The following is a 57223-nucleotide window of genomic DNA, read 5'->3' as shown; positions in this document are numbered from 1 at the left end:
CGGCCGGAGCCCTCCCGCAGCTCCCGCAGCCGCCCCGCGAACGCCTCCCGCGCGGACTTCTCGCCCGCTCCCCACTCGCCCGACACCCGCTCGACCTCCCCCGGCCGTCCCGGGGCGCGTTCCACCCCGCTGAGAACACCCACGTCAGTCGGGGTGGGACGGTTCCGTGCCGGCGGGATCCCGTGTCGTGCTTGTCGCCGCCGGTGCGCCCGCCCCACGCTGGTGCCGTTCCACCCGATCGATCCACCAGACCGATTCCTCCGAGCCGTCCATCCGGCCGATCCGCCGGACCGATCTGCTCGGCCATCCGAACGGGGAGTTCATCCATGCGCACCACCCGCACCGTCCGCACCGCACTCGTGGCCGCCGCGGCCACGGGCCTGGCCGTCACCGCCCTGTCCACCGCACCGGCGGCGGCCGCGCCCGCCGCCCCCAAGTTCCTCTCCGCCGGCCAGTGGCCCGCCTCCCTCACCCCCTGGACCGCCGGTCCGGTACGCAAGGGGCTGCCCGAGTACGGTTCCGTGTGCACCGCAGGAATCACCCCGGCCGCCGGCACCCGGCACCGGGACTTCCGCACCGAGCTCGACACCGGGGCCCGTCAGACGAACACGGTCGCCCCCACCGAGGCCAAGGCCAAGGCCCTCACCGCCAAGCTCCGGGCCGGCCTCGCGAGCTGCCTGGACCGGCTGAAGGAGCAGGATCCCGGCCTCGAGGGGACGAGCCGATACCACGGGCGGGTGAACGTGGAGGAGGGCGCGTACGTCTACAGCGTCGACACGTCCTACCCGGAGATCGGCTCCACCGACATCGCCCTCTGGTCGGTGGGCCGGGACGGGCGGACGGTCACCGTCCTGGAGTGGGGGCAGCTGGGAGATCTGGCCGGCGCACCGCTGAAGGGGTTCAAGAAGACCACCGGCGTCGCCGTCGCCAAGCTGCACTGAGACACGGACGGCGGACCGGCCGGAGCGGCCCCCGGCCGGTCCGCCGATGTGCGCGGCCCCCTCGGCGGGGAGCATGCTGGCTGTGTGACCCGGCACGATGCGACCCGGCCCACCCCGTCCCCCGGCAGCGGGGCGCCGGCCGGGGGAGACGACAGCGGCCGAGTACCGGACGAGCTGTCCCTCGTACTCGCGCAGGGGGTCGTCAGCGCCGTCGAGTCGGCCGGGGGCTACGCGGGCGGCGTCTACCTCCGCACCGGCACGCCCGGGCTGCTGCGCCTCGCCGTGCTCGCCGGGCTGCCGGGGCAGCTGTTCCGGCCCTGGTGGCGGATGCACGTGAACCGGCCGTTCCCCGTGTCCGAGGCGTACCGCACGGGGCGGCCCGTGCTGCTGGCCGACGCGGAGGAGGCCATGCGGCGCTTCCCGCAGCTGATGGCGGGGCTGCCGTTCCCGTTCGGCTCGCTGTGGGTCCCGATCACCGGCCCCGCCGGGTCCATGGGGGTGCTGGTCGTCCTGCGGCCCGCCACCCCGGGCGAGCAGGTCGCTCCCGCGGACGGGGAGCGGCTGCTGCGTCTGGGCACGCGCCTCGGGGCCGCGCTGGCCGACCTGGAGTCCCGGGGCCTGCCCGTCGTCTGGGAGGGCGAGCCGATCCCCGTACAGCTGCCGGCCGCGCCCGCGCCGCCGGTGCGGGTCGGCCGCTTCGACTGGGACCTCCACTCCGGGGCCCTCACCGCGGACGACGACCTGTGCGCGATCTTCGGTACGGAGCCGGCGGAGTTCCCCGGCACCGTCGACGCCCTCGCGGAGCGCCTCGTGCCGGAAGACGTGTACGGGCTGTGGGCGCTGGCCCGGCAGGCGGTGGAGTCGGCCGATCCGGTGGTCCGCCGGATGCGGCTGCGCGGCCCGGACGGGAGGTACCACCTGCTGGAGCTCTCCGGCCGCTGGACCCACCCGGACGGGCAGGGCGGCGCGAGCCATCTGACCGGTTTCGTGGTCGACCTCGGCGCGGGCCCCGTCGTCGCGGAGGCGGCGGACCGGCTGCCCCGGGGGATCGTCTCGCTGGACCGGATCGGGCGGATCACGTACGCCAACGGGCTCGCGGAGGAGCTGCTGGGCCACTCCCGGGCGGAGCTCGTCGGCCGGGTCGTGTGGGAGGTCCTGCCGTGGTTCGGGCATCCGGCGTACGAGGACCACTACCGGGCCGCCCTGATCTCCGACGAACCCGTGCACTTCCTCGCCCGGCGGGCCCCGTCGCTCTGGCTCTCGGTCTCCCTGTACCCGGGCCACGACGGGCTCAGCGCCGTGTTCCAGGCCACCGAACAGCCGGCGTACGCCCCCGGCTCCGTCACCTCGCCGGGCCTCGGCATCGGCTCCTCCGCCGACCGGTCCTCCGCGCTGTACCGCCCGGTGGCCCTGGCCATCGCCCTCACCGAGGCGGTCACGGCCCGTCAGGTCTCCGCCGTGGTCACCGAGGAGCTGCTGCCCGCGTTCGGCGGCCGGCAGCTCGCCATCTACCTGCTGAGCGAGCGTCACCTCCACCTCGCCTGGGAGACGGGGTTCCCCAAGGGGTTCCTCGACCGCTTCGACGGGGTCGGGCTCGACGTCAGCATCCCCGGGGTGGAGACCCTGACCACCGGCCGCCCGATCTTCTTCGAGTCCATGCAGCGTCTGGCGGACGCCTATCCGGGCATCCCGATGGACGCCGACGTCGGGGCGCGCGCCTTCCTGCCCCTGATCGCCTCCGGGCGGCCGGTCGGCTCGTGCATCCTCGGCTTCGACCGGCCCCGGGGCTTCAGCCCGGAGGAGCGCACGGTCCTGACCGCCCTCGCCGGGCTCATCGCCCAGGCCCTGCAACGCGCCCAGCGGTACGACAGCGAGTCGGCCCTCGCCCGTGGGCTCCAGGACGCCCTGCTGCCGCACCGGCTGCCGGAGGTGGACGGCGTCGACACCCTGGGGCGCTATCTCTCCGGCACCCAGCACATGGAGGTGGGCGGCGACTGGTACGACGTCATCGAGACCGGCCACGAACTCGCCCTGGTCATCGGCGACGTCCAGGGGCACGGTGTGGCGGCGGCCGCGACCATGGGGCAACTGCGCAGTGCGGTACGGGCGTTCGCGCTCAGCAACCACGACCCGCAGGAGGTGATGAGCGGCACGAACCGACTGCTCATCGATCTGGACCCGGGACAGTTCGCCAGTTGCTGCTACATCGTCCTCGACCCGGTCACGGGGCGCGCCCGTGCCGTGCGCGCCGGGCACCCGCAGCCGGTGCTGCGGCATCCGGACGGCCGGACCGAGGTGCTGGACCTGCCCGGCGGCATCGTGCTCGGCATCGACGGCCAGGCGACCTACCCGGTCACCGAGCTGCGGCTTGACCCGGGGGCGGTGCTCGCCCTGTTCACGGACGGGCTCATCGAACGACCCGGGACCGACATCGACGAGGGCATCGAACGGCTGCGCGCCACGATCGCCGGGGTCGGCTCGGTCCCGCTGTCCGAGACGGCGAACCGGGTGATCGGGGAGGCCAGGCAGGCCACCGACCGCCCCGACGACATCGCGCTCCTGCTCGCGGCCCGCTGGACGCACATCCCCCGGAAGCCGCCGCCGCTCTCCCGCGACGCCGCCCCGCCGGGCCTGTGGCGGACGTTCCGCGGGCCGGGTCCGGGTGCAGGTCAAAGGCCGGGGCCGGGTGCTGGCGGCACGGCGAGCGCGCCCCGGGCCCGGCCCGACGGGTGACGGTCCTGATCAGCCCTCGGGAGGGCCGCTCCGATCAGCCTTCGGAGGGCTGATCGGATCAGCTCTCGGGGCGCCGCTCGGCCGGGACGAAGGCGCCGGACGCGTCGAGCATGCCCTCGCGCTCCACGACCTTGATCCGCTCACGGCCCTGCGCGACGCCGAGCGCCTGCTCGTGGGCGTCCAGCTTGTGCCAGCCCTCCCAGGTCGTGTAGCGGACGTTCCGGCTCTCCAGGAAGGCTTCGACGGCCTCCGGGGCGGGCGTCGCCGGCTCGGCCAGACGGCCGGCCGCGCGGTCCTCCAGGACACAGGCGACCGTCTCGTTGGCGTCGCCCTTGGTGTGACCGATCAGGCCGATCGGGCCGCGCTTGATCCAGCCCGTGACATAGACGGAGGCCATGTGCTCGCCCCCGGCGATGACGCGTCCCGCCTCGTGCGGGACGGTGCCGGAGCCCACGTCGAAGGGCAGCTTGGGCAGCTCCTCCGAGTAGTAGCCCACGGCGCGGTAGACGCTCTGCATGTCCCAGTCGGTGAACGTGCCGGTGCCCCGGACGTTGCCGGTGCCGTCCAGCTCGGTGCGCTCGGTGCGCAGCGCGACGACCTTGCCGTCCTCGCCGACGATCTCGACCGGGGACTCGAAGAAGTGCAGGAACAGCTTGTGCGGGCGGTCGCCGACGTCGCGGATCGCCCAGTTCTCCAGGGTCTGCGCGACCATGTTGGCCTGCTTGTTCTCCCGCCGGGTGGCGATGGAGCCCTCGTCGTAGTCGATGTCCTCGGGGTTGACGATGACCTCGATGTTGGGGGAGTGGTCCAGCTCCCGCAGCTCCATCGGGCTGAACTTCGCCTGCGCCGGGCCACGCCGCCCGAACACGTGCACCTCCAGTGCCTTGTTCGCCTTGAGGCCCTGGTACACGTTGTCCGGGATCTCGGTCGGCAGCAGCTCGTCCGCCGTCTTGGCCAGGACCCGGGCCACGTCCAGCGCCACGTTGCCGACGCCGAGGACGGCGACCTTCTCCGCGGTGAGCGGCCAGGTGCGCGGGACCTCGGGGTGGCCGTCGTACCAGGAGACGAACTCGGCCGCGCCGTAGGAGCCGTCCAGCTCGATGCCCGGGATGTCCAGCGCCCGGTCCGCCTCCGCGCCGGTGGAGAAGATCACGGCGTCGTAGAAGGACCGCAGGTCGTCCAGGCCGATGTCGTGCGGGTAGCTGACATTGCCGAAGAGGCGGATCTGCGGCTTGTCCAGCACCTGGTGCAGCGCCTTGACGATGCCCTTGATCCGGGGGTGGTCGGGCGCCACGCCGTAGCGGATCAGCCCGAAGGGCGCGGGCATGCGCTCGAACAGGTCGATGGAGACACCCGGGTCCTGGCAGACCTCGGATTTGAGCAGCGCGTCCGCAGCGTAGATACCGGCAGGGCCGGCTCCGACAATGGCGACGCGGACGGGGCGTGTCATGGCGTGGTGATCCTTAAGGCGGGCGGACGCGGGCGGGTTACAGCGTACGTCGGAGGTAAGGCTTGGCTTACTCGTCTCCCCCCACACGGTAAGCCAAGGTCTCGCGGGGCGCTGGAGCGGCCCTGGGGAGCCGCCCGAAAAGTCCGTTTCTCGGCGGAGATATGGGCGATTTATATCTTTTGGTCGTCTCTTCCATAAAGGGGCTATTGATTGGCTTGAGGCTTTTGGGGCCTCGCATTTCGGTCACTCCCGCACGGAGTGGTGAGCGTCACGTCCGAAGGCGCGGACGCGTATGCGGAGGGTTCGGTTCCCTTCTGCGCCAAGAAAGTTGACAGTGCGACGGAACGGGCGCGTCCGGGAATTCCTTTTTTCGATCTTGCGGAAAAAGATGATCCGGAATTGCAGGGCTTGTTCTGCCCGGTCCTTTTCGCCTACGGTCACGGTCAATCCGGATGGAACGCCGAATCCTGCCGCCGTCCGGGAATCCGAAACCCACTCACGCACGGCAGGAGCGGGGGACCCAGGTAAGCCGCCGATCCGCTATCCGGACCGGCTCGGGGTGAAGTCGCATGCCATGCGGCCAGACATCTCCCGTCTGAACCCGACAGCTCACCTCGTAGGCGCCGGAGAGGAAATTCCCCATGCCCGCACAGGGTAAGCACCGCCGTACCAAGTCCGTCTCGCTGAGCCGCGGCATCGCCGCGGTGACCACGGGCGGAGCCGTTCTGGCCCTCCCGCTGCTCGGCGCCGCCACCGCCTCCGCCGCACCCGCGCACTCCGCCGCCGAAAAGGCCGTGGCTCCGGTTTCCGTGAGCGCCCAGGTGAATTCCGTGACGAAGGCCGCGTCCGCCGAGCATTCCGTGGCGGCCGGCGAAACGCTTTCCAAGATCGCCCGCGAGCATTCCGTCAGCGGCGGCTGGAAGAAGCTGTACGAGAACAACCGGAAGGCCATCGGGGAGAACCCGCACCTTATTCACCCGGGTATCACGCTGACCATCGGCGCGAAGGCCGCTGGCGCTCCGTCAGACGCCAAGGCGGGCAAGGCTTCCCCGTCCGCCGACCGCTCCGCGACGACGAAGCGCGCCGACCGCTCCGAGCGCACCGCCGCCGCCCCCGTGGCGAAGGCCGCCCCGGCTGCCGCCGCGCCCACCACGTACACGAACGACCTCGACGGCTGGATCAAGGAGTCGCTGGCGATCATGGCCGAGCGCGGCATCCCCGGCAGCTACGAGGGCATCCACCGCAACATCATCCGCGAGTCCTCGGGCAACCCGAACGCGATCAACAACTGGGACTCCAACGCGGTCAAGGGCACCCCGTCCAAGGGCCTGCTCCAGGTCATCGACCCGACGTTCCAGGCGTACCACGTGCCCGGCACCTCGACCGACAGCTACGACCCGGTCGCCAACATCACCGCCGCGTGCAACTACGCCGCGGACCGCTACGGCTCGATCGACAACGTCTTCGGCGCGTACTGATCTCCCGTACGCGGCACCCCGAGGGGCCCCGGACCATCCTCTGGTCCGGGGCCCCTTCGGCATGCCGCGCTCACCTCACCTCTGCCATCGTCCGGAGAGGAGGTTCACCTCTGCCGTTGTCCGGAGAGGAAGTCGCGCCAGGCCGCCGCGGAGACGGTCAGCGGGAGGCGGCGGCGGTCCTTGGAGTCCCGGACCGACACGCCTTCGAGGTCCGGTCGGGCCTGGGCCTCCACGCAGGCGTCCTCGAAGTCACCGCTGTAGCTGCTCCTGTGCCATGCGTTCGGCGGAAGAGGCATGAGGGGCCTTCCTGGTGGTGGTGCACATGCGGGCCGACCTGATCACGTCTGTGCGAGTATAGGATCAACAGGCGCTGGAAGTAAGGTCTGTTGGCACACTTCAGAGTGATCATGCACGGGGGCGGATGATGTCGAGCGGCGCACGGTCTTCACCGTGGACGGCAGCGGAAATGGACTCCTACGAGCGCGCGCGGGCCTTGCTCAGCGCGCTGATCGCCGCCTACAGCGGCCGGATCGGTGAGACGTCCACCCGGCAGGAGGCGCAGGCCCTGCGCGCCGAGCGCGCGCCCTTTCTGGCGGAGCGGGACAGCCTGACCGCCGGCGACCGCGAACGGGTCGCGGAGATCCTCCGGGAGATGCCGGAGCGGCTGCGCGCCGTACGCGAAGGCGGCACCGATGGCTGAGCCGGAGCGGCCGCCGCGACGTCTGTCGGACGAGCAGCTCGCCGACATCTTCCGGGAGGACGTGCAGCCCGGACTCCGTGATCTGCTGTCGCAGGACTCGCCGCGCATGGTCATCCTCGGCGGGCCCCAGGGGTCCCGGAAGACCACGCTGCGTTCCGTGGTCGCCGAGCAGCTGGAACTGTCCGACGCCCTGCTCTACGACGGTGACGACCACTTCGCCTTCCATCCGCACTACGACCGGCTCGCCCGCGAACGCGGAGCCCTGGAGGCGGCGCGGCTGTGCGGGCCCGACGTCGGGGTGCTGCGCGACGCGATCCTCGAGGAGGTCCTGGCGCGCCGGCTCAACGTCATGTTCATCGGTCCGTTCACGGACGAGGAGTACACCCTGGGGCGGGTCGCGACCTTCCGGGACGAGGGGTACGGCACGGAGCTGGCGTACACCGCTCTGCACCCGGCGCTGACCGAGGTCGGAGTGATGGACCGCCATCGCTGGGCTTTGAGCGAGGGCCCCGGCTACAGCTTCCTGGTCCCTGTGGAGTTGCAGCAGCGGATCACCGAGGGCGTCCCGGCCATCATGACGGTGGTGGAGGAGCGGAGGCTGGCCGACGCCCTGCATCTGGTCGACGCCGGTGGGATCGCTTTCAGCAAGCGCCTGGCTCCCGATGGAGCCTGGGAGCCGGCCAAGCTGGTCGGCCAAGCCGTCGAGGAGACGAGGAGCCGGCCGTGGGCCCCCGCCACCCGTGAGGACTTCCTGGCCCGCCGCGCAGCCACGGCGACGCCCGCCGGGGAGAGCGCCGCCGAGTGGAACAAACGGCTGGCCCGTGTCGACGCGCTGGCCGCGCCCATGCTCAACGCTCCCGCCACGACCGGGCAGACCCCGTCCATCGCGCAGGCTGCCCGGGGGCGCTCCACCACCTCGCCCGCGTCCGGAACCACGCGGAAGGCAGCCCAGCCGACGCGAGGATCCGGCACGTCTCCGGCGCGCCAGGCCGCCGCACCCCCCGTGCAACGACCCGCCACGCCCCCGGCACCGGGGCGGCAAAGCAGTTCCGGCCGCTCTCGCTGAGGCGGCATGTCCACCGGGAGCGGGCCCCGGGCGCGCGGGGCCGCACCGGGGAAGTCATGCCGAAGTTCCCGGGGAAGTTACCCCGAAGTTTCTAGTGACTTACCACGCCATCGACAGTAGAACCTGTTGCACTCTGTCGAGAGTGAGGGATGTCACATGAGTGACACTACCGCGCCTGACGGCGCATCCAAGGGCGTCTCGCGCCGAAGATTCATCACAGGAACAAGTTCTCTTCTCGGGGTCGCGGCACTCGCCGGGCCCCTCGCACCCGCCTGGGCCGCCGCTCGTGCGGCAGCCGCACCGATCGGGTTCGGCGCGCATGTGCCGGTGCTGATCGTCGGCACCGGATACGGCGGCTCCGTGGCCGCCCTCCGGCTCGCCCAGGCCGGCACGGACGTGCACATGATCGAGATGGGCATGGCCTGGGACACCCCCGGCGCGGACGGCAAGATCTTCGCCAACACCACCAAGCCCGACGACCGGTCCTTCTGGCTGCGGACCAGGACCAAACAGCCGCTCAGCAACTTCCTCGGCTTCCCGATCGACAAGCACGTCAACCGCTACACCGGCATCCTGGACGCCGAGGAGTTCGCCGGCATCACCGTCTACCAGGGGCGCGGCGTCGGGGGCGGCTCGCTGGTCAACGGCGGCATGGCCGTCACCCCCCGCCGGGAGAACTTCGCCGCCATCCTCCCCTCGGTCAACGCCGAGGAGATGTACGGCACCTACTACCCGCGCGCCAACGCGGGCCTCGGCGTCACCACCATCGACCCCGCCTGGTTCGACACCGTCGACTGCTACCAGTACGCCCGGGTCGGCCGGAAGCACGCGCAGCGCTCCGGCTTCCCGTTCCTCTTCGTGCCCGCCGTGTACGACTGGGACTACATGAAGCAGGAGGCCGCCGGAACGGTCCCCAAGTCCGCACTGGACGCCGAGATCCTCTACGGCAACAACTACGGCAAGAAGTCGCTCCAGAAGACCTACATCGACCGGATCAGGGCCACCGGCCGGGTCGCCATCACCCCGCTGCACAAGGTCACCTCCGTCTCTCCGGCCCCCGGCGGCGGTTACACGGTCCTCATCGACCAGCTGGACACCACCGGCCGGACCACCGCCACCAAGTCCGTCACGGCGGACAGGGTCTTCTTCGCCGCGGGCAGCGTCGGCACCAGCAAGCTGCTCGTCGGCCTGAAGGCCACCGGCGCGCTGCCCGCACTCAACAACGAGATCGGCAAGGGCTGGGGCGACAACGGCAACGTCATGTGCGGCCGGGCCAACCACCTGTGGGACCCGACCGGCAAGGTGCAGTCGTCCATCCCCACCGGCGGCATCGACAACTGGGACGCCGGCGGCGCGTTCGCCGAGGTCGCTCCGCTGCCCACCGGGATCGAGACCTACGCCTCGTTCTACCTCTCGATCACCAAGAACCCGCACCGCGCCGAGTTCACCTGGAACGCCGCGGCGGGCCGGGCCGAACTGAACTGGCAGACGGCGTGGAAGCAGCCGTCCATCGACGCGGCGAAGACCATCTTCGACAGGATCAACAAGAAGGAGGGGACGATCTACCGCACGGACCTCTTCGGGACCTACAAGATCTGGGGCGACCACCTCACCTACCACCCGCTGGGCGGCGCCGTCCTGGGCAAGGCCACCGACAACTACGGCCGGCTGCACGGCTACCCGGGGCTGTACGTCATCGACGGCGCGCTGATCCCCGGCAACACCAGCGTCAATCCGTTCGTGACGATCACCGCGCTCGCCGAGCGCAACATCGAGCGGATCATCGCCACCGATCTGCGCCGCTGATCCACCGGGCGCACGGAGAGCCCGGGGCCGGGAGTGCCAACCCGGCGGCCCCGGACTCCGTCAGTGACCGGGCAGGACGCACACCGCGTCGATCCCCAGCACATGGTTGAGCCGTCCGAACGCCAGCCAGGAGCCGATGCTCATGGACAGCTCCACGATCTCCACCTGGCTGTAGTGCGCGGTCATCCGCTTCCAGAAGGCGTCGTCGAGACCGTGGTGGTCCAGCGCGTACCGCTCCGCGTACTCCGCCGCCAGCCGGGTCCGCTCGTCGAAGGCGTCCGTCGTACGCCACTGGGTCACCGCTTCGGCGAACTCCTCCTCGACCTTCGCCCCGTCCCGCTCGGTCCGCCAGTCCAGGCAGAACAGGCACCCGTTGATCTGGGCGACCCTCAGCCGCGCGGCCTCGAACTCCCGCAGGCCCAGCGTCGTGTGCTCGTACACGGACATCGAGAACGCGGCGGCGGCCATCCCGATCCCGGGGACCATCTCCCCCCATACGTAACCGATGGGCTCCTGGCCCTCCGGGATGTCGATGATCATGTCGTTCTCCTTCCCAGCCTGCCGACAGCGGGCCGCAGCGGGACGTCGAGTGCGTCGTACAGGCCGGGCTTCGCGTCCACCAGCCAGTCGATGGCCGAGACGAGCCGCCCGACCGCCGTGGCGTTCCCGCCCGCCGACCGGTTCTCGCCCTCGTCGGACGCTTCGACCGTCACCTCTATACGGGGGCGGCCCTCGATCACCACCCGGTGCGCGCCCACACCGTCCGGCGGGGAGGGCCAGTCCGGTGCGCACGAGGGGTGGATACGGGTGATGTGCTCGATCACGATGCGGGGCTCGCCTCCCACGACGCCCTGCACCTCGAACCGCACCGCGCCCTGGGTGCCCGCCGCGAACTCGCCCATCGTGCGGGTGCGCACCGTGCTCTCCAGGGCCCGGCGGTCCAACGTCTCGCGGATCTCGTCCAGTTCGACGCCCAGCGCCCGGGCCATCAGGCGTATCTGGCCGCCCCACACCATCGTCGGGACGCTCTCCGCCAGCATCAGCGGCTGGTAGTCCAGCGGGTGTCCCATGCCGATCAGATGGCGTACCGAGTCCTCCTGCTCGTACGTGGAGTAGTCGAAGATCTCCTGGCAGCGGATGACGTCCACCTCGGTGCCCAGACCGCTGACCAGGAGCGGCAGGACGTCGTTGCCCCAGCCGGGGTCGACGCCGGAGACGAAGAGGGAGCCGCCGCCTTCCGCGACGGCGGCCAGGACGGGGTCCCGCAGTTCCGGCGGGGCGTTGCGCTGGTCGTAGAGCGGATAGAGGGAGGGCGTGACGACGACGGACCCGGCCCGGATCGCCCGGCCGATGTCGGTGAGGGCGTCGTCGGGGCGGATGTCGCCGGACGCCGCGTAGACCACCGCGCGGGGGCGGGCGGCCAGGACGGCGGCGATGTCGTCGGTGGCCGCGACCCCGAGCGGGCGGGCGAGTCCGCCCAACTCGCCCGCGTCGCGGCCGACCTTGGCGGGATCGTGGACGAGGACGGCGGTGAGTTCCAGTGCCGGATGGGCCTCGACGGCGCGGATCGCCGCGCGGCCGACGTTGCCGGTACCCCAGACAACCGTGGGAATCATGCGCGGAGGGTAGCGGCCGGACCTCGCACTTCCCAGAGCCGCGAGGGGGCCAATTCGGCGGAGGCGAAAGGGTGTTCCCGGGCCGGCGGTGATCCGCCGGCCCGGGAACCCTGCAGCGGGTGCTACCGCTTGGCGCGTGCGCTGTTCGGGCTGCCGGTGATCGTGAACTGCGAGCCGGGCTCGATCAGTACATGGCCGTCGCGCGAGTTGGTGATCGTCACGTCGGTCAGCGTCGCGTTGCCCCGGGCGCCGCCCATCGCGAGGATGCCGGAGCCGTTGTTGGACTTGTCGATCCTGACGTTCTGGATCTTCACGTCCGGCATCAGGCCGCCGCCGGTCTTGAACTGGATGCCGTCGTAGGTGGAGTCGATGATGTCGGTGTCGCGGATCGTGACGCCGGGGATGGGCAGGTTCTGCGGGAAGAGGGTGATCGCGCCGAACTCCTGGTCCTCGTTCCAGAAGGCTCCGCCGGTGCGGTACAGGGCGTTGTTGGCGATCAGGGTCTGCCCGGAGAAGGGCAGCGGGTCGTGGTCGGTCGCCAGCATGATGGCCGGGTAGTTCATGGTGTCGGAGATGACGTTGTTCTCGATCTTGTTGCCGTAACCGCCGTAGATCGCGATGCCGTTGGCCCGCCACGGCAGCTGGATGGTGTTGTTGCGGAAGCTGTTGTCGTGGCCGATGTCGACGGACTGGTCCTTGACGTACTTGCTGGACCAGACGGCGAGGGCGTCGTCGCCGGTGTTGCGGAAGGAGGAGTTGTACACCGTCGAATTACGGGTGCCGTTGGCGAAGTTGATGCCGTCTGCGTAGGTGTTGCGGATCCGCATCCCGGTGAACTCGACGCCGTCGCCCGGGTTCCACAGGGCCTGGATGTTGTCGTAGTCGCGGCCCGCCCATACGCCCACGTTGGCGTGCTCGATCCAGAGGTTGCTGATCTTCGTGCCCTTGCCGAAGCGGCCGTTGAGCGCGACGCCGCCCTCGTGGTTGCCGTCACCGCCGCGGATCGTGCCGGAGCCGAAGATCGCGATGTCGGAGATCTGCGTGTTGTGGTCGATGTCGAAGCCGAAGTTGCCCTCGTGCGGGTGGTTGATCCCGCCCGCCTCGTGCGGCGGGGTCAGCGTGTAGAGCTGGGAGTGCCACATGCCCGCGCCCCGGATCGTCACGTCGCGGATGCCCACCTGGTTCCACTGGCCCCGGTCGAGCGGGTCGTCGGTGAGGATCTTCTGCTCCTGGCGCCACTGGCCGGCCGGGATCCAGACGCAGCCGATCTGGCCGTTCTGGTTCGCCGTCACCGCGCGCTGGATCGCGGCGGTGTCGTCGATCCCGTCGTTCGCCACCGCGCCGTACGTCGTGATGGAGACGCAGCCGGACGGCTGGGCCGTGGGCGCGGCCACCTGCTCCAGGTCGATCAGGTCGATGATGTGGAAGGCGGCGTTGTCGCTCGCGTCCCGCTGGAGACGGAACTTGGTGCCCGCCGGGTAGGTCTGCGCGAGCAGCGCGTGCGACTCGTCGAACAGCCGCCGCGCGTCGCCGCCCGGGGTGTTGGTCAGGCCCTCGGGGCTGTCGGTGTTCCCGTACAGCCAGCTGTGCTTGGAGGAGAGGGTCAGCTTGCGGACGAACTGGCCGTTGGCGTACAGGCTGATGGTCGCGTCACGGCCGCCGCCGCCCGGCGCGTCCGGGACCGAGTTGCGGACGACGATCGAGTTCGACGGGTTGGTGGACGTGAACTCCACGTACTGGCCGGTGGAGTTGAGCCGCACCGACTTGCGGCCGGAGGACTCGGTGGCGAAGTTGGTGTGCCCGAACGTGCGCTCGGCGTCCGACGTCAGCAGGGTGCCCTGGTACGCGGCGTCCTCCGCCTCGTACTCCGTGTACGGTACGGCCGCGCCGCGCCCGACGACGATCGAGCGGGCCAGCACGTTGTTGTTCTCGTTGGTCTCCGCGACCAGGTTCGTCGCGTCGGCCGTGGCGGTCAGGGTGGCCCCGCCGCTCGCCGCCGTCCAGCTGCCGCCGATGGCGACGTTCACCGTGCCGCCCGCCGGAACGGCCGGGGTCGTGCCGTTGAGGGTGGTGGAGCCCACCGTCAGCCGGGTGACCGTGCCCGCGCTCACCGCGCCGGTGCCCCGGTTGTGCACGGCCACGGTGAAGGTGACCGCCGCGCCGACCGCCGGGTTGGACGGGCTGGAGGTGATGGAGCGGACCTCCAGGTCGGGGCCGGGGCTCTGGCCCACCACCAGCGGGGAGGCCGTGGTGCGGCTGTTGTTGGTCTCGTCCGACTCGACGATCGTGTCGGACGGGTCCACCAGCGCCGACACGGTGTACGAGCCCTGCGGCCGCTTGCCGACGCCCACGGAGACGGGAGCCGAGGCGCCCGCCGCGAGCGGGCCGACCGGGGCGCTGCCCACGACCACGCCGCCCAGGCTCACGTTGACGGTGGTCGCGGCCGAGGGAGCCGTACCGGCGTTGCGGACGGTCCCCTGGATCGTGATGATGTCGGTCTCGGAGGGCGTCGAGGGGCTCCAGGACAGGGCGCTCACCGTCAGGTCCGGGTTGGGCGCGGGCGTCCCGAGCACCTGGATCTCGGCGACCTGGGCCCCGGGCGCGCCGTTGTTGGAGAAGAACTGCACCTGGAGGTCGGCGACCCGGCCGCTGACCGGGACCGTCACCGTGTTCCGGTTGGCCGCCGGGTCGAACACATAGCCGGCGCGGGACTTGAGCGAGGTGAAGCCGGCGGCGTTCTGGGTCCGGCCGAGCACCTGGAACTCCTGGGTCCTGGTGGCCCAGATCGGGTCGGGGTTGAGCTTGATCACCACGGACTGGAGGTCCGCGTCGGCGCCCAGCTTCACCGTGAGGGTCGAAGGGTGCCCGTTCGCCTCCCAGTAGGTGTTCACCTGGCCGTCGTTGGCGTTGACGGCGGGGTAGCCGCCGTGCGATCCGCTGGCGGTGACGCTCTTGCCCCGGGCGAGGTCGACGGGTTCAGCCGCCGCCGCCGAGACGGGCAGGAGGCCGACCGTGACCAGCCCGGCTATGAGCAGCCCGGTGAGCGATCTTTCGGTGAGTCGTTTCCATCTCATGCTGTCCTCTGCTTCCACGGGGGGACGGGGCGGGGGAGGGGCAGTGGCACGGTGATGCCGAAGAGAACGCGCTGTTCTTGGGTATTTGAGCCATGCAGTCAATCTTTTGCGGATTGAGGTTCATAGATTTCTGGTGCGTTTCTGATTTGTCAACGGTTCTCGCATGTTCACGTCATCGAGGCATGGTGCATGACGTCCCGTCAGGAAGGGTGCTCAGGAGCTCGGTTCAGGACAGCGCTGTGCCGCGGACCAGCAGCAGCGCCACGTCCGCCGCCGCCACGGCCACCGCCCCCGCCAGCGCCGCCTTGCGCCACGGCCCGCCGAGCACCGGCCCCGTCAGCGCCGCCGCACCGGCGAGAACGAGCGCACCCGCGCCCGCGACGCCCACCGGACCGGGCGGGCCGAGCACCAGAACGGCCGTGGCCGCGACGAGCGGGACCGGAAGCAGCAGCCGCGTCCCCGTGGCGCCCAGCCGGTGCGGCAGACCCCGCACGCCGGCGGCCCGGTCCGCCCCGATGTCCGGGAGGGTGTCGCCCAGATGCGCCGCGCACCCCAGCAGCGCCCCCGCGGCGACCGTCCACCACCGGGGCCAGGGCGCGTCCGGCAGGCTGAGCGTCACCAGGCAGGGGAGGGCGGCGAACCCGGCCGCGTACGGGACCCAGGAGAGGACCGTCGCCTTCAGCCTCAGGTTGTACAGCCAGGCGGCGGCGACCGCGGCCAGGTGCACCGTACCGGCCACAAAGCCGCAGGCCAGCGAGAGCGGTACGCACAGGACGGCCGCGACCGCCGCCGCCCCCCACACCGCGCGGACGGTGACCACGCCGTCGGCCACCGGCTTCCCCCGGCGGCCGGCGCGGGCATCGCGCCGCGCGTCGTACGCGTCGTTGCACCAGCCCACCGAGAGCTGCCCGGTCAGCACCGCGAGCCCGACCAGGGCGAGCCGCGCCGGGGAGAGGCCCGCCCCGACGCCCAGGGCGCAGGCGAGCGCGGTCACCGCGACCACCGGCCCCGGATGGCAGGCGAGAGCCAGCCCCGCCGCGCGGCCCGGCCACCGGACCACCGTCGTGGCCGCCCCTGCCCCGTCCACGGCGTCCATCCGGTGATCGTAGACACCCGCGCCCCCGTCAACACGGCGACCGGGCGGTCCTGCTGCCGGGATTCCCGCTTCTTTGTGGGCAGGATGGGGCGATGACACCCCTGACGCAGGAGCTGCGATGACCCGGATCGCCGCGGTCCACGGGGCCCTGCCGCCCCACCGCCACACCCAGCGCGAGGTCACCGACATGGTGGCCGCGACCTGCCTGCCGGCCGGCGCGGACCGCCGGGTCCTGGACCGGCTCCACGAGAACGCCCGCGTCCGCACCCGGCACACCGTGCTGCCGCTCGACGGCTATCGCGACCTGGACGGCTTCGGCGCGGCCAACGACGTGTTCATCCGCTCGGCCGTCGACCTCGGCGGCCACGCCGTACGGGGTGCGCTGCGCTCGGCCGGACTGCGCCCCACCGATGTCGACCTGCTGATCTTCACCTCCGTCACCGGCATCGCGGCCCCCTCCGTCGACGCCCGGCTCGTGTCCCGCCTCGGCCTGCGGTCCGACGTGAAACGGCTGCCCGTCTTCGGCCTCGGCTGCGTCGCCGGGGCGGCCGGGGTGGCCCGGCTCCACGACTACCTGCTGGGCCGGCCCGACGACGTCGCGGTGCTGCTCTCCGTCGAGCTGTGCTCCCTCACCTTCCAGCGCCAGGACGTGACGCCCGCCAACCTGGTGGCGACCGCCCTGTTCGGGGACGGGGCGGCCGCGGTGGTCGCCCTCGGCGGCCGCCGTGCCATGGCCGGTCCCGAGATCGTCGCCACCCGCAGCCGGATGTACCCGGACACCGAGCACGTGATGGGCTGGGACATCGGCTCAGGCGGCTTCAGCGTGGTCCTGGATCCTGCGGTGCCCGACATCGTACGCCAGTATCTCGCCGACGACGTACGGGAGTTCCTCGACGAACACGGTCTCAAGCCGAAGGACGTCGCGCACTGGGTGTGCCACCCCGGCGGGCCCAAGGTGCTGGAGACCGTCGCGGAGGTCCTCGACCTGCCGGACGGGGCGCTCGACGTCACCTGGCGCTCGCTGGCCGAGGTCGGCAACCTGTCCTCGGCCTCGGTCCTGCACGTCCTGCGGGACACCATCGAACACCGCCGGCCCGAACCGGGCACCCCCGGACTCCTGCTGGCCATGGGCCCGGGCTTCTGCTGCGAACTGGTGCTGCTGCGCTGGTGAGCGCCCTCCCCCCATGACCCGCCGGACACCCCCGGCCCGCCCTGGCCGACCGCCCGAGCCGGACCGCCCGTGCCGGCCGCCCGGGCTCACCCGCCCGTGCCGGCCGCCTGGACCGACCCGCCCGTGCTGACCCGCCGCCCGTGAACTGGAGCGCCCCGTGATCTGGTACACCGCCCTGGTGCTCGCCGTAGCCGCCGAGCGTCTGGCCGAACTCGTCGTCGCCCGGCGCAACACCCGCTGGAGCCTGGCCCGCGGCGGCGTCGAGGCGGGGGACGGCCACTACCCGGCGATGGTCGCGCTGCACACGGCCCTGCTGGCCGGCTGCCTGGCCGAGGCCCACTTCGCCGACCGCCCGTTCCTGCCCGCCCTCGGCTGGACCATGGCGGCCGTCGTGGTCGCCGCGCAACTGCTGCGCTGGTGGTGCATCGTCGCGCTGGGGCCCCGCTGGAACACCCGCGTCATCGTCGTCCCCGGCCTGCCCCTGGTGACCGGCGGCCCCTACCGTTGGCTGCGGCACCCCAACTACGTCGCCGTCGCCGCCGAGGGCCTCGCCCTGCCCCTCGTCCACGGGGCCTGGGCGACCGCACTGGTCTTCACCGTGCTCAACGCCGCCTTGATGCTCGTCCGGATCCGGTGCGAGGACGCGGCGCTGGCCCGCCTCCCGGTGGCGGACGCACGCGTGTGATCGACGTCCTGGTCGCGGGCGGGGGCCCGGCGGGGCTGGCCGCCGCGATCCGGGCCGCCCGGGCCGGACTCGAGGCGGTGTTGGTCGAACCGCGCCCCGCCCCCGTCGACAAGGCGTGCGGCGAGGGCATCATGCCCGGCGGCCTCGCCGCCCTGCACGCCCTCGGCGTCCACCCGGCCGGGCGCCCCCTGCGCGGCATCCGGTACACGGACGGGCGGCGCGCCGCCGAGGCGTCGTTCCGGGGCGCGTACGGACTCGGCGTGCGGCGCACCGTCCTGCACGCGGCCCTGCACGAGCGGGCCGAGGCCCTCGGCGTACGCATGGTGCAGGGCAAGGTCCGCGAGGTCCGCCAGGACGAGCGCACCGTCACCGCCGCCGGGCTGACCGCACGCTGGCTCATCGCCGCGGACGGGCTCCACTCGCCCCTGCGGCGCACCCTCGGCCTGGACCGCCCCTCGCCCGGCCCCGGCCGCTACGGGCTGCGCCGCCACTACCGCGTCGCCCCGTGGACCGACCTGGTCGAGGTGCACTGGTCCCCGTACGGCGAGGCGTACGTGACCCCGGTCGGTGAGCGACTGGTGGGCGTGGCCGTGCTCAGCCGCGACCGCCGCCCCTTCGACCGGCGCCTGGCCGGATTCCCGGCCCTCGCCGCCCGGCTGGCCGGGGCCGACGCCACCCCCGTACGCGGGGCGGGTCCGCTGCGGCAACGGGCGCTGGGCCCACGCGCCGGGCGCGTCCTGCTGGTCGGCGACGCGGCCGGGTACACCGACGCGCTGACCGGTGAGGGCATTTCGCTGGCCGTGGCCACCGCGACGGCCGCGGTCGGCGCTCTGGCCGCCGGGCGTCCCGAGGACTATCCGCGGCACTGGGCGAGGGCGACACGCCGCTACCGGCTGCTCACCCAGGCCCTGCTGGGCGTCGCCGGCCACCCTGCCTCGCGCCGCCTGATCGTCCCCGCGGCCCACCGCGCGCCCGCCCTCTTCCGCGCGGCGGTCCGCGCGCTCCAGTGAGGCGGCGGTCGCGCGTTCCGGTGGACCGGAAGGGCTTGTTCCGACCCCCGGATGATCGAATGGCGAGGCTCCGAATTCCGACATAACGTCGGTCGGGTGAACGTCCGCGTTCCCCCGACCCGCGGCGGGAACGGCCGCCCTGTCGGGGCGCGACGCCCTCGGAACGAGAGACGAACCCACCCATGACGGGCTCCCACGCGACACCCGCCAAGGCTGCCCGGCCCGACCAGCGGCGCCGGGGCAGCGGACTGGCACTTCTCGTCATCGCCTCGTGCCAGCTGATGGTGGTCCTCGACATCACCATCGTCAACATCGCGCTACCGCACATGCAGAGGTCCCTGGGCTTCTCCACCGAGAACCTGTCGTGGGTGGTCAACGCCTACACGCTGACGTTCGGCGGACTGCTGCTCCTGGGCGGGCGGCTGGGCGACATCCTCGGCCGCCGCCGGGTCTTCATCTTCGGGGTGCTGCTCTTCGTCTTCGCCTCGCTGCTCGGCGGACTCTCCCAGGAATCCTGGCAGTTGCTGGCCGCCCGCTCACTGCAAGGCGTCGGCGGCGCGATCGCGTCGCCCACCGCCCTGTCGCTGATCACCACGACCTTCCGCGAGGGCCCCGAACGCAACAGGGCCTTCGGCGTGTTCGCGGCCGTGTCGGCGGGCGGCAGCGCGATCGGGCTGCTGGCCGGCGGGCTGCTCGTCGAGTGGCTCGACTGGCGCTGGGTCCTGTTCGTCAACGTCCCCATCGGCCTGCTGATCGCCTTCGCCACCCCCCGCTACATCCCCGAGTCCGAACGCCACCCCGGACACTTCGACGTCCTCGGCGCACTGACCTCCACCATCGGCATGGTGCTGCTCGTCTACGGGTTCATCCGCGCCTCCGAGGACGGCTGGACCGATCCCCTCACCCTCGGCTCCTTCGCCGCCGCCGTCGTGCTCCTGGCCCTGTTCATCGGCATCGAACGCCGTTCGAGACAGCCGATCACCCCGCTGTGGATGTTCCGCGACCGCAACCGCGCCGGGGTCTACGGCATGATGCTCAGCCTCGCCGCGGCGATGTTCGGGATGTTCTTCTTCCTGACCCTGTTCGTCCAGAACGTCCTGGACTTCAGCCCGCTGCGCGCCGGACTCGCCTTCCTGCCGATCAGCGTCATCATCGCGGTCGGCGCGGGCCTGGCCTCCCAACTGCTCCCCAGGTGGGGCCCCAAGCCCTTCATGGTGGCGGGCGCGCTCCTGGCCGCGATCGGGCTCGGCTGGCTCACGCTCACCGACGTCCACAGCTCGTACCTCGGCTCGATCCTGGGCCCGATGCTCGTCTTCGGCTTCGGCATGGGCATGCAGTTCGTGTCGCTGACCCTGATGGCCGTGTCGGGCGTCGCCCCGAAGGAGGCGGGCGCCGCCTCCGGCATCCTCAACGCCACCCAGCAGGTCGGCGGATCCCTCGGGCTGTCGATCCTGGTGACGATGTTCGGCACGGCCAGCCGTCACGAGGCCGCCGACCAGGTGCCGACGTTCCTCCAACAGGCCACCCCGGCCCAACTGCTGGAGTTCCGCAGGACCGGGGAGCTGCCCCGGCCCTGGAGCGATCAGGTCCTCGCCTCGGGAGTCTCCAGCGCCTTCGTCGTCGCCGCCGCCTTCGCCGTACTGGCCGCCCTGATCGCCCTGTTCGTCATCCAGGTCCGCCCCTCCGACCTGGCCCGCCTCCAGGGCGGCACGGACCCGGGACAGCCGGCCACGCCCGCGCCGCCCGCACATCCCCCGACACAGTGAAAGGGCACACCGCCATGGACTGGACGCTTGAAGTGATCGTGCTCCCCGTGACCGACGTGGACCGGGCCCGCGACTTCTACCGCGACAAGCTGGGCTTCCACGTCGACATCGACGGCGAGGTGATGCCGGGCGCACGGGTCGTCCAGCTCACACCGCCCGGCTCGGGCTGTTCGATCGCGCTCACCGACGGGGTGCCCAACCCCACGGGGGAGCCGAAGCCGGGCACGTACCACGGTCTGCAACTCTGCGTCACCGACATCGAGGCCGCCCACGCGGAACTCGTCGCGCGCGGGGTCGAGGTCTCCGAACCCCAGCGGTACGCCGCCGAGGACGGGGCCACCTTCATGTACCTCACCGACCCGGACGGCAACGGCTGGGCCGTGCAGGAGTACCGCCGCCGGCTGACCGAACCCCTGCACCAGGTGCTCGCCGACCTCGCCGCGAAGGGGGCGGGGGAGACGGCCGTCTGAACGGGGCCGGGGGCAAGGGGGCGGACCACCCGCCCCCTGGCGTACCGCAGGCCCGGGCCTTTCGCGTACCGCACACCCGCCCGCAGGGGTGCGTACCGCCGGCCGCGGTGGATCGCGCCGCCCCGGTCCACCACAATGCTCCCCGTATCACCGCAGTGATCCATGAGCGCAAGGGAGCAGCATCCAATGGCCGGCAACGCAGACATGGTGGCCTTCGTCCGGGCGCGTCTCGCCGAGGAGGAACAGGTCGCCCAGGCTGCCGGCGGGGACCGATGGCGGTGCCCGGCGGATGTTCCGGGGGAGGTCCACGACCGCAGGGGCGGGGTCGCGTTCACGGTGCGGGACAGCGGGTTCGACCACCACATCGCCCTCCAGGACCCCGCGCGCACCCTGGAGCGGATCGAGACGCACCGGGTGCTGCTGGGCGAGTACGTGGAGGTGGCCGAGCTGGACACCGACCGCCCGGCCCACGACTTCCCCTCCGGCCGGGCGGTGGGGCTGGGCTTCGCGGTGCGGCAGCTGGCCGCCGAGTACGCGGGACACCCGGACTACCAGGCGCGGTGGCTGCCCCGGTTCATCCAGTAGCGCGGTTTCATCCGGGGGAGGGGGAGCGCGGGGAGCCGGGAACCAGTAACTTACTCGCAAGTAAGTCGCGTTCCCGGTCACCGCCGCCCGCCCCGCCCAAGGAGCCCCATGTCGCCCCGGACGTCCTCCCGTTCACCCCTGCTGCTCGCCGGACTCCTGGCCGGGGCGGGGGTGCTCCACTTCGCCGTCCCCAGGGCGTTCGACGCCACCGTGCCCCGGATCCTGCCCGGGGAGCCGCGGACCTGGACGTACGCCAGTGGAGTCGTCGAGTTCGCCCTCGCCGCCGGTCTCGCCCACCCCCGTACGCGCCGTGCCGCCGCCCGGGCCACCGCGGGCTTCTTCGTCGGGGTGTTTCCGGCCAATGTGCAGATGGCGGCCGACTGGCGTCACCGGCCCCGTCCGCAGCGGGTCGCGGCCCTCGCCAGGCTGCCCCTGCAAGTGCCCCTGGTGCTGTGGGCGCGCCGTGTCGAGCGCGGGGTGGAGGGGCCCTGAGCGGGGCGCGGCCGGTGCGGTTCGAGCCAACGACCATGAGGGTGATCGACAGCAAAATGGCGTTGCTCTCTGGTGAGGAGTGATCCCGCCGTGTAGCGTCGCCGACAGATGTCGTGGTTCGCAGTACCTGCCCGCGCCTGGCGCGGGCGTTTTGCTGTGCAGTGCCTGAGAACCAGGGCGATCACCTCCGGGTCCGCGCGGTGCGGATCCGTTTACTGCTGAGAGGTACGGGCATGGCCAGCGGAACCGTCAAGTGGTTCAACTCGGAAAAGGGCTTCGGCTTCATCGCGCAGGACGGCGGCGGCCCCGACGTCTTCGCGCACTACTCCAACATCAACTCCACCGGCTTCCGTGAGCTCCAGGAAGGCCAGGCGGTGACCTTCGACATCACCCAGGGCCAGAAGGGCCCGCAGGCGGAGAACATCACCACCGCCTGATCCGGGTCGAACGACATCCTGGGGCCCCGGAACGCATCGCGTTCCGGGGCCCCAGGATGTTCCGGGCCGGTCGTCGCGGGTGGATCCGGCCCGGTCGGGTTCGGGCGGCCCGTGCCGGGTACCCGAGGTGTCCCAGACGTATCTCCCGGTATCCCGAAGGCCCCGAAGCCCTCGGAGCCGCCGGGGCGAGGAGGAAGGACACCTCTCATGCTGAAGGCCATCGCCGATGTACTGCGGTCCGTCGGAGGAGCTGTCGCCACCGTGGTCACGCTGCCCTTCCGGGCCCTCGCCCGGCTCTTCGGAGGCGCGTCGAGCACGGCGCGCGGACACCACTGACGCATGGGGTGGAACCGCCGGCGCGTACGGCGGACACCCGCTGACGCGCGCATGCCCGCGCCCCCGGTCCGTTCTCCGTCACGAAGTGCGACGGAGTCCACGGACCGGGGGCGCGGGCATCGCCCTGTCTGACGGCCTGCGGTATCGGCCCGCCGCACCGGCCTGCCCCACGGTCGCGTCCGACGCGTCCGCCCGGGACGGGGCCGAGACCCCGCCCCCCGGCCGGACGCCGGACGGCTATCCCGGCGACTCGTCCGGTGCGGGATGCTCGGGGTGCGGCCCCGCGTTGCGCGGCTCGGTCCGGCCGGAACCCGCCTCGTCCAGCTCGGGCCGGTCGTCGGCGCCGCTCTCACGGGCCACCCGGTCCGGCACGGGTATGTCGAGGGGGTCCTCGCCCTCCTGGTTCTGCTGGTCCGGCATGTCCGCCGGTACGGGAGGCGGGCTGCCGGAAGCCCCGGTGTAGGCGGTGCCTTCCGGCCTGCGATCGGTCATGAGAGCTTTCCTTCCGTGCTGCCCCGGTGTGAACGGGGACGACTGGTTTCGCCCTGCTGGGTACCCGTTGTCGAGCGAACGATTCGCCGGATGCCGCAGCCGTGCCCGGCCGGCGCGCCGGCTCCGGCCGGTGCGCCCCGGACCAGCGGTGCGGACTTCGCCCGTGGGGGTGTGGCTCGCCCGGGCGGGGGTACTCGGGGCTGTGCCCCGACCGAGCACACAAGTCGGGCACATGACATTCACATGAACGCTTCCGCGGAAGGATTCCCCGCATGCTGATGGCCCACCCCACGGTGCTGCGCAATCTGGTCGAGCAGTACGAGGTCCTGCGCATGCTGCACGCGGAGAGCGGCAGCACCGAGGCGCGACAGCGCATGGACGACGTGGCCTACACCCTGTGCGTGTCGACCGGCACGGGCGACGTCGACAGCGCGCTGGTCGCCGCCCGGCACCGGCTGCCGGGAGCCCGTCCCGAGGACGACTCCGTCCTTTCGGCCTGATCGTCGACATGAACACCGAAGGGGTGGGCGCTGTGGTGCGGACCGTGGGCGTGGAAGAAGAACTGCTGTTGGTCGACCCGGAGAGCGGCGAGGCGCGTGCCCTCTCCACGGCCGTGCTGGCCCTCGCCGAGAAGGACGCGGCGGGGGAGTCGGCCTTCGAGCCGGAGCTGCACCGCCAGCAGCTGGAATTCGCCACGCATCCCTGCCGGGAGATGAGCGAAATCGCCGACGCGGTGCACCGGTGGCGTGCCGAGGCGATCCGCCACGCCGCCGATGTGGGGGCCTCGGTGGCGGCCCTGGCGACCTCGCCGCTGCCGGTCAGCCCCACGATCGGGACCGGGGAGCGGTACAACTGGATGGCGGAGCGCTACGGGCTGACCGCCCAGGAGCAGCTGACCTGCGGATGCCATGTGCACGTCTCCGTCGAATCGGACGAGGAGGGCGTCGCCGTCCTCGACCGGATGCGCGCCTGGCTGCCGGTCCTGCTCGCCCTGAGCTCCAACTCCCCCTTCTGGCAGGCGCAGGACACCCAGTACGCCAGCTACCGCAGCCGGGTGTGGGGCAGGTGGCCCTCGGCCGGGCCCGTGGAACTCCACGGATCCGCCGAGCGCTACCACGAGCAGGTGCGGGCCCTCGTCGGCACCGGGGTGCTCAAGGACGAGGGGATGGTCTACTTCGACGCGCGCCTCTCGGCCAGCTACCCCACAGTGGAGGTCAGGATCGCGGACGTCTGCCTGGACCCGGCGGACACGGTGCTGCTGGCCACGTTGGTGCGGGGGCTGGTGGAGACGGCCGCGCGGGAGTGGCGGGCCGGGGAGCCGCCGCTGGACACCGAGGTGGCCCTCCTGCGGGTGGCGTCCTGGCAGGCGGCTCGTTCGGGTCTGGAGGACCGGCTGATCCACCCCCGCACCCTGCGGCCCGAGCCCGCGGCCGACGTGCTCCAGGCGCTCATCGCCCATGTGCGGGACGCCCTGGAGGACAGCGGCGACCTCAAGGCGGCGGAGAAGGCCCTCGCCGCCCTGGAGCGGCGCGGAAACGGCGCCCGGGTCCAGCGCGAGATCCTGGAGCGGACCGGAAGTCTCCGCGACACCGTCGCGGAATGCGTCCGCATCACGGGCGGATGAGCAGGGCGGAGAACCAGATCGCGGGGGGATGAGCGGAACGACCAGCGACACGACCGTATGACGTAATCAGAGGAAAGGGGCAGCACCATGGCCACGACCGATCTCGGCGAACGCCGGATCCTGGCGATCGTCACCAACTACGGGGTCGAGCAGGACGAGCTCGTCGTCCCCGTCAGGCATCTGCGCGACAACGGGGCACAGGTGAGCGTGGCGGCGGTCTCCGACGACGAGATCCGCACCCTCGTGGGCGACCGCGACCCCGGCGAAGCGGTTCGGCCCGACCTGACGCTGGCCGACGTCGACCCCGCGGCGTACGACCTGCTGCTGATCCCGGGCGGCACGCTGAACGCCGACACGCTGCGCCTCCAGGACGCCACCACCCGGATCGTCAGCTCGTTCGCCGCGTCCGGCCGGCCCGTCGCCGCGATCTGCCACGGCCCGTGGGCACTGGTCGAGGGCGGCTATGTGCGGGGCAAGACCCTCACCTCGTACGCGTCCCTCAAGACCGACATCACCAACGCGGGCGGCTCCTGGGTCGACAAGTCGGTGGTCCGGGACGACGACGGCGGCTGGCCGCTGATCACCTCGCGTACGCCGGACGACCTCAAGGACTTCCTCCGCGAGATCGACGCGGTCCTCACCGAGTCCTGAGACGTCTTCCCGCGCCGCGCGGCCACGACCCCGGCGCGCTGACGGCGACGGCCCCCGCCCGACCGGACGGGGGCCGTCGCCGTGTCCGCCTCACATGGACGAGCGCCGGTAGGGGTGCGATGCGGCAATAGGGCCACCGCGCACTTACCGGCCGGGACGTGCTCGCGGTATCCAGGAGAGACAGGCCGCCGGCCAGAGATCCTGCAGCGGGCCGATCCGAGGAGGGCTCATGGACGCCCCGACCGCCACCACGGCCGAGATGGACGCACCGGACACGCCTCAGGAAGACCCGACCGTTCACATTCTGTGGATCAACGCGGGGCTGAGCTGCGACGGAGACTCCGTCTCCCTCACCGCCGCCACCCAGCCGAGCATCGAGGAACTGGCGCTCGGCGCGCTGCCCGGCCTGCCCAAGGTCGCCGTCCACTGGCCCCTCATCGACTACGAGTGCGGCCCCGTCCAGGGCGCCGACAACTTCGTCGAGTGGTTCTTCAAGGCCGACCGGGGCGAGCTGGAACCCTTCGTGCTGGTCGTCGAGGGCTCCATCCCCAACGAGCGCATCAAGCCCGAGGGCTACTGGTGCGGCTTCGGCGACGACCCCGAGACCGGCCAGCCGATCACCACCAGCGAATGGCTCGACCGGCTCACCCCCAAGGCCCTCGCGGTCGTCGCGATCGGCACCTGCGCCACGTACGGCGGCATCCACGCCATGGCGGGCAACCCCACCGGAGCGATGGGCGTGCCGGACTATCTGGGCTGGGAGTGGAAGTCCAAGGCGGGCATCCCGATCGTCTGCATCCCCGGCTGTCCCGTCCACCCCGACAACGCCTCCGAGACCCTGCTGTACCTGCTCTACCAGGCCGCCGGCGCCGCGCCCATGATTCCGCTGGACGAGGAGCTGCGGCCCACCTGGCTGTTCGGCGCCACCGTCCACGAGGGCTGCGACCGGGCCGGCTACTACGAGCAGGGCCAGTTCGCCGAGGAGTACGGCTCTCCGCAGTGCCTGGTCAAGCTGGGCTGCTGGGGCCCGGTCGTCAAGTGCAACGTACCCAAGCGCGGCTGGATCAACGGCGTCGGAGGCTGCCCCAACGTGGGCGGCATCTGCATCGCCTGCACCATGCCGGGCTTCCCCGACAAGTTCATGCCGTTCATGGACGAGCCGCCCGGCGGCCATGTCTCGGCGGCGGCGAGCGGGGTGTACGGCTCCGTCGTCCGGCGGCTGCGGCACTTCACCGAGAAGACGGCCGACAAGGAACCGAAGTGGCGCACCAAGACCGACACCATCAAGACCGGCTACCGGCCGCCCTGGTGACCCGCGCCTCCGGCGACCCCGGAGAGCCGCGGGACCAGGGGAGCAGCACGACCGGCCAGGATCAGGAAGGCGGCGCGGGACCATGGCGACTGCGACCGGCAAGCACGCCGTCGACGCTGACGGCCTCATGGAGATGTCGTGGGACCCGATCACGCGCATCGTCGGCAGCCTCGGCATCCACACCAAGATCGACTTCGCCGCGAAGCGGGTCGCGGAGTGCTACAGCACCTCGTCCATCTTCCGCGGCTACAGCGTCTTCATGAAGGGCAAGGACCCGCGCGACGCCCACTTCATCACCAGCCGCATCTGCGGCATCTGCGGCGACAACCACGCGACCTGTTCCGTGTACGCGCAGAACATGGCGTACGGCGTGGCGCCCCCGCACCTCGGTGAGTGGATCATCAACCTCGGTGAGGCCGCCGAGTACATGTTCGACCACAACATCTTCCAGGAGAACCTGGTCGGGGTGGACTACTGCGAGCGGATGGTCGGCGAGACCAACCCCGGCGTCCTCGAACTCGCGACACGCACCGAGGCCCCCCACGCCGCCGACCACGGCTACCGCACCATCGCCGACATCATGCGCTCCCTGAACCCGCTGGAGGGGGAGTTCTACCGCGAGGCGCTCCAGGTCAGCCGCTACACCCGCGAGATGTTCTGCCTGATGGAGGGCCGCCATGTGCACCCCTCCACGCTCTACCCCGGCGGCGTCGGCACGGTCGCCACGATCCAGCTCTTCACCGACTACCTCACCCGCCTCACCCGCTACGTGGAGTTCATGAAGCGGGTCGTCCCGCTCCACGACGACCTCTTCGACTTCTTCTACGAGGCGCTGCCCGGGTACGAGGAGGTCGGCCGCCGGCGGATCCTGCTGGGCTGCTGGGGCGCGCTCAACGACCCCGAGTACTGCGACTTCACGTACGCCAACATGGCCGACTGGGGCCGCCGGATGTTCGTCACCCCCGGCGTCGTGGTCGACGGCAAGCTCGTCACCAACAGCCTCGTCGACATCAACCTCGGCATCCGCATCCTGCTCGGCAGCTCGTACTACGAGGACTGGGCGGGCCTGGGCAAGTTCGTGGAGCGCGACCCGCTCGGCAACGAGCTGGACGAACGCCACCCCTGGAACCAGCACACCATCCCGGCCCCGCAGAAGCGGGACTTCGACGACAAGTACAGCTGGGTCATGTCCCCGCGCTGGTTCGACGGCGCCGACCACCTCGCCCTGGACACCGGCGGCGGCCCCATCGCCCGCCTCTGGTCCACGGCCCTGTCCGGACTCGTCGACATCGGCTACGTCAAGGCCACCGGCCACAGCGTGCAGATCAACCTCCCGCGCACCATGACCAAGCCGGAGATGGCGCTGGAGTGGAACATCCCGCAGTGGTCCAACGCCATCGAACGCAACCGGGCGCGCACCTACTTCCAGGCGTACGCGGCCGCCGCGGCCCTCCACTTCGCGGAACAGGCGATGGAGGAGGTCCGCGCCGGACGCACCCAGACCTGGGAGCAGTTCGACGTCCCCGACGAGTCGATCGGCGTCGGCTTCACCGAGGCGGTACGCGGCGTCCTCTCCCACCACATGGTCATCCGGGACGGGAAGATCGCCAACTACCACCCCTACCCGCCGACCCCCTGGAACGGCAGCGTCCGCGACAGCTACGGCACCCCCGGACCGTACGAGGACGCCGTCCAGAACACCCCCATCTTCGAGGAGAACCCGCCCGAGGACTTCAAGGGCATCGACATCATGCGGGCCGTCCGCAGCTTCGACCCGTGCCTGCCGTGCGGTGTCCACATGTACGTCGGCGGCGGCCGGACCGTCGAGCAGACCCACATGCCGACCGGGCTGAGCGGACTGGCGGGCGGCTGAACCCGCGCCCGGGGGAGCGATCCGGGAAGCGGCCGGCCCCGTACTCCCGCGGTCCGTACTCCCTGACCCGTTGCCCGTACTCCAGGAAAGGGGCTCACGATGGCGGGAGCCGACCCCGGGACACGCATCAACGAGCTGCTGGACCGGCTGGGGCGCGAGGCCGGACCGCAGGCCCGCGAGACCGCCGACGAACTGGTGCGCAGCGTCGTGGAGTTCTACGGCGAGGGCCTCGCCCGCACCGTACGCCTGCTGCGCGCCGCCCCGGCCGGGGCGGACCCGCTGACCGTGCTCACCGCCGACGAGCTCGTCGGGGACCTGCTGATCCTGCACGACCTGCACCCCGAGGACACGATGACCCGGGTCGGCCGGGCGCTGGACAAGGTCCGCCCCTACCTCGGCTCGCACGCGGGCGACGTCGACGTGGCCGGGCTCGACCCGCAGACGCCCGAAGGGCCCACCCTGCGGCTGCGGTTGCGCGGCAGCTGCGACGGCTGTCCCTCCTCCACCCAGACCGTGCGCTGGACCATCGAGGAAGCCGTCGCCCGGCTCGCGCCGGAGATCGCGCACATCGAGGTCGAGGGCGTCGCCGAAGCCCCGGCCGCCGGTGCACCGCCCCTGCTCCAGATCCTGCCGAACCCGCCCGCCGACGCCCCGGGGCCGCCGCCCCCGGCCGCCGTCGAGGAACCGCCCCGCTGGCACACCCTGCCCGCCCCCGCCCTGCCCGCCCGCGACCGCGCCACCCGGGTCGCCGACGTCGAGGGCAACGCGCTCCTGCTCGTCCGGCTCCCCGGCAACCTGTACGCCTACCGCGACCGCTGCCCCGACTGCGGGACGAGCCTGCGCACCGCACCGCTCGACGGGGACCTCCTGCGCTGCGCGGAGTGCGCCGCGAGGTTCGACGTACGGCATGCCGGCCGGGGCGAGCAGGAGCACGCGCACCTGGAGCCCCTGCCGCTCCTGGAGGAGGACGGGGCCGTCCGGGTGGCGCTGCCCGAGCTGCTGGGGGCCGGGTCGTGAGCGCGGGCGTCCTCGCCCAGTTCACCCGGCGGCCCCCACCGCCGGGGGAGCGGTGCGAACTGTGCGGTGAGCCGCTGCCGGACCAGCACCGGCATCTCGTCGACACCGCCCGGCGCTCCCTCAAGTGCTCCTGCCCGCCCTGCCACCTGCTCTTCACCCGGCCCGGCGCGGGGCAGGGCCGCTTCCGGGCCGTCCCCGACCGCTACCTCACCGACCCGGACTTCACCCTCGACGACACCGGCTGGAACGGGCTCCAGATCCCGGTCGGCCTCGCCTTCTTCTTCCGCAACTCCGCGCTCGACCGGTTCGCCGCCTTCTACCCGAGCCCGGCCGGAGCGACCGAGAGCGAACTCGACCCCGCGACCTGGGACGCCGTCATCGGCCGCACCCGCCTCGCCGCCCTGCTCCAGGACGACGTGGAGGCCCTGCTCCTGCACGCCGAGCGCGCGAAGCCCGCGACCTGCACCCTCGTCCCGATCGACGTCTGCTACGAACTCGTCGGCCGGATGCGGCTCCACTGGAAGGGCTTCGACGGCGGAGCGGAAGCTCGCGCGGACATCGAGGAGTTCTTCGCCCGCGTCGGGGCCCGCTCGCGCCCCGTGCCCACGGCGGCCGGGGCGGAAGGCGCGGGAAACCCCGGGGGCGCGCCGTGACCGACCTCGACTTCCGCTGCACCGGCGTACGGCCCGAGCCCTTCGGCGCGAGCCCCACCCTCCTGTTCGGGCTGCGCATCGAGGAGCTGGACCACCAGCCCGTGCACGCCGTCGCCCTGCGCTGCCAGATCCGCATCGAGCCCGCCCGGCGCACCTACGACCCCGACGAGGTCGACATGCTGGGCGACCTGTTCGGGGAGCCCAGCCGCTGGAGCAGCACCCTCAAACCGCTCCAGTTCGCCCACGCGTCCATCACCGTGCCCGCCTTCACCGGCACCACCCACGTGGACCTCCCGGTGCCCTGCACCTACGACACCGAGGTCGCCTCGGCCTCGTACTTCCGGGCCCTGGCACGCGGTGGGATACCGCTGCTGATGCTCTTCTCCGGCACGGTCTTCACCGGCCGCAACGGCTTCCGCGCCGAGCCGATCCCCTGGCACAAGGAGACGTCCTGCCTGATGCCCGTGGGCGTCTGGCAGGAGCTGATCGAGTCCTACTTCCCGGGCACGGGCTGGCTGCGGCTGCGCAAGGACGCCCTGGAGTCCCTGCGCCGCTACCGCTCCGCGCGCGCCCTGCCGTCCTGGGAGCAGGTCTTCGAGGAACTGCTCGCCACCGCCGAAGCGACCGAGGCGAGAGGGGGCGAGTGAGATGGCGGACCCCGTCCCGCACGGCTCCCCGGACCCGCTGCCCCCGCACGGCCCGCCGGACCCGCTGTCGCCGCCCGGGACCGGCGACGACGCACTCGACCGGGCGCGCGCGGTCGCCGACGCCGTCCTGTTCGAGGGGTACGTCCTCTACCCGTACCGCGCCTCCTCCGCGAAGAACCAGCTGCGCTGGCAGTTCGGTGTCCTCGTGCCGCCCGCGTGCACGGCCGACGCCGGTGAGCACGCGGAGCAACGTACCGACGTTCTCCTGGAGCCCAGAACCGCCGACCGGCTCCACGCCGAACTGCGCTTCCTGCACGTACGGCGGCGGACCGTCGAGCGCCTGGGCCCGGACGGCACGTACACCGAAGTGCCCGAACTGGAGCTGCCCGACCGGGTCCTGGTCCCCTGGGACGAGGGCCACGAGGAGCGCGTCCGGCTGCACGCGCCCCTCGCCGAACTGACGGGGGAGCGGGCCCACACCCGTACCGTCGCCTTCGACCTGCCGCCCGCCGTCGAGCGCGAACCGGTGCTGGACGCCGAGGGCAGGACGCTGGGGCGGCTGGTACGGCGGCGGGGCCGGCTCACCGGCGAGATCCGCCCGTACGTCGAGCGACTCCCCGGCCCCTACCGGGTGTCCCGCCTCACCGTGACCGTGCACAACACCACCGAGGCCCCCGCCGGCGACCGGTCGACGGCCCTCCCGCACAGCATGATCGGCGCCCACCTGCTGCTCTCCGTCCGGGGCGGGCGGTTCCTGTCCATGACGGACCCGCCCGAGTGGGCCCGCCCCGCCGTCGCCGGGCTGCGCAACGACCACACGTGGCCGGTGCTCGCCGGCCCGGCCGAACGCGACGATCTCGTGCTGTCCTCGCCGATCATCCTGGAGGACCACCCCGCCCTCGCGGACGAGAGCCCCGGTCCGCTCTACGACGCCACCGAGATCGACGAGATCCTCTCACTGCGCACCGCCGCCCTCACCGAGCGGGAGAAGCGCGAGGCGCGCGGCACCGACGCACGCGCCGCCGAGGTCATCGAGCTGGTGGACGCCATGCCCGACGCGGTACGGGAACGGCTGCACGGAGCGATCCGGGGGCTGCGGGAGGTGACGGAGCCCCCTGGCCCACCCGCCGCCGGGCTCACCCTCCCCGAAGGACCCGGGCACCCCTGGTGGGACCCGCAGCAGGATCCCGAGGCGGCCGACGCCCCCTCCACCGTCTCCATCGACGGCGAGGCCGTGGGCGAGGGCAGCCGGGTCCTCCTCACCCCCGGGGCCCGCCGCACGGACGCCCAGGACACGTTCCTGCGGGGCTGCCGGGCCACCGTCGAGGCGGTCGTCGCGGACCTGGACGGGGAGCTGCACCTCGCCGTCGTCCTGGACGACGACCCGGGCACCGACATCCGCCGCCAGCAGGGCCGCTTCCTGTACTTCAAGCCGGACGAGGTGTCGCCGCTGCGGGAGGAGGAGCCATGACCGGTACGGAGACGCCCGAGCGCACGCTCGTCGCCGGGGTCGGCAACATCTTCCTCCGGGACGACGGCTTCGGGGTGGAGACGGTCCGGCGGCTCGGCGCCCTCGCCCCGTCCCGCCTGCCGCCCGGGACCGAGCTGATGGACACCGGAATCCGCGGGGTGCACCTCGCCTACCGCCTGCTGGAGGGCTACCGCACCCTCGTCCTGGTCGACCTGGTGAGCCGGGGCGGCCCGCCCGGCACCCTGTACACGGTCGACGTCGGGCCCCGGCCCCCGGCCCCCGGACACCGGCCCGGCCCGCTCGACACCCACGCGATGGACCCCGCCACCGTCCTCGGCCTGCTGCACGACCTGCACGCCGGCGCGGGCGGCACGCTCCCCGACGAGGTGTACGTCGTCGGCTGCGAGCCCCGGGACACGGGGGAGGGGATCGGGCTCAGCCCGCCCGTCGAGGAGGCGGTGGGGGCGGCGGTGGAGCTGGTGCTCGAACTGGTGGACCGGCGCGCCGCCCCCGTAACGAATCCTGCGGGGAACCCCGGACCGCAGCCGGGGAACCCCGTACCGAAGCGCGTACCTGATCCCGTACCCCGGAAGCACTGAGACCACGACGTTGGAGGACAGGATGCACTGGATGTGGATCGGCGTCGCCGCCGGCCTCGCGGCCGTCTACGGAGTCGCCAGGAACCTGCCCGACGTCCGGCGTTATCTGCGCATGCGGCGGATGTAGTCCCCATGCCCGACACGGTGCGGAGACTCCTCCCCGCTCCCGACGTCCTCCAGCTGCACATAGCGCGCGAGGAAGAGATGGAGGGTGCTGTGCAGTTCTCCCAGCCGGACGAACCCCAGGGCGAGGTTCATCGCGCCCTGGGGAGTGATGGCGTACACGCGGCGGGCGGGGCCGGAGGCGGAGGCGCACCACTGCGAGGTGACCTCGCCGCACTTCTCCATGGACCGCAGCAGCCGGTAGACATGGGCCGACTCGGCCTCCTCCCAGCCGAACGCCGCCAGGCGCTGCACCAGCTCATAGCCGTGGCCCCGGCGTTCCGCCAGAAGCAGGAGCAGGACCGGGGTGAGCAGCGCGCGCCGTTCGACCTCGTGACCAGGCATGGTCCTTTCAGGGTAGCGAGGGGGTGAGCGCCGTGCATGAGCTGTCCATCGCGCTGGCCGTCGTCGACCAGGTGGGGAACGCCGTCCGCGAGCAGGGGGCCGGGGGCGCGCGGGTCCGGTCGCTGACCCTGCGGGTCGGGGAGCTGTCCGGGGTGGTGCCCGAGGCGCTGGACTTCTCCTTCGGCGTGGCCGCCGAGGGCACTGTGCTGGCGGACGCCCGGCTGCTGATCGAGACTGTAGAGGGAAGGGCCCGCTGTGAGGGCTGCGGCCGGGACACCGCGACCGGGATGCCGCCGGATCTATGGTGCGGCCCCTGCGGGCAGGCGATGAGCCTGACCGGCGGGCGCGAACTGGAGATCGCCCGGGTCGTCCTGGAGGACGTCCACCCGGACGTCGGGGACCGCCGGGAGGACCGGCGCGAGGACGACGTACCGGGCCGGACGGGCGTCGACGCCGAAGCCCTTGCCCGGGACGAGGAGGCGAGCCATGTGCCGCACCGTTGACCTGCATCAGGCCGTGCTGGCGAAGAACGACGCCAACGCGGTGGAGCTGCGCCGCACCCTGGACGATCGCGGCACCACGGCCGTCAACCTCATGTCCAGCCCCGGCAGCGGCAAGACCGCCCTGCTGGAGGCCCTGTTGACCCGGGCCGTCGCCGCCGGAGCCCCGGCCGCCGCCGTCACCGCCGACCTCGCCACCGAGAACGACGCCACGCGCCTCGCCCGCTCGGGAGCCCCCGTACAGCAGATCCTCACCGACGGGCTCTGCCACCTGGAGGCGGGCATGCTCGGGGCCAAGCTGGCGGGCTGGCTGCCCGAGGGGACCCGGCTGCTGTTCGTGGAGAACGTCGGCAACCTCGTCTGCCCGGCCTCCTACGACCTCGGGGAGACCCTGCGGATCGCGCTCGCGTCGGTGACCGAGGGCGAGGACAAGCCGGTGAAGTACCCGGCGGCCTTCGGGCTCGCGCACCTGGTCGTGATCACCAAGACGGATCTCGCGGAGGCGGCGGAGTTCCACCGGGAGGATTTCCTCGGCGGCGTCCAGCAGGTCAATCCGGGCGTGCCCGTCATCGAGACCTCCGCCCGGACCGGGGCGGGCGTCGATGAGCTGCTCGCCCATGTGCTGCGGGCGGCGGACGGTTCGGAGAGCCATGTGCCCGTGCTCGCGCAACAGCACGCACAGCACCTCCACCACCACGACGACGCTCCTTCCGCCGAGCACTCCCACGCACCCGCCGGAACCCCGCGATGACCACGGCGGACCGGCTGCCCCCGCCCACGGCGACCCCGCAGGACCGGGTCCGCCGCCACCTCACCGTGCGCGGCGCGGTCCAGGGCGTCGGCTTCCGGCCCTTCGTCTACACCCTGGCCGAGGAGTTCGGCCTCACCGGATGGGTCGCCAACGACGCCCACGGCGTACGCACGGAGGTCGAGGGCCCGGCGGCGGCGGTCGACGCCTTCACCGCCGCGATCGGGACCCGCGCGCCCCCGCTCGCCGTCGTCGAGTCGGTCCGGCCGCGCCCGGTGCCCGCCCTGAACGGCGGCTCCGGCTTCACCATCCGCCCCTCCGCCTCCTCCGGCGCGGGCCGCACCCTCATCCCGCCGGACACCGCGACCTGCGACGCCTGTCTCGCCGAACTCGCGGACCCGGCCGACCGGCGGCACCGCCACCCGTTCATCACCTGCACCCACTGCGGCCCGCGCTTCACCGTCGTCACCGGCCTGCCCTACGACCGGCCCCGCACCACCATGGCCGGCTTCCCGATGTGCCCCGACTGCGCCCGTGAGTACGCCGACCCCGCCGACCGCCGCTTCCACGCCCAGCCGATCGCCTGCCCGTCCTGCGGCCCCCGCCTCGCCCTCTCCCGGGGCCCCGGCGACCCGGGCGCGCTCCACGACGGCGACGCGCTCGCGGAGGCCCGGCGACTGCTGGCCGAGGGCGCGGTCGTCGCGGTGAAGGGGATCGGCGGCTACCACCTCGCCTGCGACGCGAGCGACCCCACCGCCGTACGCACCCTGCGCAAGCGCAAGAACCGGGGCGGCAAACCCTTCGCCGTCCTCGCGGACTCCCTGGAGACCGTCCGCCGCCTCGCCCGCGTCGACGAGGCCGAACGCGAACTGCTCACCGGCCCCCGCAAACCGGTCGTCCTGCTCCGCCGCCACCCCGCCCCGTCCACCGATGTGGCCCCCGGCGTCGCCCCCGGAAGCCCCGACCTCGGCGTGATGCTCCCGTACACGCCCCTGCACCGCCTCCTCCTCGGTCTGCCCGGCGACCCGCCCGGACCGCCCGTCCTGGTGATGACCAGCGGAAACCGTTCCGGCGAGCCGATCGTCACCGACGACGCCGAGGCGCTGATCCGGCTCGACGGTCTGGCCGACGCCTGGCTCCGGCACGACCGGCCGATCCATGTGCCCTGCGACGACTCGGTGGTCCGGATCTGCGCCGGGGCCGAACTCCCGGTCCGCCGCTCGCGCGGCTACGCCCCGCTGCCGCTCGCCCTGCCGCTGCCCGTCCTCCCGGCGCTCGCGGTCGGCGGCGACCTGAAGAACACCTTCTGCGCCGCCGACGACCGCTACGCCTGGCTCTCCGCCCACGTCGGGGACATGGACGACCTCGCCACCCTCACCGCCTTCGCGAAGGCCACCGCACACCTCACCGCCCTCACCACCGTCGCCCCGCGCCTCCTGGTCGCCGACCGCCACCCCGGATACCGCTCCACCCAGTGGGCCCGCCGCACCGCCGAGGCGCGCGGCCTCCCGCTGCGCCAGGTCCAGCACCACCACGCCCATGTCGCCTCCACCATGGCCGAGCACGGGCTCGACGGCGCCGCCCCCGTCATCGGCGTCGCCTTCGACGGCACCGGGTACGGCGACGACGGGGCGGTCTGGGGCGGCGAGGTCCTCATCGCGGACTACGACGGTTTCCAGCGGTTCGCCCACCTCCGTTACGCACCGCTGCCCGGCGGTGACGCGGCCGTCCGCAACCCGTACCGGATGGCGCTCTCGCACCTGCGCGCCGCCGGACTGCCGTGGTCGGACGGACTGCCGTGCGCCGCCATCGCCCCGCCCGGCGAACGACGGCTCCTGGAACGCCAGTTGGAGCGCGGACTGAACTGCGTACCCACCTCCAGCATGGGCCGCCTCTTCGACGCGGTGTCCTCGCTCGCGGGCGTCTGCCACCGGGTGGAGTACGAGGCCGAGGCGGCGATGCGCCTGGAGAACGCGGCGCTGGCCGCCGAGGGGACGGACGGCCTCCGTGACGACGGGCGCGGACGCGCGTACGGGTTCATCCTGGGAGCAGAGCCGGACGGGCCGGAACTGCCCCTGACCGCCGACCCGTCACCGGTCCTGGCCGCCGCCGCCGAGGACGTCCTCGCCGGCGTCCCGGCCCCGACCGTGGCCCGCCGCTTCCACCGGGCGGTGACCGGCCTCGTCCGTGACGTGTGCGCGGCGGCCCGGCGGCGTACGGGCGTCGGCACCGTGGCACTGACCGGAGGCGTGTTCTGCAACGCCCTGCTGACGGAGGGCTGTTCGGCCGGCCTGGAGGAGGACGGCTTCACCGTACTGAGACACCGCAAGGTGCCCCCCAACGACGGCGGGCTCGCCCTCGGACAGCTGATGGTCGCCGCCCGGACGAAGGAGTGAGGGAGGAGAGCGCCATGTGTCTGGCCGTACCCGGCCGAGTGCTGGAGATCGAGGAACGCGACGCCACGCGAATGGCCAAGGTCGACTTCGGCGGCGTCGTCAAGGACGTGTGCCTGGAGTACGTCCCCGACATGCGGGTGGGGGACTACGCCATCGTCCACGTCGGATTCGCCCTGCAACGGCTCGACGAGGAATCGGCGCGCCAGACCCTGGAACTCTTCGAGAACCTCGGCGTCCTGGAGGAGGAGTTCGGCGACCACTGGGGCAAGGCGGCCAAGGACGCGGGCGCTGAGCGCCCCGCCGGAACCGAACTCCCCGCAGACGGAGGAGAGAAGGAGGCGCGGTCATGAAATATCTCGACGAATTCAGCGACCCGGTCCTCGCGAAACGGCTCTTCGACGACATCCGGGCGATCACCACCCAGCCCTGGTCCCTGATGGAGGTCTGCGGCGGACAGACGCACTCGATCATCCGGCACGGCATCGACCAACTGCTCCCCGACGAGATCCGGTTGATCCACGGCCCCGGCTGCCCGGTCTGCGTGACCCCGCTGGAGATCATCGACAAGGCCCTGGAGATCGCCTCCCGCCCCGACGTGATCTTCTGCTCGTTCGGCGACATGCTCCGCGTGCCGGGCAGCGGTCGCGATCTGTTCCAGGTCAAGAGCGAGGGAGCGGACGTACGCGTCGTCTACTCGCCGCTGGACGCGCTGCGCATCGCCCAGGAGAACCCGGAGAAGCAGGTCGTCTTCTTCGGCATCGGCTTCGAGACCACCGCGCCGCCGAACGCCATGACGGTCTACCAGGCGAAGAAGCTCGCCATCCCCAACTTCAGCCTGCTGGTCTCCCACGTACGGGTGCCCCCGGCGATCGACGCCATCATGAACTCGCCGGACTGCCAGGTGCAGGCGTTCCTCGCCGCCGGACACGTCTGTACGGTGATGGGCACCCGGGAGTACCCGGCCCTCGCCGAACAGCACGAAGTCCCCATCGTGGTCACCGGCTTCGAGCCGCTGGACATCCTCGAAGGCATCCGGCGCGCGGTGCGCCAGTTGGAGGCGGGGGAGCACACCGTCGAGAACGCCTACCCGCGCGCCGTCAACGAACAGGGCAGTCCCGCCGCCCAGACGATGCTGGCCGACGTCTTCGAGGTCACCGACCGGGCCTGGCGCGGCATCGGGATGATCCCGCAGAGCGGCTGGCGGCTGTCGCCCAGGTACCGGGAGTACGACGCCGAGCACAGGTTCTCCGTCACCGGCATCGAGACCGAGGAGTCCACGGTCTGCCGCAGCGGCGAAGTCCTCCAGGGCCTCATCAAGCCGCACGAGTGCGCCGCGTTCGGCAAGGAGTGCACCCCGCGCAATCCGCTGGGCGCGACGATGGTCTCCAGCGAGGGCGCGTGCGCCGCGTACTACCTGTACCGCCGCCTCGAAGCCCCGAAGGAGACCCCGAAGGCGCAGGCCCAGCCAGGGGGGAAGGCTCCGAGCGGAGAGCGGGCTCCGGCCAAGGTGAAGGCTCCGAGCAGGGAGGCGAGTTCCGTTGGCTGACATCGCTTCCGCCGCCGTTCCCGAACCCGCCGACTTCTCCGGCTGGACCTGCCCCGCGCCGCTGCGCGACCACGAACGCATCGTCATGGGCCACGGCGGCGGCGGAACGCTCTCCGCCGAGCTGGTGGAACACCTCTTCGCGCCCGCCTTCGGCAGCGACGTACTCGCGGAACTGGGCGACTCCGCGCACCTGACGATGGGCGGCGCGCGGCTCGCGTTCTCCACCGACTCCTTCGTCGTGCGGCCGCTGTTCTTCCCCGGCGGGTCCATCGGAGACCTCGCCGTCAACGGGACGGTCAACGACCTCGCCATGGCTGGAGCCGTCCCCGCCTATCTTTCCTGCGGCTTCATCCTGGAGGAGGGCGTCGAGCTCTCCGTCGTGGGCCGGGTGGCCCAGGCGCTCGGTGACGCCGCCCGCACCGCCGGGGTGACCGTCGCGACCGGCGACACCAAGGTCGTCGACGCCGGACACGGCGACGGGATCTTCATCAACACCGCCGGGATCGGCCTGGTCCCCGAGGGCGTCGACATCCGCCCGCAACGGGCCGCCCCCGGGGACGCGGTCCTGGTCAGCGGCCAGATCGGCGTCCACGGGGTCGCCATCATGAGCGTGCGCGAGGGCCTGGAGTTCGGCGTCGAGATCGAGAGCGACACCGCGTCCCTGGCCGGAATGGTCGCCGACATGCTCGCCGTCTGCCAGGACCTCCACGTCCTGCGCGACCCCACCCGGGGCGGCCTGGCCACGTCCCTGAACGAGATCGCCGCGGCGGCCGGCGTCGGCGTCACCCTCGACGAGCGCTCGCTCCCCGTGCCCGACACCGTCGCGAACGCCTGCTCGTTCCTCGGCCTCGACCCGCTGTACGTCGCCAACGAGGGCAAGCTCGTCGCGTTCGTACCGCCCGACCACGCCGACGCCGTCCTGGAGGCGATGCGCGCCCACCCGCTCGGCAAGGAGGCGGTGCGGATCGGCACGTGCGCGGAGGACCATCCCGGCATGGTCGTGGCCGCCACCGGCCTCGGCGGCACCCGGGTGGTGGACATGCCGCTCGGCGAACAACTGCCCCGGATCTGCTGACCACCCCCTCCTTGAGATTCCCGGTCGCCCATGGGCTGGTGTACGGAGCGTTGTGGCCGCGCGTGGCCGCCTCGCGGCCGTTGGTGATCGTCGCTTCGATTCCGTAACCGTCCGAGGAGAGGTCGCTCGCGGGGAACGCGTCACCGGGCCACAGGAGGTCAGTCCAGCGTCTGGATGATCTCGCTACGGGTCGAGGTGTGGACGAGTCGGCCGCGTGCACCGTTGACGAGGGGCAGATACGGCGGCACGTGGCCGCACTCGACGTCGGCGACGATCGGCACGTTCAGGGAGCCGAGCGCGTCGAGCACGGCCTCGTGCTGGGTGAGCGAGTGGGCGTCGGGCGCCGAGGTCCGGCCGACGAGCACCGCGTTCGCCCGGTCGAAGAAGCCCGCCAGCCTCATCCCGTGGAGGTTGCGGCAGATGGTCAACGCCTCGTGCTCCGCCGCTTCGACGTACACCAGCAGCCCTTCCGGAGCCTCGGTCCGGGCGAAGTCCGCGACATCGAGGTACGGCGATCCCGTGAGGTTGCACAGCATCTCGACGCAGCCCCCGATCAGCCGACCCGTGACGTCGACGTCGCCCGTGCCGTCCAGCCTGGTCCACCTGCCGGGAGTGTCGAGCGTGTACTCGCTCACGTCCGGGTGGGCCTGCCAGTCGTCCCGGCCGTTGGCCCGGTGCCGGTTCGGCGGGGTCTGTGCGAACCGGTGTCCCGGCGGTGCGGCGACGATGTCGAGCCATGACACCAGCCCCTCCGGCGGCCGATAGGGCGTGTCCATGAGGTTGTTGCCGTGCACGGTCGCCGTACCGGTGAGGAGGGTCAGCGGGGTGATCAGGGTCGACATGTCCGAGTAGCCCACCACCCAGGTCGGCTCCGCCGCGCGCAGCCGGTCCCGGTCCAGCAGCGGCAGCAGATCGAGGGCCGTCTCCCCGCCCCATGGCGGGACCACGGCCCTGATCGAGGGATCCGTCAGCATCGACATCAGCTCGTCCGCACGTTCGGACGCCGGGGCGCTGACATGGCCGCTGCCGTCCATGCACCGCCCGACCACGACCTCGTACCCCCGCGCCTCCACGGCACGGATCGCCGCGGCGAGTCGCTCCTTGAGCACCTCGGGCACGCCGCTGGAAGGAGAGGTGACGCCGATGCGGTCGCCGGGGCGCAGGGGGTGCGGGTATCGAACAGCCATGCGCAGGATTCTGGCACGGCGACGCAGGGGCACGGGAAGACGGGGCGCGGCGACGCAGGGGCACGGAGGTGCGGCGTCGGCGGGATGCGGGGGCGCTGCGCGCGTGGGCGAGTGGTGGCGTCCTGGGCGGGGCGCCGGACCGGCGTCGGCGGGGCCTCCCGGGCGGGAGGCCCCGCCGGTGCGGTATCGAAGGCGGGGCAATGAAGGTTAGGCTGACCTAAGTCAAGCCGATCACGCGTACGAAGGGGCAGTGCCCATGACGATCCATCGAGCCGTCGTCGCCCGAGTCCAGCCGCTCACCGCGACCATGACCCGCGTCACCCTGCACGGTGAGGGGCTCGCCGGCTTCCGTACGACCGGGGTCGGCGACGAATACGTGCGCCTCTTCTTCCCGCACGGTCCGGACCGCGGCGACCTGTCGCTGCCCCTCTCGACGGATAAGGGCTGGGAGACCCCCGAGGGGCAGCCCGTCGCCCCGATGCGTACGTACACGATCCGCGCGGTGCGCCCCGAGGCCGGCGAGATCGACGTCGACTTCGTCCTGCACGATCACGGGGTGGCGTCGACCTGGGTGGCCGGGGCCCGGCCCGGGGACGTGATCGGCGTCAACGACCCCACCGGCCTCTACCGCCCCCCGGCCGATCTCGCCTGGCAGGTGCTGATCGCCGACCAGACCGGCCTGCCCGCCGTCGCGCGCCTCCTGGAGAACACGCCGGACGAGGTGGCGACCCGGGTGGTCGTCGAACTGCCCGACCCCGCGGCCATCCAGCCGCTGCCCGACACCAAGGTGACCTGGGTCTACGGCGGCAACGGCCATGGGGCCAGCCGGCTGGCCGAACTGGTGAGCGCCGCGATCCCGCCCGGCACGGACATGACGGGCGGTTACGTCTGGGTCGCGGGCGAGACCAACGCGCTGCGCACCGTGCGCCGGTACCTCCGCAAGGAACTGGGGCTGCCCGCCGACCGGTTCAAGGTCGTCGGCTACTGGATACCGGACGCCGACAGCTGGAACGAGCGGTACGAGGCGCTGCCCGACGCCGTGCGGGCCGAGCTCGTCGCCCTCTGGGACGACCCGGTCGACGAGCTGGAAGACCTCACCATCCGGTACGAGGCACGCCTCAGCGATCTCGGTCTCTGAAGCCGGCGCGCGACGGGGGCGGACGGCGGACGCTCTCCGCTGCCCGCCCCCGCGGCGGTATGTGGTTCCGGCGGCCCGGCAGTCCGGTGGCCTGTGGTCCCCGTGGCCCGGCAGCCGGGTGGGCGGGCTCCGGGCCGGCCGGTTCCGGTCGGCCGGTGGTGACGCCCGCCCGGCCGGGCCCGTCAGCCGGTGGTGACGCCTTCCGGGTGGGCGTCCGCACCGGAAGGGAGCGCCGCCAGCAGCGAATCGAGGATCTCGCCCGCCCGCACCGCCGTGTGCGACAGGAGCGTCGAGGTGATCCCATGGGTGTGCTCGGTGCTGCCCTGGACGTAGATCCCGGCCGAGACGTTGGCCGCCACGGTCACCCGGTGGTCGCGCCCCACCCGTACCTCGTTCTCCTCGTCCCGCAGGCAGAGTTTCTCCGCCGGCCCCAGGAGCGAGCTGGGATCGGCGGGCCGGTAGCCGGTGGCGTACACCAGGAGATCGGCGTCCAGCGCGGTGCGTTCGCCGGTCGGCAGGTACTCCACCGAGACGCTCAGGCGTTCACCCCGTGTGCTCACCTCGCGGATGCGTGAGACGTTGAGGAACCGCAGCCGCTCCTCGCCCTGCACCTGCTCGCGGTAGCGCGTGCGGTAGAGGGACTCGATCAACTCCATGTCGACCGCTGAGTAGTTGGTGCTGCGGTGATAGTCCATCAGGGAGCGCTTCACCTCTTGCGGCGCCTGGAAGTAGACGTCGACGCCCTCCGGGTCGAAGACCCGGTTGGCGAACGGGCTGTCGTCCGCCGGTGTGTAGCCGTATTTGGCGAACACGGCGCAGACCTCGGCCCCGGGGAACTCCCGGTGCAGATACGAGACCGCCTCGGCCGCGCTCTGTCCGGCGCCGAGGACCACCACCCGCTCGGGATGGGGGCCCTGCCAGCCCGCGACGCCCGGCACCAGGTCCCGGTTGTGCCACACCCGGTCGGACACCTCCGCGCCGATGGGTATGCGGGGGGTGAGCCCGGTGGCCAGCACGATGTTGCGCGCCCGGTGGGTGACTTCCGCACCGCCCGGTCCGCCCGAGCGGCTGACCACGTCGAACCAGCTCACCTTCTCCTCCCCGTCGAGGACGGGTTCGACGGAGAGGACCTCGGTCGCGTACTCCGTCAGGTGCGACAGCCGTCGCGCGACCCACTCGAAGTAGTCATGGAACTCGATCCGCAGGGGGAAGAGCGTCTTCTGGTTGAGGAAGTCCACCAGCCGGTCCTGCGCCTTGAGGTAGCACAGGAAGCTGTAGTCGCTCGTGGGGTTGCGCATGGTGACGAGGTCCTTGAGGAACGAGACCTGCATCGTGGCGTCGTCGATCAGCATTCCCCGGTGCCAGCCGAACGACGGCTGCTTCTCCAGGAACGCCGCCTTCACGCGGTTCTCGGGTGTTCTCGCGGCGTTGTGCTCCTCGATCGCGATTGCCAACGCGAGGTTGGACGGGCCGAACCCGATCCCCAGCACGTCGTGGATGATTTCCTGTTCGCGGCGGACTCGATTCACCGCAGCATCGCCTCCCTAGCCGCCGTGATCCTAGGTAAGGTTAGCCTTACTTTGCAACGGGGTGCCGCTTCCGTTTGATCGTCAAGTGGCTTGAAATGACGGCTAGTTGGTGGATCCGGTTAGGCATGGCAAACAGTGAATCCAGGAAAGGCATGCACCATGCGGGTGGTTGTGTTCAGCTGTCGGGCCTCGGAGCGTCGGGCGCGGCGGGTGTTATCCGCCCCGCGCCGCGACGGGGCCCCCGTCGCGAAGCGCCCCACGCGCCGCCGTGTCCGGATACGAGTCGACGGGAATGCCGTGGCTGATACCAGTTGGTCGCCGAGGAATGCGGACACGGGGAAATCCCGGGACCGGCGCACCCGGACGGACGGGTGAAGGCCGACGTGACCGCTCAGTCCACCGCCCGACGGCCCCTGCCGGCCGCCCGCGGGCACCAGGAAACCGGCCCGGCCCGCACCGTCCTGCGCGGCGGCGGACTGCTCGTGCTCATGGGGCTTCTGCTGCTCCTGGTCGCGTTGAGCACCTGGATCGGCGCCAAGGACACCTCGCTCGGCCAGGTCTGGTCGGCGATCTGGAACGACGACGGCTCCTACACCAGCGATGTGATCCGGCAGTTGAGACTGCCGCGCACCCTCGTCGGCCTGATGACCGGTGCGGCGCTCGGCGTGGCGGGAGCGGTGATGCAGGCCGTCACCCGCAACCCGCTGGCCGACCCCGGGCTCCTCGGGGTGAACGCCGGAGCCTCCGCCGCGGTGGTGTTCGGCATCGGCGTCGTCGGGCTGGCGGGATTCGGCTCGCTGGTGTGGTTCTCCTTCGCCGGCGCCGCGCTCACCACGGTCGTCGTGTACGTCCTCGGCGCCTCCGGGAGAGCCGGGCCCACCCCCGTACGCCTCGCGCTCGCCGGAGCCGCCGTGAGCGCGAGCCTGAGCGGCGTCATCGCCGGACTCACCGTCTTCGACTCCGCGACCTACGACTACCTGCGCTTCTGGATGGTCGGCTCGCTCGCCGGGCGGGAACCCGAACTCGTCGTGCAGCTCGTGCCGTTCGTGGCCATCGGACTGGTGATCGCCCTGCTGCTGGCCCGCTCCCTCAACTCGCTCGCCCTGGGCGACGAGCTGGGCCGGGCGCTCGGCGCGCGCATCGCCCGGACCAGGATCGCCGCCGTGGTCGTGGTGACCCTGCTCTGCGGCGCGTCGACCGCGGCGGCCGGGCCGATCGGCTTCGTCGGACTCGTCGTTCCCCTGGTGGCGCGCTGGCTGACCGGCCCCGACCTGCGCTGGGTGCTGCCGTACTCGATGCTGCTCGCCCCGGTGCTGCTGCTGGTCTCGGACATCATCGGCCGGGTGGCGCTGCCGGGCGACGAACTGGAGGTCGGCGCGGTGACCGCCGTGATCGGCGCGCCGGTCTTCATCGCCATGGTGTGCCGGCGCAAGGAGACCTCGCTGTGACGACGACCGAGGTACGCCCCGCCGGGAAGGCGGGCGGTCCCACGGCGGACTCCGCCCGGCCGGTGCGGCTGTGGGCCGGACGGATCAGCTTCCGCGTGCACCGGCGCACCGGGCTGGTGAGCGCCGGCGCGCTGCTGCTGGCCGGGCTGCTCCTGCTGGTCAGTCTCCGCGTCGGCGCCTACCCGGTGACCGCGCCGGAGGTGGCCCGCGCCCTGTTCTACGGAACGGGGGAGCGGCTCGCCGTCCACTTCGTCAACCAGGAACGCCTGCCGCAGGCGCTCCTGGCCATCCTGGTCGGCTGCGCGCTGGGCATCAGCGGCGCGATCTTCCAGAGCGTCTCCCGCAACGCCCTGGCCAGCCCGGACGTCATCGGCTTCAACAGCGGTGCGGCGACCGGCGCGATCGTGGTCATCGTGACGTTCGGCGGGGCGGCCGCCTCGGTGGCGGCCGGGGCGATCGCCGGGGGCCTGGTCACCGCCCTGGTGGTCTCGCTGCTGGCGAGCCGGGGAGGGCTGCACGGCATCCGGCTGGTGCTCATCGGACTCGGGGTGACCGCCATGCTCGGCTCGGTCAACTCCTATCTGCTCACCAGATCCTCCCTCAACGACGCCCAGAACGCGCACATCTGGCTCGTCGGCACGCTCAACGGGCGGGGCTGGAGCTCGGTGCAGACCATGGCCGTGGCCCTGGTGCTGCTGCTCCCCCTGGCGCTGCTGTTCGGCAGGCGGCTGCGGATGATGGAGCTCGGCGACGACCTGGCGACGGGGCTGGGCGTGCGGGTGAACCGTTCGCGGCTCGCCCTGACCGTGCTGGGCATCGGGCTCTGCGGGGTCGCCGTGGCGAGCGCCGGGCCCGTCCCGTTCATCGCGCTGGCCGCGCCCCAGATCGCCGTCATGGTCAGCCGCAGCCCGGGCGTCAGCCTGATCTCCGCGGGGGCGGTGGGCGCGGGACTGCTGTCGGCCGCGCACCTCGCTTCCAGCCAGTTCTTCACCGCCCTGGTGGGGATCGACCGGCGGATCGGCTGGATCGACGTGGTCGAGGAATCCCAGCGCAACAACCTGCTCCCGGTAGGCGTGACCACGGCCGTGCTGGGCGGCGTCTATCTGGCCTGGGTCCTGTTCAAGCGGCGGGGGAGCGGCGCCGCGTGAGCGGCCGGCTGCTCGCGCGGCACTCACTTTCGGCCATCAAGTGCTCTGAGAGGCAAGGGGGTTGAGGGATTCGACGAGTCAACTGAGAACAGGGTGGGTAGGGTCGCTATCGGCCTGGTAAAGATAGCCTTACCTAAGTTCATCTGACCGTGCTCACGGCTCAAGGAGGATCGGTGACCAACCCGTTCGAGGATGAGGACGGCGCCTACCTGGTGCTCGTCAACGACGAAGGGCAGCACTCCCTGTGGCCCGCCTTCGCCGAGGTGCCCGCGGGCTGGACCGTCGCCCACCCGGAGGACACCCGCAAGGCGTGCCTCGACTACGTGGAGCAGCACTGGACCGACCTGCGCCCCAAGAGCCTCATAGAGAGCATGGCGGCCGATCCCACATGAGCCCTTCCCCGAAGCCGCCGAGCCCGGTCGCCCGCCGCGGGTTCCTCATCGGAGCCGGACTGGCGGGCACCGGGGCGGCCCTCGGCACCGGACTCGCCCTCACCGGCGGGTCCGGCCGGGCCGTGGCGGCCACCGCCCCGCCCCGCCCCGACCTGATGACCGCGGCCCTCGGCACCCCGCTCGACGACCTCCCCGACGCCGTCCGCGAGGCGCGGACGGCGGGCCCCCGGCTCACCGGGAAGGCCGCCGAGGCGGCGGCGCGCGCGGCCCGCGCCGCCCGCGCGCTCACCCCCTTCCTCGACCCGCTGCCCGTCCCCCGGGTGCTGCGCGGCCGCAAGGGGGAGCTGACCGTCACCCTGCGCTCGGCCCGCGTGCGGCTCCACCGCAGCCTGCCCGCCACCCGCCTGTGGACGTACGAGGGCGCCCATGTGGGCCCGACCATCGAGGCGCGGCGCGGCAGCAGACTCCGTATCGCCTGGGAGAACGACCTCACCGGACCCTTCCCGCTGCCGGCCGTCCGGGTGCCGTTCGCCTACGACCCCCAACTGCCCCTGATGTGGGACCGCCCCGGCCGCGAGGGTGCGGCCCCGCGCGCCGACGTTGCCGCCCTGCCGCCCTGGGCCGTGGTCCATCTGCACGGCGCGGTCACCGGCGGCGGCAACGACGGCTGGGCGGAGAACGCCGTCCTGCCGGGCGCGGCCCAGCTCGCCGAATACCCCAACGAGCAGCCCGCAGCCGCGCTTTGGTACCACGACCACGCCATGCACATCACCCACCTCAACGTGATGACCGGCCTCGGCGCGGGCGCCTACCTCATCCGGGACGACGAGGAGAAGCGCCTCCGCCTGCCCGCCGGGGACCGGGAGATCCCGCTCGTCGTCTACGACCGCAACCTCGACCTGGACGCCGCCGGAGCCTTCACCGGCGACCTCCTCTACAAGGGCATCGTCGTCGCCGACGACCCCTACGAACTGGTCCGCCCCTTCACCGGACCGTTCAACCTGGTCAACGGAGTGATCTGGCCGCACCTGGACGTGGACGCCGGGTGGTACCGCTTCCGCGCTTTCAACGCCTCCAACAACCGGCCCTACCTGCTCAAGATCCTCGACGAGGAGGGCCGCGAACTCCCCTCCTCCGCCTTTCAGTTGATCGGCACGGACAGCGGCCTGCTGCCCCGGCCCGACCCGGTGACCGGCGGCGTGCCGCTGACCCCCGGCGAACGGGCCGACCTGCTGGTGGACTTCGCCGCCCTGCGCGGCAGACGGCTCCGCCTGGTCAACGCCCTGCCCGAACCGGGAGCCCGCCCCGACCTGATGGAGTTCCGCGTCGCCTCCCGGGCCGCGCACGACGCGTTCGTCCCGCCGACCCGCCTCGCCGCCTCCTTCGAACCGGTCAGACCCCCGGCCGACGCCCCCGAACGCCTGGTCGTCGTCACCCCCGTCTACCCCAAGGACCCCGAACTCTGGGAGATGGAGGAGACCGAGGCCCCGCAAGGCCCGCTGCCCATCGACGGGATCATCCAGATCCAGGACGAACACGGCGGCGTACGCACCTTCCGGCGGGTCGCCGCCACCTTCGAGGACCCGGTGCGCTTCACCGTCGCCGCGGGCGCCACCGAACGCTGGAGGTTCCTCAGCCTGGAGAAGTCCGAGGGCGCCTTCCCGCACCCCATGCACCTGCACGCCGTCGCCTTCCAGGGGCTGAGCCGCGAGGTGTACGACGTCAGCTCCTTCACCTCCTTCGAACTGGACGGCGGCGGCTACGGGATGGGCACCACCACCCCGATCCGCTGGCGGCGCGACGCCCCGCTCACCGCCGCCGAGAAAGGCCCCAAGGACGTCATCTCACTCGCACCCGCCCAGCTCATCACCGTCGGAGCGACCTTCGACGGGCCACCCGGGCGGTTCATGCACCACTGCCACGTCTACGAGCACGAGGACATGATGATGATGCGCCCCTTCGTCGTACAGCCCAAAGCCGTCATGTCCCTCGCCCCGCACCACGGCCACAGATCCCAGGGCCACGGCTCCCAGGGCCCCAGATCCCACGGCTGACCGTGGACGCGCCGGGCCGCTGAGGACGCCGCACCGAGGGCCCGTCCGGACGGGCCGGTCCCCGGTGCGCCCCGGCCGTCCCCGCCGCACGGCAGCCGGCCCCGCCGTACGCCGTACTCCTCGGCGTCCGCGCCCCCCCCCGCGACCTCCTTCCGTTACGCCACCACGTCGACGGTCCCGCCGGCGCGCCCACCCCCACGTGCCCCTGCCGCGCGGGCCGCCTCCGCACGAACCGGACCCGCACGCCCTGGTTCGGCACGGCCTGGTTTCGCACGGCTGGTTCCGTACGGCCTCCTTCCGCACGTCCTGCCAACGACCCTTTCCGCCTCACCGGCATCCGGTGAGTTCTTCCGCCGGGAGACTGCGCATGAGTACCGACCGCGAACGCCTGCCGCTGACCGAGGCCCAACTCGGGCTCTGGTCCGCGCAGCGACTTGACCCGGCGAACCCCGCGTATCTCACCGCGGAGTACGTCGAGCTCACCGGGAAGCTGGACGAGCGGGCGTTCGCGGCGGCGGTGACCTTGGCCGTCGACGAGGCGGACGGGCTCTCCGTCCGCCTCGCCTCGGACGGGGACGCGGTGTGGCAGGAGACCGGGGCGGTGGCCCCCGTCCCGCCCGCGACGCTGGACTTCCGTGACGCCGACGATCCGCGCACCGCCGCACACGCCTGGATGGCCGACGACCTCTCCCGGCCCGTCGACCTGGAGGGCGGCCGGCTCCACCTGCACGCGCTGCTGCGCACCGGCGACGAACAGTGGCTGTGGTACCACCGCTGCCACCACATCCTCCTGGACGCCTACGGCTATGCCCGCCTCGCGGAGCGCGTCGCCGAGCTCTACGGCCACGGGTGCGCGGGCACCACCCCGCCCGCCGCGACGTTCGGCTCGATCCGTGACGCGATCGCCGAGGACCAGCGGTACGTCGCCTCCGAACAGCACCCGCTCGACGCCGAGTTCTGGTCCGGCCTGCTCGCCGACCGCCCGCGCCCCCCTACCCTCGCCCGCACCGAACCCGTCAGCCCCGCGCACCGGGCGCTGCGCGGCAGCCTGCCCCTCACCGCCGAGGCCGCCGAACGGCTCACCGCCTTCGCCGCACGGGCCCGCGCCACCTGGCCGGAAGCCGTCACCGCCGCCTGGGCCCTGTATCTGACCCGTCTCACGGGGGCCGCCGAAGCCGTGATCGGCCTGCCCGTCAGCAACCGCACCGGCAGCGTGCTCGCCCGGCTTCCCGTCACCGCCGTCAACGTCGTACCGCTCCGGGTCGCCGTCGACGAGCGGGAACCCGTGGGCGACCTCCTGCGCCGGGTCGTGAGGACCCTGCGCCGACAGCGCCGCCACCAGCGCTACCGGGGGGAGCGAATCCGCCGGGACCTGGGCCTGTTCGGGCAGGGCAGGCGACTGGTCGGCCCGCAGCTGAACATCAAGCCCTTCACCACCCGGCTGGCCTTCGGCGCGTGCGCGGGGACGGTCCACTCGCTGGCCGCCGGAGCGGTGGAGGACCTGACCATCACCGTGAGCGGGCGGGGCGGCCCGGACGGCCTCACCGGCCTCGACCTCGTGCTCGACGGCAACCCCGACCTGTACGGAGCCGAGGAGCTGGACGCCCACCTCCACCGCTTCGCCGCACTGCTGGACCGGCTCTCCCGCTGCGCCCCTGCCGACGCGGTGGGCCACCTCGCACTCGTGGACGCCGGCGAACGCCACCGCGTCCTGGAGGAGTTCAACGCCCCGACCGACGACGACGCCCCGGCCCCGGACCTCGCCGAAGGGTTCGCCCGACAGGTACGGCAGACCCCGCACGCGGTGGCGCTCCGCTGCGGCGAGAGGTCCCTCACCTACACGGAACTGGCCGAGCGCGCTGAGGCGTTGAGCGGTGAGCTCCGGGCGCGCGGGGCCGGCCGCGGCAGCCTGATCGCCGTCGCCCTGCCCCGGGGGGAGGCCCTGCTGGTCACCCTGCTGGCCGTCGCGTCGGCGGGAGCCGCGTACGTACCGCTGGACCCTCGCTACCCGGCGGACCGGCTGCGGCACATGCTGGACGACAGCCGCCCCCTCCTGCTGGTCACCGACCGGACACCGGTGCTCCTCGGCGGAGACGGCGACGGTCCGCCCGTGCTCACGGTGGGACCCGGCGGGAGCGTCGAACGGCCCCTGTACGAAGGGGACGTGGCCGGAAGCGTCCGCGACCCTCTGCCGCCCGCGCCCACCTCCGCCGCTCCGCCCGCCCAACCGGGCGACCCCGCGTACGTGATCTACACCTCCGGTTCCACCGGCCGCCCGAAGGGGGTCGTCGTCCCCCGGCGAGCGCTGGCCAACCTGCTCGCGGCCATGGGCGGGCTGCTCGGCCTCTCCGGGGAGGACCGCCTGCTCGCGGTCACCACCGTCTCGTTCGACATCGCCGCACTCGAACTCTTCGTCCCCCTTCTCCACGGGGCGACCGTCGTGCTGGCGGAGGAGGAGGCGGTACGTGATCCGTTCGCACTCGCCGCGCTGATCCGGGCCGCCGGGCCCACCGTGATGCAGGCGACGCCCTCGCTCTGGCGCGTCCTCGCCGATGTGGCCCCGGACGCGCTCGGCGGTCTGCGGGCCCTCAGCGGGGGAGAGCCGCTGCCCGCCGACCTGGCACGCGTGCTCGCCCGCCGCGCGAACGGGCTGGTCAACCTCTACGGGCCGACCGAGACCACCGTCTGGTCCACCGCCGCGATCCTGGACGCCGCGATCCCGGACGCCGCGAACCTGGACGACACGACGCTTGGAGCCGCTGCCCTCAAGGACGCCGCACTCGGAGACGCCGCCGGGCCGCATGTCGGCAGACCCGTCCGCCGCACCCGCGCGTACGTCCTGGACCGCGCCCTGGCCCCCGCCCCGGCCGGAGCGACGGGCGAGCTCCACCTCGCCGGGGACGGAGTCGCTGACGGCTACCTCGGCCGCACCGGACTCACCGCCGAACGATTCGTCGCCGACCCCTACGGGCCGCCCGGAACCCGCATGTACCGCACCGGCGACCTCGCCCGCTTCCGGGGCGACGGCACCCTGGAGGTGCTCGGGCGCGCCGACCACCAGGTGAAGATCCGGGGCCACCGGGTCGAGCCCGGCGAGATCGAGGCCGCGCTGCTGGCCCACCACTCGGTGACCGGAGCGGCGGTCGCGGCGGCGCCCGGCCCGGGCGGTGAGGCGTCCCTGGTCGCGTACTGCGTCCTGGCGGACGACATGACCGGGGCGGCGGGCGCGGGCGCTCGGCCGCCCGGCGGCGAGAGCGTGGACGGGAAGGGAGACCCGCGGCTGCGCGACACCGAATCCGTGGAGGGGATCGAGGAGCTTCGGCTGCCCGGCGTCGACGGTCCCTGGGCCGAACCGCTGCGGGCCGCCCTCGCCGGCGTCCTCCCCGAGCACCTCGTGCCCAGCCACTTCGTCGCCCTGTCCCGGCTGCCGCTGACCCCGAACGGCAAGACCGACCGCGCCGCCCTCCCCGCTGTCGGAGTGAGCAGCCGCCCCGCAACGGGACGGGCTCCCCGCCCCGGGGCCGAGACGCTGCTCTGCGAGCTGTTCGCCCAGGTGCTCGCCCTCCCCGGGGCGACGGCCGACGACGACTTCTTCCTGCTCGGCGGGCACTCGCTCTCGGCCGCCCGGCTGGTCACCGCGCTCCGCGCGCGTAACGGCGTCGAACTGCCCGTACGCGCCGTGTTCGACCACCCGACCCCGGCCCGGCTGGCTCCCGTACTCCAGGACGCCGAGAACTCCCGGGTCTCCACCGCCCTGCCCCCGCTGGTCCGGCGACCCCGGCCGCGCGTCGTGCCGCTCTCCTTCGGACAGCGACGGCTCTGGTTCCTCGGCCGGAGCGACGGCGAGGACGGCTCGTACAACATTCCGCTGGCTCTCGACCTCGCGGGGCGGCTGGAGCCGGCCGCGCTGCGAGCCGCCCTGGCCGACCTCGTCGCCCGCCACGAGATCCTGCGCACGGTCTTTCCCGCCGATGGGGGCGAGCCCCGGCAGCACATCCTGGACGCCGCATCAGCGCCACCCGCGCTGACCGAACACGGCGTCACGGCCGCCGACCTGCCCGAGCGGCTGGCCGCAGAGGCGGCCCGGCCCTTCGCCATCGAGCACGAAACCCCCCTGCGGGCCGCGCTGTTCACCGCAGAACCGGAGAGCCGGGGCGGTCAGACCCTGCTGCTCGTCGTGCACCACATCGCGGCGGACGAATGGTCCCTGCCCCCGCTCCTCGACGACCTCGCCGCCTGCTACACCGCCCGGCTCGCCGGCCGGGACCCCGACCGCCCGGAACTCGCCGTCGACCACGCCGACTTCGCCCTCTGGCAGCAGGACGTCGTGGCAGCGGCCGAGAAGACGGACGCCGACTACTGGCGCACCCGGCTCGCCGGAGCCCCCGAACAGCTGCAACTGCCCTGGGCCCGCCCCCGGCCCGACCGTGCAGGCGGACCCGCCCGGACCCACGACTTCACCATCGACGCCGAACTCCACCGCCGCGTCCGCGCCTTGGCCCGGTCCACCCGGACCACCTCCTTCATGGTGCTGCACGCCGCGTTCGCCACGACGCTCTCGCAACTGGGCTGCGGCGACGACCTGGTGATCGGAGCCCCGGTCGCGGGCCGGGACGACGAGGCGTTGCGCGACAGCGTCGGCTTCCTCATCAACACCCTGCCGCTGCGCACCGACCTCAGCGGCGCACCCAGTTTCCTCGACCTGCTGGAGCGGACCAGGAACGACGACCTCGCCGCCCTCGCGCACCGGCGACTGCCGCTCGACCGCATCGTGGCCGAGGTCAACCCGCCCCGGCTGCCGGGCGTGAGCCCCTTGTTCCAGGTGCTGTTCGCCGTGCGGGAGGAGTTCCCCGACCGGGCCGCCCTGCCCGGCCAGCGCGGCCGGCCGCGGCTCGTGCCCACCGGAGCGGCCAAGTTCGACCTCCAGTGCACCATCAGCGAGGACCCGGCCGCCGGCACCGCCACCGGGCAGCTCGAATACCGCACCGACCTCTGGGACGCGCCCGCCGCCGACCGCTTCGGACGCGCGCTGCTGCGCGTCCTGGAGCAGGTCACCGCCGACCCTGGCCGCCCCCTGCCGACCGTCGAGGTGCTGGAGCCCGGCGGCCTGCCGGAAGCCCTCCGGCCGCCCGCCCGGCCCGTCCCGGCCACCACCCTCGCCGAGCTCTGCGCCACCCAGGCCGCCCGCACCCCCGACAGGACCGCCCTGGTCAGCGGGGAGGAGCGGCTCACCCACCGCGAGCTCGACGCCCGCGCCGCCCGCCTGGCCCGGCTCCTGGCCGATCGCGGCGTCGGACCCGGCGCTCTCGTCGGCGTCAGCCTGCCCCGGGGGACCGGCCTCCTCGTCGCCCTCCTCGCCGTCGTCCGGACCGGGGCCGCCTATCTGCCGGTAGACCCCGACTTCCCGGCCGAGCGGATCAGGATGCTGCTCGACGACGCCGGCCCCGCCCTCCTGATCACCGACCGGGCCACCGCCCGCACCATCGGCGTCGAGCCGCGTACGACTCTCCGTACCGCCGCAGCCACCGGCGTCGAGCCGCGTACGACTCTCCGTACCGCCGCAGCCACCGGCGTCGAGCCGCGTACGACCGTTCCCACCGCCCGTACCGCCGACGCCGCGCCCACCGCTCCTCGCACCACCGGAACCACCGGCACCACCGGCACTACGGGCACCTTTGGCACCACCAGCACCACCAGCACCACCCACCCCGCGCCGCCCGCCGCCCTCCTCCTCGACGCCCCGGAAACCGCCCGCGCGCTCGACGCGGCCGTGCCCCTCGCGCCCCGGCCCGCCCACGCGCTCGCACCCGCCTACGTCATCTACACCTCGGGTTCCACCGGCCGGCCCAAAGGCGTGGTCGTCACCTCGGGGGCCGTCGTCAACTTCCTGCTGTGCCTGGCCGACGCCCTGGAGTTCACCGGGCGCGAACGGTTCCTCGCGGTCACCACGGTCGGCTTCGACATCGCCGTACTGGAGCTGTTCCTGCCGCTGATCACCGGCGGCACGGTGATCCTCGCCGACCGGGAACAGGTCCGCGACCCGGTGCTCCTCGCCGGGCTGATCGGCTCCGCCCGCCCCACCGTCATGCAGGCCACCCCCTCCCTGTGGCGGTCCCTCCTGGACAGCGACCCGGAGTCGGTCGGCGGACTCCTCACGCTGGTCGGCGGTGAGGCGCTCGCCCCCGACCTCGCCCGCCGGCTCGCGGCGAACGGCGCGGAGCTCGTCAACCTCTACGGGCCCACCGAGACGACCATCTGGTCCACCGCGGGAGCGCTCGACGCGGCCGACGCCGAGCGGCCCCACATCGGTACCCCGCTGTGGAACACCCGGGCCCACGTACTCGGCCGGGGCCTCGTCCCGCTGCCCGCCGGAGTGGCCGGGGAGCTGTACCTCGCCGGAGACGGCCTGGCCCAGGGCTACTCGGGCCGCCCGGCCGCGACCGCCGAGCGTTTCGTCGCGGACCCCTACGGGCCGCCCGGAGCCCGCATGTACCGCACCGGCGACCTCGCCCGGCTGCGCGAGGACGCCACCCTGGAGATCGTCGGGCGGGCGGACCACCAGGTGAAGATCCGCGGCCACCGCATCGAACCCGGCGAAGTGGCCGCCGCCCTGCGCGCCCACCCCGAGGTCTCCGACGCGGCCGTGATCGCCCACCAGGAGCCGTCCGACACCGAGCCCCGTCTCATCGCCTACCTCACCGGCCTGCCCGGCGACACCCCGCAGGAGCGGGCGGCCGCAGCGGGCCGGGTCCGCGAGGAGCTGCGCACCGTCCTGCCCGGCCATCTGATCCCCGCGCTCTGCCTGCCGCTCGACACGCTCCCGCTCACCCCGAACGGGAAGCTCGACCGCGCCGCCCTGCCCGCGCCCCGGCCCGCCGCCGACCCGGCCGGGCGCGCCCCGGCGGGCCAGCGCGAGGAGCTGCTCGCCGCCCTCTTCGCCGACCTGCTCGGAGTCGAACACGTCGGCGTGGACACGGACTTCTTCGCGCTCGGGGGCCACTCGCTGCTCGCCGCCCGGCTCGCCGGTCGGGCGGCCGAGGTGCTCGGCCACCCGCTCTCCGTCCGGCAGGTCTTCGACGCCCCGACCGTCGCCGCCCTCGCCGCCGCCTCCACGGCCCCGGCGACCCCTCTGCCCGCCCTCGAACGCGTCACCCACGACGGGGCGCCACCGCTCTCGCCCGCCCAGGCCCGGCTGTGGTTCCTCAGCAGGCTCCAGCCCGGCCCCCACTACCACCTGCCGTTCGTCCTCACCCTCACCGGGACGGCCGACCTCGACGCGCTGGCCGCCGCCGTCACCGACCTCGCAGGCCGCCACGCCGTGCTGCGCACCGTGTTCCCCGAGACCGACAACGCTCCCACCCAGCGGGTCCTGGAGAGCGCTGCACCGGTCCGCGTCCTGGCGGTGGACGACCCCCGGGAGAGGGAGCGCGTCCTCGACGCCCTCAGCGCCGAACCCTTCGACCTCGCGACCGAACCCTCCTTCCGCGTCGCCTTCCTGACCGAGGAGGGCCGCACCACGGTCCTTCTCCTCATCCACCACATCGCGGCCGACGAATGGTCCGTCGAGCCCCTCCTCACCGACCTGTCCGCCGCCTACCGGGCCCGGCTGGCCGGCCGCGCGCCCGAGCGGCCGCCGCTCCCCGTGCGCTACACCGACTACGCCCACTGGCAGCGGAGACTGCTGGACGACGGGCATCTCGGGGACCGGCTGGACTTCTGGCGGCGTACGCTCCGGGGCGCCCCGGCCGTCCTCACGCTGCCCACGGACCGGCCCCGCCCGGACACCCCCACCGGACGCGGCGGATTCGTCCCCTTCACCCTGCCCGACGAACTCGTCTCCGGCCTGCGCGCGCTGGCCGCCGACGCCGGGGTGACGCCGTTCATGGTGACGCAGGCCGCCCTCTGCGCCCTGCTCGCCGGACTCGGTGCGGGGGACGACATCCCCCTCGGCGTCCCGACGGCCGGCCGGGGGGAGCGGCACACCCAGGAGCTGATCGGCTTCTTCGTGAACACCCTCGTCCTGCGCACCGACCTGTCGGGAGACCCGTCCTTCCGTGAACTCCTGGGCCGGGTACGGTCCGTGGACCTCGACGCCTTCGACCACGCGGAGGCGCCCTTCGAGCGGGTGGTGGAGGAGCTCAACCCCGAACGCGGCGCGGCCAACCCGCTGTTCCAGGTGATGCTCACCTACCAGAACCGCACCGCACCGCCGTTCGACGCCCCCGGAGTCGAAGCGGCCTTCGCCCTGAGGGAGACGGCGACCGCCAAGTTCGACCTGATCGTCGGATTCACCGACCACCTCGC

The 57223-nt window shown here is 72.6% G+C and carries 49 protein-coding genes and 1 riboswitch (2 of these 50 only partly in view); of the genes, 38 read left to right on the top strand and 11 right to left on the bottom strand.

Annotated features, from left to right (window positions below; genetic code table 11):
* Positions 1-143, bottom strand: the start of a protein-coding gene (locus tag ACLJPL_RS26405) for a helix-turn-helix domain-containing protein (RefSeq protein WP_411083435.1). Its footprint begins 1162 nt before the window's first position; 143 of the gene's 1305 nt are visible here — the first part of the coding sequence; the start codon lies at positions 141-143; the stop codon falls past the left edge of the window.
* A 183-nt stretch (positions 144-326) separates the two neighbouring features.
* Between ACLJPL_RS26405 and ACLJPL_RS26400 the strand changes: the two genes are divergently transcribed.
* A complete protein-coding gene (locus tag ACLJPL_RS26400; RefSeq protein WP_411083434.1) occupies positions 327-941 on the top strand; it encodes a hypothetical protein in 615 nt (204 codons plus the stop codon).
* A gap of 84 nt (positions 942-1025) precedes the next feature.
* A complete protein-coding gene (locus ACLJPL_RS26395; RefSeq protein ID WP_411083433.1) occupies positions 1026-3674 on the top strand; it encodes a SpoIIE family protein phosphatase in 2649 nt (882 codons plus the stop codon).
* A gap of 58 nt (positions 3675-3732) precedes the next feature.
* Here the strand turns inward: ACLJPL_RS26395 and ACLJPL_RS26390 are convergent, their stop codons facing one another.
* The gene (locus ACLJPL_RS26390) at positions 3733-5124 is read right to left on the bottom strand and encodes an FAD-dependent oxidoreductase (RefSeq protein ID WP_411083432.1); all 1392 of its coding nucleotides are present in this window, start codon (positions 5122-5124) and stop codon (positions 3733-3735) included.
* 448 nt (positions 5125-5572) lie between these two features.
* Positions 5573-5762: riboswitch (cyclic di-AMP (ydaO/yuaA leader) on the top strand.
* A gap of 3 nt (positions 5763-5765) precedes the next feature.
* Between ACLJPL_RS26390 and ACLJPL_RS26385 the strand changes: the two genes are divergently transcribed.
* Positions 5766-6602 carry a transglycosylase SLT domain-containing protein gene (locus tag ACLJPL_RS26385; protein WP_411083431.1) on the top strand — a complete coding sequence of 279 codons (837 nt, stop codon included), beginning with the start codon at positions 5766-5768 and terminating at the stop codon, positions 6600-6602.
* A gap of 104 nt (positions 6603-6706) precedes the next feature.
* On the opposite strand, the gene ACLJPL_RS26380 is transcribed toward ACLJPL_RS26385, so the two are convergent.
* A complete protein-coding gene (locus ACLJPL_RS26380) occupies positions 6707-6898 on the bottom strand; it encodes a DUF397 domain-containing protein (protein ID WP_411083430.1) in 192 nt (63 codons plus the stop codon).
* 170 nt (positions 6899-7068) lie between these two features.
* On the opposite strand from ACLJPL_RS26380, the gene ACLJPL_RS26375 reads away from it, so the two are divergent.
* The 3 genes from ACLJPL_RS26375 (at position 7069) to ACLJPL_RS26365 (ending at position 10174) form a co-directional block, all read left to right on the top strand.
* Positions 7069-7302, top strand: a complete 234-nt coding sequence (locus tag ACLJPL_RS26375; RefSeq protein ID WP_411083429.1) for a hypothetical protein — start codon at positions 7069-7071, stop codon at positions 7300-7302.
* Positions 7295-8368 (top strand): zeta toxin family protein, encoded by a 1074-nt coding sequence (locus ACLJPL_RS26370; RefSeq protein WP_411083428.1) that lies wholly within the window; start codon positions 7295-7297, stop codon positions 8366-8368. The genes ACLJPL_RS26375 and ACLJPL_RS26370 overlap by 8 nt, the downstream gene beginning before the upstream one ends.
* A gap of 156 nt (positions 8369-8524) precedes the next feature.
* Complete coding sequence (locus tag ACLJPL_RS26365) at positions 8525-10174, top strand: GMC oxidoreductase (protein ID WP_411083427.1); 1650 nt, start codon at positions 8525-8527, stop codon at positions 10172-10174.
* 60 nt (positions 10175-10234) lie between these two features.
* On the opposite strand, the gene ACLJPL_RS26360 is transcribed toward ACLJPL_RS26365, so the two are convergent.
* The 4 genes from ACLJPL_RS26360 to ACLJPL_RS26345 form a co-directional block, all read right to left on the bottom strand.
* On the bottom strand, positions 10235-10714 hold the full coding sequence (locus ACLJPL_RS26360) for a carboxymuconolactone decarboxylase family protein (protein ID WP_411083426.1): 480 nt from the start codon (positions 10712-10714) through the stop codon (positions 10235-10237).
* Complete coding sequence (locus ACLJPL_RS26355) at positions 10711-11790, bottom strand: dihydrodipicolinate reductase (protein WP_411083425.1); 1080 nt, start codon at positions 11788-11790, stop codon at positions 10711-10713. Before ACLJPL_RS26355 ends, ACLJPL_RS26360 begins: the two co-directional genes overlap by 4 nt.
* A gap of 122 nt (positions 11791-11912) precedes the next feature.
* Positions 11913-14864 (bottom strand): CARDB domain-containing protein, encoded by a 2952-nt coding sequence (locus ACLJPL_RS26350; RefSeq protein ID WP_411083424.1) that lies wholly within the window; start codon positions 14862-14864, stop codon positions 11913-11915.
* A 226-nt stretch (positions 14865-15090) separates the two neighbouring features.
* Positions 15091-15960: a UbiA family prenyltransferase gene (locus ACLJPL_RS26345; RefSeq protein WP_411083423.1), complete on the bottom strand. Its 870-nt coding sequence runs from the start codon at positions 15958-15960 to the stop codon at positions 15091-15093.
* Between the two features lie 118 nt (positions 15961-16078).
* On the opposite strand from ACLJPL_RS26345, the gene ACLJPL_RS26340 reads away from it, so the two are divergent.
* The 9 genes from ACLJPL_RS26340 (at position 16079) to ACLJPL_RS26300 (ending at position 22912) form a co-directional block, all read left to right on the top strand.
* The gene (locus tag ACLJPL_RS26340; RefSeq protein WP_411083422.1) at positions 16079-17131 is read left to right on the top strand and encodes a type III polyketide synthase; all 1053 of its coding nucleotides are present in this window, start codon (positions 16079-16081) and stop codon (positions 17129-17131) included.
* 157 nt (positions 17132-17288) lie between these two features.
* Positions 17289-17816: an isoprenylcysteine carboxyl methyltransferase family protein gene (locus tag ACLJPL_RS26335; protein WP_411083421.1), complete on the top strand. Its 528-nt coding sequence runs from the start codon at positions 17289-17291 to the stop codon at positions 17814-17816.
* Entirely contained in the window at positions 17813-18826 is a 1014-nt protein-coding gene (locus ACLJPL_RS26330; protein ID WP_411083420.1) for an NAD(P)/FAD-dependent oxidoreductase, read from the top strand. Before ACLJPL_RS26335 ends, ACLJPL_RS26330 begins: the two co-directional genes overlap by 4 nt.
* A gap of 182 nt (positions 18827-19008) precedes the next feature.
* Positions 19009-20592: an MFS transporter gene (locus ACLJPL_RS26325; protein ID WP_411083419.1), complete on the top strand. Its 1584-nt coding sequence runs from the start codon at positions 19009-19011 to the stop codon at positions 20590-20592.
* 14 nt (positions 20593-20606) lie between these two features.
* Positions 20607-21062: a VOC family protein gene (locus tag ACLJPL_RS26320; RefSeq protein ID WP_411083418.1), complete on the top strand. Its 456-nt coding sequence runs from the start codon at positions 20607-20609 to the stop codon at positions 21060-21062.
* A gap of 186 nt (positions 21063-21248) precedes the next feature.
* On the top strand, positions 21249-21647 hold the full coding sequence (locus ACLJPL_RS26315; protein ID WP_411083417.1) for a DUF6221 family protein: 399 nt from the start codon (positions 21249-21251) through the stop codon (positions 21645-21647).
* 108 nt (positions 21648-21755) lie between these two features.
* On the top strand, positions 21756-22139 hold the full coding sequence (locus ACLJPL_RS26310) for a hypothetical protein (protein ID WP_411083416.1): 384 nt from the start codon (positions 21756-21758) through the stop codon (positions 22137-22139).
* Between the two features lie 233 nt (positions 22140-22372).
* Positions 22373-22576, top strand: a complete 204-nt coding sequence (locus ACLJPL_RS26305; RefSeq protein WP_003964323.1) for a cold-shock protein — start codon at positions 22373-22375, stop codon at positions 22574-22576.
* Between the two features lie 207 nt (positions 22577-22783).
* Positions 22784-22912: an LPFR motif small protein gene (locus ACLJPL_RS26300; protein ID WP_411083415.1), complete on the top strand. Its 129-nt coding sequence runs from the start codon at positions 22784-22786 to the stop codon at positions 22910-22912.
* A gap of 237 nt (positions 22913-23149) precedes the next feature.
* Here ACLJPL_RS26300 and ACLJPL_RS26295 read toward each other — a convergent pair whose 3' ends face one another.
* Positions 23150-23404 carry a hypothetical protein gene (locus ACLJPL_RS26295; protein ID WP_411083414.1) on the bottom strand — a complete coding sequence of 85 codons (255 nt, stop codon included), beginning with the start codon at positions 23402-23404 and terminating at the stop codon, positions 23150-23152.
* A gap of 272 nt (positions 23405-23676) precedes the next feature.
* Here ACLJPL_RS26295 and ACLJPL_RS26290 point away from each other — a divergent pair, with 272 nt between their 5' ends.
* The 11 genes from ACLJPL_RS26290 (at position 23677) to ACLJPL_RS26240 (ending at position 33378) form a co-directional block, all read left to right on the top strand.
* On the top strand, positions 23677-23904 hold the full coding sequence (locus ACLJPL_RS26290; RefSeq protein ID WP_411083413.1) for a DUF5133 domain-containing protein: 228 nt from the start codon (positions 23677-23679) through the stop codon (positions 23902-23904).
* Between the two features lie 8 nt (positions 23905-23912).
* A complete protein-coding gene (locus tag ACLJPL_RS26285) occupies positions 23913-25028 on the top strand; it encodes a glutamate--cysteine ligase (RefSeq protein ID WP_411083412.1) in 1116 nt (371 codons plus the stop codon).
* Positions 25029-25115: 87 nt separating this feature from the next.
* The gene (locus ACLJPL_RS26280; protein ID WP_411083411.1) at positions 25116-25679 is read left to right on the top strand and encodes a DJ-1/PfpI/YhbO family deglycase/protease; all 564 of its coding nucleotides are present in this window, start codon (positions 25116-25118) and stop codon (positions 25677-25679) included.
* Between the two features lie 229 nt (positions 25680-25908).
* A complete protein-coding gene (locus ACLJPL_RS26275) occupies positions 25909-26991 on the top strand; it encodes a hydrogenase expression protein HypE (RefSeq protein ID WP_411083410.1) in 1083 nt (360 codons plus the stop codon).
* Between the two features lie 82 nt (positions 26992-27073).
* Complete coding sequence (locus tag ACLJPL_RS26270) at positions 27074-28864, top strand: nickel-dependent hydrogenase large subunit (RefSeq protein WP_411083409.1); 1791 nt, start codon at positions 27074-27076, stop codon at positions 28862-28864.
* A gap of 99 nt (positions 28865-28963) precedes the next feature.
* Positions 28964-29881 (top strand): NifU family protein, encoded by a 918-nt coding sequence (locus ACLJPL_RS26265; RefSeq protein WP_411083408.1) that lies wholly within the window; start codon positions 28964-28966, stop codon positions 29879-29881.
* On the top strand, positions 29878-30534 hold the full coding sequence (locus ACLJPL_RS26260; RefSeq protein WP_411083407.1) for a DUF5947 family protein: 657 nt from the start codon (positions 29878-29880) through the stop codon (positions 30532-30534). The genes ACLJPL_RS26265 and ACLJPL_RS26260 overlap by 4 nt, the downstream gene beginning before the upstream one ends.
* Entirely contained in the window at positions 30531-31181 is a 651-nt protein-coding gene (locus tag ACLJPL_RS26255; protein ID WP_411083406.1) for a DUF6084 family protein, read from the top strand. Before ACLJPL_RS26260 ends, ACLJPL_RS26255 begins: the two co-directional genes overlap by 4 nt.
* A 1-nt stretch (position 31182) precedes the next feature.
* Positions 31183-32652 (top strand): hypothetical protein, encoded by a 1470-nt coding sequence (locus ACLJPL_RS26250; protein ID WP_411083405.1) that lies wholly within the window; start codon positions 31183-31185, stop codon positions 32650-32652.
* On the top strand, positions 32649-33251 hold the full coding sequence (locus ACLJPL_RS26245; RefSeq protein ID WP_411083404.1) for a hydrogenase maturation protease: 603 nt from the start codon (positions 32649-32651) through the stop codon (positions 33249-33251). The genes ACLJPL_RS26250 and ACLJPL_RS26245 overlap by 4 nt, the downstream gene beginning before the upstream one ends.
* A 22-nt stretch (positions 33252-33273) precedes the next feature.
* Complete coding sequence (locus tag ACLJPL_RS26240) at positions 33274-33378, top strand: DUF6893 family small protein (protein ID WP_374194653.1); 105 nt, start codon at positions 33274-33276, stop codon at positions 33376-33378.
* On the opposite strand, the gene ACLJPL_RS26235 is transcribed toward ACLJPL_RS26240, so the two are convergent.
* A complete protein-coding gene (locus ACLJPL_RS26235) occupies positions 33354-33758 on the bottom strand; it encodes a helix-turn-helix transcriptional regulator (protein WP_411083403.1) in 405 nt (134 codons plus the stop codon). The two genes, ACLJPL_RS26240 and ACLJPL_RS26235, sit on opposite strands and share 25 nt — an antisense overlap.
* A 23-nt stretch (positions 33759-33781) precedes the next feature.
* Between ACLJPL_RS26235 and ACLJPL_RS26230 the strand changes: the two genes are divergently transcribed.
* The 6 genes from ACLJPL_RS26230 (at position 33782) to hypE (ending at position 40023) form a co-directional block, all read left to right on the top strand.
* Positions 33782-34261, top strand: a complete 480-nt coding sequence (locus ACLJPL_RS26230; RefSeq protein WP_411083402.1) for a hydrogenase maturation nickel metallochaperone HypA — start codon at positions 33782-33784, stop codon at positions 34259-34261.
* A complete protein-coding gene (hypB, locus tag ACLJPL_RS26225; protein WP_411083401.1) occupies positions 34245-35009 on the top strand; it encodes a hydrogenase nickel incorporation protein HypB in 765 nt (254 codons plus the stop codon). The genes ACLJPL_RS26230 and hypB overlap by 17 nt, the downstream gene beginning before the upstream one ends.
* Complete coding sequence (hypF, locus tag ACLJPL_RS26220; protein WP_411083400.1) at positions 35006-37402, top strand: carbamoyltransferase HypF; 2397 nt, start codon at positions 35006-35008, stop codon at positions 37400-37402. The genes hypB and hypF overlap by 4 nt, the downstream gene beginning before the upstream one ends.
* A gap of 14 nt (positions 37403-37416) precedes the next feature.
* Complete coding sequence (locus tag ACLJPL_RS26215; RefSeq protein ID WP_411083399.1) at positions 37417-37752, top strand: HypC/HybG/HupF family hydrogenase formation chaperone; 336 nt, start codon at positions 37417-37419, stop codon at positions 37750-37752.
* The gene (gene hypD / locus ACLJPL_RS26210; protein ID WP_411083398.1) at positions 37749-38948 is read left to right on the top strand and encodes a hydrogenase formation protein HypD; all 1200 of its coding nucleotides are present in this window, start codon (positions 37749-37751) and stop codon (positions 38946-38948) included. The genes ACLJPL_RS26215 and hypD overlap by 4 nt, the downstream gene beginning before the upstream one ends.
* A gap of 85 nt (positions 38949-39033) precedes the next feature.
* A complete protein-coding gene (gene hypE / locus ACLJPL_RS26205) occupies positions 39034-40023 on the top strand; it encodes a hydrogenase expression/formation protein HypE (protein WP_411083470.1) in 990 nt (329 codons plus the stop codon).
* 158 nt (positions 40024-40181) lie between these two features.
* Here hypE and ACLJPL_RS26200 read toward each other — a convergent pair whose 3' ends face one another.
* Positions 40182-41210, bottom strand: a complete 1029-nt coding sequence (locus ACLJPL_RS26200) for a S66 peptidase family protein (protein WP_411083397.1) — start codon at positions 41208-41210, stop codon at positions 40182-40184.
* A 256-nt stretch (positions 41211-41466) separates the two neighbouring features.
* Between ACLJPL_RS26200 and ACLJPL_RS26195 the strand changes: the two genes are divergently transcribed.
* Positions 41467-42348, top strand: a complete 882-nt coding sequence (locus ACLJPL_RS26195) for a siderophore-interacting protein (protein WP_411083396.1) — start codon at positions 41467-41469, stop codon at positions 42346-42348.
* A 182-nt stretch (positions 42349-42530) separates the two neighbouring features.
* Here the strand turns inward: ACLJPL_RS26195 and ACLJPL_RS26190 are convergent, their stop codons facing one another.
* Positions 42531-43877 carry a lysine N(6)-hydroxylase/L-ornithine N(5)-oxygenase family protein gene (locus ACLJPL_RS26190; RefSeq protein ID WP_411083395.1) on the bottom strand — a complete coding sequence of 449 codons (1347 nt, stop codon included), beginning with the start codon at positions 43875-43877 and terminating at the stop codon, positions 42531-42533.
* Positions 43878-44260: 383 nt separating this feature from the next.
* On the opposite strand from ACLJPL_RS26190, the gene ACLJPL_RS26185 reads away from it, so the two are divergent.
* The 5 genes from ACLJPL_RS26185 to ACLJPL_RS26165 all read left to right on the top strand — a co-directional run.
* Positions 44261-45325, top strand: coding sequence for a FecCD family ABC transporter permease (locus ACLJPL_RS26185; protein ID WP_411083394.1), 1065 nt, complete (start codon positions 44261-44263; stop codon positions 45323-45325).
* A complete protein-coding gene (locus tag ACLJPL_RS26180) occupies positions 45322-46473 on the top strand; it encodes a FecCD family ABC transporter permease (protein ID WP_411083393.1) in 1152 nt (383 codons plus the stop codon). The genes ACLJPL_RS26185 and ACLJPL_RS26180 overlap by 4 nt, the downstream gene beginning before the upstream one ends.
* A gap of 173 nt (positions 46474-46646) precedes the next feature.
* Positions 46647-46865: an MbtH family protein gene (locus tag ACLJPL_RS26175; RefSeq protein WP_411083392.1), complete on the top strand. Its 219-nt coding sequence runs from the start codon at positions 46647-46649 to the stop codon at positions 46863-46865.
* Positions 46862-48919: a multicopper oxidase family protein gene (locus ACLJPL_RS26170; protein ID WP_411083391.1), complete on the top strand. Its 2058-nt coding sequence runs from the start codon at positions 46862-46864 to the stop codon at positions 48917-48919. The genes ACLJPL_RS26175 and ACLJPL_RS26170 overlap by 4 nt, the downstream gene beginning before the upstream one ends.
* Positions 48920-49286: 367 nt before the next feature.
* A protein-coding gene (locus ACLJPL_RS26165; protein WP_411083390.1) for an amino acid adenylation domain-containing protein crosses the window boundary here: on the top strand, positions 49287-57223 show its 5' portion. Its footprint extends 10222 nt past the window's final position; only the first 7937 of its 18159 coding nucleotides appear in the window; its start codon is at positions 49287-49289; its stop codon lies off the right edge, out of view.

It is taken from the genome of Streptomyces sp. cmx-18-6 (genome assembly GCF_046548915.1).
Taxonomy (GTDB): Bacteria; Actinomycetota; Actinomycetes; order Streptomycetales; family Streptomycetaceae; genus Streptomyces.
This window is presented reverse-complemented; position numbering and strand designations above follow the sequence as displayed.

Coding starts and splice junctions, on each gene's coding strand:
- ACLJPL_RS26400 (WP_411083434.1), top strand. CDS start 327: ATGCGCACCACCCGCACCGTCCGCACCGCACTCGTGGCCGCCGCGGCC.
- ACLJPL_RS26390 (WP_411083432.1), bottom strand. CDS start 5,124: ATGACACGCCCCGTCCGCGTCGCCATTGTCGGAGCCGGCCCTGCCGGT.
- ACLJPL_RS26385 (WP_411083431.1), top strand. CDS start 5,766: ATGCCCGCACAGGGTAAGCACCGCCGTACCAAGTCCGTCTCGCTGAGC.
- ACLJPL_RS26380 (WP_411083430.1), bottom strand. CDS start 6,898: ATGCCTCTTCCGCCGAACGCATGGCACAGGAGCAGCTACAGCGGTGAC.
- ACLJPL_RS26375 (WP_411083429.1), top strand. CDS start 7,069: ATGGACTCCTACGAGCGCGCGCGGGCCTTGCTCAGCGCGCTGATCGCC.
- ACLJPL_RS26370 (WP_411083428.1), top strand. CDS start 7,295: ATGGCTGAGCCGGAGCGGCCGCCGCGACGTCTGTCGGACGAGCAGCTC.
- ACLJPL_RS26365 (WP_411083427.1), top strand. CDS start 8,525: ATGAGTGACACTACCGCGCCTGACGGCGCATCCAAGGGCGTCTCGCGC.
- ACLJPL_RS26360 (WP_411083426.1), bottom strand. CDS start 10,714: ATGATCATCGACATCCCGGAGGGCCAGGAGCCCATCGGTTACGTATGG.
- ACLJPL_RS26355 (WP_411083425.1), bottom strand. CDS start 11,790: ATGATTCCCACGGTTGTCTGGGGTACCGGCAACGTCGGCCGCGCGGCG.
- ACLJPL_RS26350 (WP_411083424.1), bottom strand. CDS start 14,864: ATGAGATGGAAACGACTCACCGAAAGATCGCTCACCGGGCTGCTCATA.
- ACLJPL_RS26345 (WP_411083423.1), bottom strand. CDS start 15,960: ATGGACGCCGTGGACGGGGCAGGGGCGGCCACGACGGTGGTCCGGTGG.
- ACLJPL_RS26340 (WP_411083422.1), top strand. CDS start 16,079: ATGACCCGGATCGCCGCGGTCCACGGGGCCCTGCCGCCCCACCGCCAC.
- ACLJPL_RS26325 (WP_411083419.1), top strand. CDS start 19,009: ATGACGGGCTCCCACGCGACACCCGCCAAGGCTGCCCGGCCCGACCAG.
- ACLJPL_RS26320 (WP_411083418.1), top strand. CDS start 20,607: ATGGACTGGACGCTTGAAGTGATCGTGCTCCCCGTGACCGACGTGGAC.
- ACLJPL_RS26315 (WP_411083417.1), top strand. CDS start 21,249: ATGGCCGGCAACGCAGACATGGTGGCCTTCGTCCGGGCGCGTCTCGCC.
- ACLJPL_RS26310 (WP_411083416.1), top strand. CDS start 21,756: ATGTCGCCCCGGACGTCCTCCCGTTCACCCCTGCTGCTCGCCGGACTC.
- ACLJPL_RS26305 (WP_003964323.1), top strand. CDS start 22,373: ATGGCCAGCGGAACCGTCAAGTGGTTCAACTCGGAAAAGGGCTTCGGC.
- ACLJPL_RS26300 (WP_411083415.1), top strand. CDS start 22,784: ATGCTGAAGGCCATCGCCGATGTACTGCGGTCCGTCGGAGGAGCTGTC.
- ACLJPL_RS26295 (WP_411083414.1), bottom strand. CDS start 23,404: ATGACCGATCGCAGGCCGGAAGGCACCGCCTACACCGGGGCTTCCGGC.
- ACLJPL_RS26290 (WP_411083413.1), top strand. CDS start 23,677: ATGCTGATGGCCCACCCCACGGTGCTGCGCAATCTGGTCGAGCAGTAC.
- ACLJPL_RS26285 (WP_411083412.1), top strand. CDS start 23,913: ATGAACACCGAAGGGGTGGGCGCTGTGGTGCGGACCGTGGGCGTGGAA.
- ACLJPL_RS26280 (WP_411083411.1), top strand. CDS start 25,116: ATGGCCACGACCGATCTCGGCGAACGCCGGATCCTGGCGATCGTCACC.
- ACLJPL_RS26275 (WP_411083410.1), top strand. CDS start 25,909: ATGGACGCCCCGACCGCCACCACGGCCGAGATGGACGCACCGGACACG.
- ACLJPL_RS26270 (WP_411083409.1), top strand. CDS start 27,074: ATGGCGACTGCGACCGGCAAGCACGCCGTCGACGCTGACGGCCTCATG.
- ACLJPL_RS26265 (WP_411083408.1), top strand. CDS start 28,964: ATGGCGGGAGCCGACCCCGGGACACGCATCAACGAGCTGCTGGACCGG.
- ACLJPL_RS26250 (WP_411083405.1), top strand. CDS start 31,183: ATGGCGGACCCCGTCCCGCACGGCTCCCCGGACCCGCTGCCCCCGCAC.
- ACLJPL_RS26245 (WP_411083404.1), top strand. CDS start 32,649: ATGACCGGTACGGAGACGCCCGAGCGCACGCTCGTCGCCGGGGTCGGC.
- ACLJPL_RS26240 (WP_374194653.1), top strand. CDS start 33,274: ATGCACTGGATGTGGATCGGCGTCGCCGCCGGCCTCGCGGCCGTCTAC.
- ACLJPL_RS26235 (WP_411083403.1), bottom strand. CDS start 33,758: ATGCCTGGTCACGAGGTCGAACGGCGCGCGCTGCTCACCCCGGTCCTG.
- hypB (WP_411083401.1), top strand. CDS start 34,245: ATGTGCCGCACCGTTGACCTGCATCAGGCCGTGCTGGCGAAGAACGAC.
- hypF (WP_411083400.1), top strand. CDS start 35,006: ATGACCACGGCGGACCGGCTGCCCCCGCCCACGGCGACCCCGCAGGAC.
- ACLJPL_RS26215 (WP_411083399.1), top strand. CDS start 37,417: ATGTGTCTGGCCGTACCCGGCCGAGTGCTGGAGATCGAGGAACGCGAC.
- hypD (WP_411083398.1), top strand. CDS start 37,749: ATGAAATATCTCGACGAATTCAGCGACCCGGTCCTCGCGAAACGGCTC.
- hypE (WP_411083470.1), top strand. CDS start 39,034: ATGGGCCACGGCGGCGGCGGAACGCTCTCCGCCGAGCTGGTGGAACAC.
- ACLJPL_RS26200 (WP_411083397.1), bottom strand. CDS start 41,210: ATGGCTGTTCGATACCCGCACCCCCTGCGCCCCGGCGACCGCATCGGC.
- ACLJPL_RS26195 (WP_411083396.1), top strand. CDS start 41,467: ATGACGATCCATCGAGCCGTCGTCGCCCGAGTCCAGCCGCTCACCGCG.
- ACLJPL_RS26170 (WP_411083391.1), top strand. CDS start 46,862: ATGAGCCCTTCCCCGAAGCCGCCGAGCCCGGTCGCCCGCCGCGGGTTC.